Origin of the sequence: Microcoleus sp. MON1_C1 (assembly GCF_036701945.1) — a bacterium.
Classification (GTDB): Bacteria; Cyanobacteriota; Cyanobacteriia; order Cyanobacteriales; family Microcoleaceae; genus Microcoleus.
Genome location: NZ_JAUBRO010000007.1, coordinates 1 through 57,671 on the forward strand (window position 1 = coordinate 1; position 57,671 = coordinate 57,671).

Genomic DNA, 57,671 nt, shown 5'->3' on the forward strand with positions numbered 1-57,671 from the left:
ATTGTTTATCAGCCTCAAATATTCTTGGTAAAACCCGCCCCTACCGGCCCATCGTAGGGGCGGGTTTCACCAACCATCTATGTCGGAAACCAACAATATAATAAACCCGCCTCCACCCAACGACAAATCCGAATCTAGCTTTTTTGAATGCGAGCGAAAATCAGGTTAAATTGGGTTATGGGTTGGGTGGGGGCGGGTTTATATAGATGGTGTGTGAGCCTCAAATATTGTTGGTAAAACCCGCCCCTACAGGCCCATCGTAGGGGCGGGTTTCACCAACCATCTATGCCGGAAACTAACAATATAATAAACCCGCCCCCGCCCAACTCCCGGTGCGTATTTTATCACTATTTGCAGTTGGCAGCGCGAATGTTTATTCGGCGAAGTTATTAATGATAAAATGCAATTGAGTCCCTATGGTAAAACTGTTTTATTCAATTGGAGCCTTCTTCCCAAACGTTACCAAAACGTAGCCTTAGACAATTTTATTGTGATGCCAAATCACGTGCACGGAATTATTTTTTTGAAAGGCAGCCCAGAAACAAATTATACAGAATCCGATAAATTGGGGCTGACAAAAGCAAAAATTCATCCTTTGTCGGAAATTGTGCGGGGTTTAAAAACATCTTCGGCACGGCGAATTAACCAAATGCGATATTTGACAGGCGTATCGGTATGGCAGCGCGGTTATTACGAACATATCATCCGCAATGAAGAATCATTATTTGCCATTCGCGAATATATCATTAATAATCCTTTGTTGTGGGGAAAAGATGAATTGTATCCTCATAATTCAGTCAAAATTAATGAATCTAGTCCATTGGCTATCGAATGTAAGGGTAAATCTTATATACAGTCGATCGTTCTGTAATATTATGTCGATGGATTTGTAGGGGCGGGTTTCACCAACCCTCTATGCCTAAAAAAAAACAATATAATAAACCCGCCCCGCCCAACGGTAAATCCGAATCTACATTTTTTTTATGCGATCGAACATCAGGTTAATCTGGGTTATTGGTTGGGTGGGGGCGGGTTTATATAGATTGTTTGTCAGCATCAAATATTATCTATAAAACCCGCCCCTACAGCCGATCGTAGGGGCGGATTTTACCAACCATTTATGTTAGAAACCAACCATCTAATAAAGCCGCCCCCGCTTGGGCGACTAAGGCAAATCAGTGCTCCCCATCAAATAAAGGTCGCACTCGCGGGCCACGCCGCGCCCTTCGTTAATCGCCCAAACCACCAAACTTTGTCCCCGGCGACAGTCACCAGCCGCGAAAACTCCCGGAATGCTGGTTGTATATTTTTCGTGCTCGGCTTTCACATTGCTGCGCGCGTCGCGTTCCAATCCCAGCGCATCCAGCAAGGGCTGTTCCGGGCCGAGGAAGCCCATCGCTAGCAACACAAGCTGTGCCGGCAACACTTTTTCCGTGCCCGGGATGTGATTCGGAATAAACTGCCCTTTCTCGTTTTTCGCCCACTCCACCTCAACGGTGTGCACGGCTTTGACATTGCCGTTTTCGTCGCCCTCGAACTTTGTCGCTGTGGTGAGATAGCCGCGCGGGTCGTCGCCAAATTTGGCGGCGGCTTCTTCTTGGCCGTAGTCGAGGCGGTAGACTTTCGGCCATTCCGGCCAGGGATTGTTGGCGGCGCGTTCCGAGGGCGGTTTGGGCAGGATTTCTAGCTGTACCAGGCTTTTGCAGCCGTGGCGGATGGAGGTGCCCACGCAGTCGGTGCCGGTGTCGCCGCCGCCGATGATCACGATATCTTTGCCTTCGGCGGAGATGAAGTTATCGTTTGTGCTCTTGTCTAAAACTGCTTTGGTGTTCGCAGTCAGAAAGTCCATTGCGAAGTGGATGCCTTTTAATTCCCGGCCGGGGATGCCCAAGTCGCGGGGTTTGGTGGCGCCGGTACAGAGCACAACGGAGTCGTATTCTTTTAGCAGTTGTTCGGCTGGTAAGTCTTTGCCGACTTCGGTGTTGCAGACGAATGTCACGCCTTCGTCTTCGAGGACTTTGAGGCGGCGCATCACAACTTGTTCTTTGTCTAGCTTCATGTTGGGGATGCCATACATTAGCAGGCCGCCTGGTCGATCGGCTCTTTCGTATACTGTTACCCAATGACCGGCTTTGTTGAGTTGCGCGGCGGCGGACAAACCGGCGGGCCCGGAACCGATGACGGCGATTTTTTTGCCGGTGCGTTTTGCCGGTGGTTCCGCCGTAACCCAGCCTTCATCCCAGCCTTTATCGATAATTGCGGCTTCGATGTTTTTAATCGTCACCGGCGGGTTGTTGATGCCGAGCACACAAGCGCCTTCGCAGGGTGCGGGACAGACGCGGCCGGTGAATTCGGGGAAGTTGTTGGTTTTATGGAGTCTGTCTAGGGCTTCTTTCCAAAGCCCGCGATATACGAGGTCGTTCCATTCGGGGATGAGGTTGTTAATCGGGCAGCCGCTTGCCATGCCGCTAATAATTGTGCCCGTGTGGCAAAACGGAATGCCGCAATCCATGCAGCGCGAGCCTTGGGTGCGGAGTTTATCCTCCTCCATCGGTAGGTGAAATTCGTCCCAGTTGTGGACTCTCTCGACTGGTGAGAGTTCAGAGGGCAATTCGCGCAAGAATTCGATAAAGCCTGTTGGTTTTCCCATAGTGGTGTTCTGGTTAGAATTTACTATTCTGTCAGTTTCTCAAAGGTGAAGCTGGCGGGCTTCTGAATTAACTATTGTGATCTAAATTGTGTGCGATCGCAGCTCAGATTGAGCAATTCCTACCTGAAATCTTCAATATCGCCGGGAGTCGGGGAATTGTCGCCAGCCGTAAAAAATAGAGCGACAGCAAAGAAACCGGGTTTTTTACGCGGCTTAAAGGTTTTAAAGGTTTTGATGCAGTATCTTCGTCCATCAAACCCGGTTTCTGCGTAATTTCAGCATTGCTTACTCTGGGACGATCGCATTTACCGCTACAGCCACATCTCGAAACGCTCGCGGCTTAACTCGGACGGCCCGCCAGCCTCAACTTTGAAACGCAGTCTCCATCAGGAGGGCATCGAGATCCTATACAAAAAGTTACAGACCTTGCAAAATATTATTTTCAGGATATACTACTGTAAATCTGTCAGATAAGCGGAGTTTCCTTGCTTAACTCCAAAAATAGGTAAATAAACTCATGAGTATTACAGTTCAGAACGTATCGAAACACTTCGGCTCCTTCCACGCAATTGACAACGTGAATTTGGAAATTAAAAGGGGCTCTTTAGTCGCGCTGTTGGGGCCTTCTGGTTCCGGGAAATCGACTCTGCTGAGGATGATCGCGGGGCTAGAACCGCCGGACAGCGGTCAGATTTACCTGACCGGTGAAAATGCTACTCATCAGTCGGTGCAGGAACGGCATATCGGTTTTGTGTTTCAGCACTACGCTTTATTCAAACACATGAGTATTCGGAAAAATATTGCCTTTGCGATGGAAATTCGCAAAGTTCCTAAAGGCTCTATTAGCAGGCGGGTGGATGAACTTTTGGAGTTAGTGCAGTTGACAGGTTTGGGCGATCGCTATCCTTCGCAACTTTCGGGGGGCCAGCGGCAGCGGGTTGCTTTGGCCAGAGCTCTAGCAGTTCAACCAAAAGTGCTGCTGCTAGACGAACCTTTTGGAGCATTAGATGCTAAAGTCCGCAAAGAACTGCGATCGTGGCTGCACAACCTTCACAAAGAAGTTAACATCACCACAGTTTTTGTGACTCACGACCAAGAAGAAGCTATGGAAGTAGCCGATGAAATTGTGGTGATGAACAAAGGTAGAGTCGAACAAGTTGGCACTCCTGCTGAAATTTACGACAAACCGGCGTCAGCTTTTGTGATGAGTTTTATTGGGCCGGTCAATGTGCTCTCAAATGCTGCGGGTTTGTTCGCCAGCAACGGCACAACGGCTCGCAATAATGGAGCCGCTCATTCGGACGTAGTGTTTTTGCGCCCCCACGACGTGGAAATTAAAACTAAGCCGGAGTCTGGTTTTTCATTAGCAACAGTCAGTCGCATCATTCATTTAGGGCGGGAAATACAAACCGAGTTACTGTTAGAATCGCAGCAGGTAGTAACAGCTTACGTGAGTCGCGAGCGCTTCGATTCTCTACAGTTAACGCGAGATCAGCAAGTTTACGTCAAGCCCAAACACGCGATGACTTTTCCTGCTTATTCAATTTAAATCAGCGACTGCATCTTACTCAAAATACTATCCGGGCGCTTCTACAAAACACTGCTCCCACATCGTTACCAGGCTTGTGCCTGGTAATGCTGTCTCGTGGCTCTAAATCGCAGGCAGATCCTCCTGAAATTCATTCCCAGGCAGAGCCTGAGAACGAGAAAAACGAGAAAACCCAGGCAGAGGCTGGAAGAACTAAAAAAAAGATAGGTGAAGAATATGACTGCTAACAAATTCAAGAATTTAGCAACTAGCACTTTACTTAGTTATCGCCGTTACCTCCAGGCAGGATTAACACTTTGTGCAGGATTGGGACTGTCTGCGATCGCCTCTTCAGTTGCGTACAATTGGGAATACAAATCCATGCAAGCCGAACTGCAAGACCGGCTGGACAAAATAGCTACAGACATTCAGAAAGATGTTAGCAGCAATTTAGAAATAATTCGTGCTGCTGGAGCATTTTACAGCGTATTTGACGGCGTTAAAAAACCAGAAATCAAGACATTTGTTGGTTCTGCCCTGTACCGCCATCCGAGCCTGAAGGCGATCGCTTGGCTGCCCCGTGTTTCTGACTCTCCGCAATTCCTGACTGATGAAATAGATTTAAATTTAGATTTGACTGCCCATCGGCTAGCGTTAGAAAAAGCCGCCAAAAGACAAGAAATTATCGCGACTGACCGCCAAAAATGGTCTTCACAAAATCAACCAAGCGTCTTCGTATTTCTGCCAATTTTTAGTCAAATTTCTGCTGGCGACACCGCAGAATGGCAGCAAAACCTACCTGCTAGAAATCCAGAAAATTTGAAAGGTTTTGCTTTGGGAATTTTGCTTGTTGATGCTATTGTCAAGTCAGCTTTACAGGAAACTCAACTCAACTTTGTTAATGTGTATCTTCAAGATGCTATGGCTCCTGAAGCAGAAAGATTTCTCGCTTTTTACGAAGCAAAGACTAAAAGGATAGTCACCGACGAAAACATTAAAAACCAACTTCAAATTGGGGAAAGAGCTTACTGCCCGGATGGCAGCAGTTGCACCCGCATTCTCAATATTGAAAATCGCAGGTGGTTGCTGCAACTGCGGCTAACGCCAGAGTACATTAATCCTCTAAGATTTTGGCGTTCTTTGACTGTTTTAATTTTTGGGACAATCTTAACTTTGGCGGCGACACTTTATCTAATGAGCTTGTGGAATTATACCGCTCTCATTGAAAAAATAGCAGCAGAACGCACGGCTAAATCTCAACGTCTAGAACAAACTTTGCAAGAGTTGCAGCAAACTCAAAGTCAACTGATTCAGCAGGAAAAAATGTCTAGTTTGGGTTTATTAGTGGCTGGTGTCGCCCACGAAGTTAATAATCCTATTAGTTTTATTTACGGCAATATCCACCACGCCAGCGCATATACTAGCGATTTGTTGGAGTTGGTACAACTTTACCAAAAACACTATTCATACCCTCCGTCCGAAATATCCGAGTATTTAGAAAATATTGACTTTGACTTTCTCAGAAAAGATTTGCCGCAACTGCTGTCCTCGATGAAAATAGGAGCCGATCGCATTGTTCAAATAGTCAAATCTTTGCGGAATTTCTCTCGCTTAGATGAAAGCGAAATGAAACCAGTCAACATCCATGAAGGTATTGACAGCACTCTGCTAATTCTGCAAAGCCGCCTGAAAGCTACAGCCGATCGCCCGGCGATCGAGATTGTTAAAAACTACAGCAATTTACCTTTAGTAGAGTGCTATGCCGGACAATTAAATCAGGTGTTTATGAATATTCTGGCTAATGCGATCGACGCCCTTGAGAGTTACAACCTCGATCGCGGGCCCAAAACAGCGAAAGCCAATCCGATCGCGATCGCCATAACCACAGAATATTCAATCCCTGACAAAATAATTGTGCGGATATCTGACAACGGCCCCGGTATGGCAGAAAATGTCAAAAAACGGCTGTTCGACCCCTTCTTTACGACGAAACCGGTCGGAAAAGGGACAGGATTGGGACTGTCCATCAGCTATAAAATTGTCGTAGAAAAGCACAAGGGTGCGCTGCGCTGCGATTCGACACCGGGATTGGGGACGGAATTCTCGATCGAGATTCCGCTGCGGCAAGAAGTCAGACAAGCTGTACCGTTTGTTTCGCGGAAAATATCCGAGGCAGCTTAGAAGGGGCTGGAGAAGGAAAAAATTTTTTCCTATTAACTACTGTAATTCGGTCGGAATATAGTATTATATGTAAGAATGCCAAAACCAATACTGCTTTATGCAGCTTAAACGGTGGGCACTGCCGATACTGTATAACCCAAACACGGCGAGAGTAAATATGTTCAGTGACTTGCAAATTATTTACGAACGCGACCCTGCGGCGCGCAACTGGCTGGAAGTATTATTTTGCTATCCCGGACTGCAAGCACTTTTTTTGCACCGGATAGCACACTGGCTTTATTTCGCTGGCCTGCCGTTTGTACCGCGCTTGATTTCCCAACTAAGCCGCTTTTTAACAGGTATTGAGATCCACCCAGGCGCGAAAATTGGTAGGGGCGTGTTTATCGACCACGGCATGGGGGTGGTAATTGGCGAAACTGCGATCGTTGGAGATTATGCTGTAATTTATCAAGGAGCCACAATTGGCGGCACGGGTAAAGAAATAGGAAAACGGCATCCGACGCTGGGAGAAAATGTAGTTGTGGGAGCGGGTGCTAAAGTTTTAGGCAATATTCAAATTGGCAATAATGCTCGGATTGGTGCGGGTTCGGTAGTGCTGCGAGATGTCCCTAGCGATTGCACTGTTGTGGGAATTCCCGGCCGCATTATCTCTCGGAAAAAGCAGGTGGAAGATGCTCAAAATTCTCAAGGCTTACCGGATTTGGAAGCTCAAGCTATTCGAGCTTTGTTCGATAGAATTAAGGATTTAGAAGAGCAGGTGGATTTTTTAAAATCTCAATTATCTCCGCTCAAAACAACTCAATCAGAGCAAGCAGAGGTCGAAAAACATGAATTATTCCTGTCTTCGGATTTATTCATTACACAGTTTTTAGACGGTGCAGGAATCTAGTAAAGCTTTAACTTATATAGATTTTTGCCAGCCACACTATCCTGCTGTCATTGGACAAACTAACTTTTATTCTTTCAGTAACTGGCTATGACTATTGCTTCTCTTTCCACTAAAACTTTTGATGAAACGAGCAGACATATATTTTCTCGTCGTTCGCACTTGCCCAACAGAAGCAATGCTCTGTGGCGCATTGAAACTGGAGTAGTGCGAACGGTAACGTGGCTTGAAGATGGCACGATTATCACCTTGGGATTGTGGGGGCCTGGCGATACGATCGGCAAACCGATATCAAAATGCGATCCTTTTCAAATTGAATGCCTCACTAAAGTCGAAGCAATTTTACTATTGGGCGAGCGCTGGCTAAATAGAGATATTTTGCTCAATCACATTCAGCAGGCTGAAGACTTTATGGTAATGCGAGGTTACAAAAGAGTTGATTTTATGCTCTATCAACTATTAACTTGGTTGGCTAAGAGGTTTGGTTCTGAGGTAGAGCGAGGACATCTAATCGATATGATTTTAACGCACCAGGACATTGCAGAAATTATCGGTACAAGTCGCGTAACTGTCACTCGCACCCTGGGTCATTTTGAGCAGCAAGGCTTGATCGATCGTCTGCCGCTCCACCGGATTATTCTACAACCTTCCGAGGTTTGGCACTACGAAATATAAAAGGTTATTAACTGTTAATTGTTTACTAGCGCCGATGTAGGTGATAGGAATGCAGTCGAAATATTTTTTTCGGTGACAATGCTATATTCGAGCAAATTCACACTTTTATAGACAACAAATAATTTGTATCGAATGTGCGTTAATTAAATTTTCTCATCGACTCGTCAATAAGTTCAAAAGCAAGGGCGACGATCGCACTTGCTTTTTTCTTTGTGTTGATTTCTTTCTTCTCACTGCCAACAGATGCGATATCTCGCACCTGTTAACTGCCCTTAAGTAGGTGAGTCTGAACTCATATGTTGCACCATTCTCAATTAGCCTTTTATGAACAGGCAAGATGCCTGTTCCACAAAAGATAAATTTTCTTGTGGAACAGGCATCTTGCCTGTTGCTGACAATGGTGCAAGATATCAGTATGAATAAACTTAACGATGACACAGCATATATCCGCCTACCTACTTAGCAGTTACTTTAAGGGGGTGGTATTGCCTCTAAAATACTCGCTTCCTGCAACATTTGAGACTTTCGGGCTCTACCCGCTTCTGGGTATTCCCAAGACGGTGCAAAGGGTGGAACCAAGAAGGAGCAAGCTTTCCACCCACCCTGTACCCCCACGCCGAGCATCAGGCAGTTTCCGCCCCTGTGCCCGTGCTGCTCGTAAAACCGACAGTGCCGACAGCTTAAACCTACATTTACGTTGCTCACGGGATTCCTCCAACCGTTTTTGTAATAAAAATATACTAACCCCTGTACGCCTACCGGAATTGTGTACTATTATATAATGTACAATTTAAACTCGATCGCCAGTGGGGAATGTGGAACTATCTTCTAGAGTAGAATACGCCCTGTTAGCGCTCTTGGAACTGGCGAGCCACCATCCGAAGGATTCGCCCCTAACAGTAAACGAAATTACTGCTTCTCAAGAGATACCGGAACGCTATTTAGACCAAATTCTTGCCGTGCTGCGGCGTGCAAGTATTGTCCAGAGTCTGCGGGGCGCTAAAGGCGGTTATTTGCTAGCGAAAGAGCCTTGGCAGATTACTTTGCTAGAGGTGTTTTCGACTCTCGAAGGATCCGGCAGCGGCCAGACCCAAAAAGTTTCGGAATCTGCAACAATAGAAAAAACTGCGGTGCTAGAAATCTGGCAGGAAGCTCAACAGGCATCTTTGGCGGTTTTGGCCAAATACACATTACAAGATTTGTGCGAACAGCGGGATATTCGCAAACAAGCACATCCCATGTACTACATTTAAATGGAGAGAAATTAAGCCATGAGAATTGCTAAGGATGTTACAGGAATAATTGGCAGAACTCCTTTAGTTCAGCTCAATAAAATTCCCCAAGCCGAAGGAGTAGTTGCTCAAATTGTGGCCAAATTGGAAGGGATGAATCCGGCTGCTTCGGTGAAAGATCGGATTGCAGCCAGCATGATTCAGGCTGCAGAAGAGGCGGGGTTAATTCAACCCGGGAAAACTATTTTAGTTGAACCGACTTCAGGCAATACTGGAATTGCTTTGGCAATGATCGCGGCGGCGAAAGGCTACCGTCTGATTTTAACTATGCCGGATACGATGAGTACGGAACGCCGATCGATGCTGAAAGCTTACGGAGCTCAGTTGGAATTGACGCCCGGACATGAAGGGATGTTAAGCGCGATCGCCCGTGCGGAAGAAATTGTAGAAGAAACCCCCGACGCTTTCATGCTGCAACAGTTTCGCAACCCCGCTAATCCGAAAATTCACCGGGAAACCACGGCCGAGGAAATTTGGGAAGATACAGAGGGTAAAGTAGATTTTTTAGTTGCGGGAGTTGGCACCGGCGGTACGATTACTGGAGTTGGTGAGGTAATTAAACAGCGGAAACCGAGTTTTAGGACGATCGCAGTTGAACCAGCCACCAGCCCCGTGCTTTCTGGAGGTAAATCTGGTGCTCACAAAATTCAAGGGATTGGTGCAGGATTCATCCCGGAAGTGTTGAAACCCGAGTTAATTGATGAGGTGATCGCAGTTAGCGACGAAGATGCGATCGCCTACAGTCGCCGACTAGCCAGAGAAGAAGGATTGTTGTCAGGAATTTCTGCAGGCGCCGCTTTGTATGCCGCAATTCAAGTCGGCAAGCGTCCGGAAAATGCTGGAAAATTGATAGTTTTTGTGCAGCCTTCTTATGGCGAACGCTACCTCAGTACAGTCTTGTTCAAAGATTTAGAATTGCCTTCAGTCCGCGAACTCGAAGCATTAGTCAGCAATTATTAATACGTAGTAGGGGCAATCCCCGTGGTTGCCCTTGCAAATTAGGGGTAGGTCTTCTTGGCACTACCCCTAATTTTCAGACTTGATACAACTTCCAACTCGCCATCGCCAACATTCCGTAAATAACAAACTTTAGCGGGCGTTGAGGCATAATTTGGCAGAATTTAGCACCTACCAAAACTCCCGGCACCGAACCCAACCAAATTGGCAAAACTAAACTCCAGTCTACTGTTCCGAGGCTGAGGTGTCCCAGAGATGTAAACATCAACAAAATTGCCGCCTGCGAAATATCTGTACCCACCAATTTAGAAGTATCCAGGCGGAAAAAAGCAATCAGCAACAGTGCAAACATCGCACCGGAAGACACGCTAGTGATTCCCACTATGCAGCCTAAAATTGCTGCTGCACCCACAGTACAAAAACGACCATAATTAGTATTTAAGTCCCATTTAGGGGGCGAAGGTAATTTAAAACTAGGGAAAAATGTTTTGACCACTAATTGGCTCAGCGATAAAGCGACAATTAGTGCGATCCCTACTCCGAGAACGCGCAGCAATATGCTGTCTAAGTCCTGACTTCTGCTGGATTTGATGCAGTGTAAAATCCACACGCCAGTCAGCGAACCGGGGACGCTGCCCAAAGCCAGCCACTTAACTACTTGCAAGTCTAGAGTCTTTTGCTGCCAGTGTTTGAAGCCGCCAACAACTTTCATCAGTGTAGCAGCTACGACATCCGAACTAATAGCAATTGATGCCGGAACCTGGAAGACAAAAATTAACATTGGGGTGATGAGCGAGGCTCCGCCAACTCCGGTCAAACCAACGATAATGCCCACAAAAAAGCTGAGAAAGGATAGTAATAAGTAGTTCACGGTTATGCCCAAAAACTGTGTATTTAAGCGCTGCCAACCCACAAATAGATAACTGGGGCGGCTCCTGTAACACAGCTACACAGGCTAAATCTCACTTGCATTTCAATACTTTTTACCAAAATTTTGTCTCTTCAAGGCTTTAGAGTTGCCGCGTTCTCAGCAACAATATTCTTGGTAAAAGTAAGTAACTGCAAATAAACAAGACTACAGAAATTGTAGTGTAAAAGCTCCCTGATTTTCTTAAATGTACCTGTGTAACCGATCAAAAACCCTGGATTGATTTATGGGGTTTGTATTTTGTCTTCTACCTTGAAGTGACGATCGTCATAGGTAAAGTAGAGCTGAGGTTGACCGACTGCTTGCCGGCAAAGAAATCGGGAGTATCGAGAACATTAAAATGAATCAATGCCACAATGACAAGAGTGAAGGCGGTTGATGATACTAAACCCGTCAATAACTCTTTCTTGAAGTTTTTTTCCTTGGGTTTGTCTGTAAAAACATCTAAAGTTCCTAGCTGCATCAACAGAATTCCCGCAATATTGGAAAGCCAGTAGCCGACAATTGTGCAAGGAAACAGTAAATCTGGAGAAAGTAAGCTACAGATATACCCAAAGGCATAGGCAATTGGCAGATTGAAAAATATGTCGTTCCACCAACACAGGGGTGATAGCAAATATCCAATTGCCAGAAGCAACCCGCCTCTGAGCTTTTTAAACCCGACTTCCTTAAAGCCCTTAGCTTGTGGCAACTGTTGGGTCAGTTGTCCTGCAAGCTGGTACTCTTCACTGACTTTTTTAGCGTTTTCCACGTTAATAACTCATTACTCGATCGACTAACCGTAGTTTAACAGCCCAAATCGGTTATGTCTAGTAAGTCAATCTAGTTACCGTATTTTGTGGGTGTTCGGCTAAATATACTTTGTTTCCAGTACAAAAATATCTATCCGGGAGAGGTTGTTGAGAATGCCGGCTAGTGTTACTTTAGGCGCCGATCGAGAAATTGAAAGTTTCAGGCAAATGCTTGACAGTTTGCCAAAGATATGCTGTGTCGATGCCCCAGTAAAATTGCAGGTAAACGAGCAAAAGCCCGATCGCGACTGTCACGCCCAGCAATTTAGGGACTATTTTCGCGACAGTCTCCAGCACTACGAATGCTGCCCAGATAGCAGCACCTAAGATGATAATGGAAGCGATCGTGGCAACTGTATCGCTGTTCATGGTTAACTCCTGTTGACAATCAATCGGGTATGACAGAACTACTTGGGCTGACGGCGGCTGCAAAAATAAAATAAATTACTCCCATCCCCAATAAGGCGACAGCCGAACTGAAGACGAATATCAACCAATCTGACGGTTCGTAGGTATCCTCGTCAATTTGGCGGCGAACGGTGAAGTAGTGCACAGTTGAGATTAAGACTGTCGCCAAACCTATTAGAGAGAAGATTAAACCCAACTTCCACCCCATCCCCTGGCGGTACTGTACGGGCATTTGCACGACGCGAAGTCGGACGATGATGACGCCAAAACCCATGAGGGCGACCGCAGCCCGCATCCATGCTAAGAAGGTTCGCTCATTTGCCGATCGATCGATCGCCCGCGACAGATTTTGCTGCTGTGGTTTCTCATCATCTACTTGCATCGGTTGGAACGATAATTGCACGCGATCGAACTCTTTAAGATTAATATAAAACCGGCGCCCTTATTCTGGTGCCATCAAACCTTCTAAGCTAGAAGGAACGGTGAACATATAATAAATTACCCCAGCCCCTAGGATGGCGATCGCGAGGCTGAAAAGAATTACCCAGCGATCGGTAGGTTCATAAGTATCGTAATCGATATCCTCGCGGACGCCGAAGTAGTGCTTAGTTGATAATAGCACCGTCAGCAAACCCACTATTGAAAAAAGCAAACCTAACTTCCAACCATTGCCGGGAGTTGGCAGCAGAGGGGGATGAAAGGCGCGAAGGCGCACGATAACTACGCCAAAACCCATCAGCGATATTGCTGTCCGCATCCATGCTAAATAAGTGCGCTCGTTTGCCAAGTGATCCCGCACCCGCGACGGATTTGGTCGCTTAGTCTTTTCTGTATCTACTTTCGTGGATTTCCAATTTAATAGCATAGATAAACCTTTTAATTTTAACGCCTTAATTTTAGCGCCAAATTAAGAAGGGAAACCGATATATTTTCGCTGGGACGGATTATCCGCCGGGGGATCGATCCCCGGCGGGATGTTGCGTTGCAACGGGCTTTACACAGGCGATCGCATTACAACTTCACCAAAACTAATCATTTTCCTCAGTAGGTGCGTTGGGAAGTTGCGAATCTATGTAAGCCTGAGTCACATCAGGAACAAACCAATTCGCATCCCCAGGCTGGAAAATTTTAGCAGTAGGAACGTTGAATTCTACAGCCGCCGTATCGGGATTAGCTCTCGCTACAACTTGAGTTCCGTCAACTATCTTAACAGCTAGACCGCCAGTCAATTGTTGTGAAGGTTGATCTGCTGACCTTAAATCGGTTGCATTGACATCGCTGGGCAGATAAATGCCATCGCAATCCCATTTATGTTCAGTTGTTTGACCGTCAGCTAGAAAATAAAGGGCATTCTCGTAAGAAGACTCCGCTGCTTTTTTGCGTTTCGGGCCGTAGACAGCCAGGGTTTTTCCAGTTTCGTTGCGGCACTGACCCCAAGGTTTTCCCGTTTCTAAAGTGTATTTTTGAAACTCCAATTGAGCGATTTTTTTCCTGAGTTCCTCAGGGGTATAATTCTGGGCGGTATCGGGTGAGTCTTTCGCTGCCTTGAGAGTGTTCAGAGCTTCACTCACCTCTATGTAGTCGGGATTGCTCGCATATCTCGGCGTTTTTGGAGCGTCGGCCCAGGAGGGGGGAACGAATACTAAATTGGCGACCATTACCAAGAGCACTAAAAGAAATTTGAAGATTTTCACAATTTTTGTCCTTTTCTAGGTTGTCAGGTTTTTTCCAACTTTCTGTTTGCTTGCTATCTTAGGACTTAGGCAAAAACGAACTCTCTTTAACTGATTGGCCACAGAAACCAAATTTAGCAGAATCGAAAATTCTGGTTTTTTAGGATTAGACCTATTGTCAAAGTCGAGCGGCGTGGGGTAGTGGCGAAGTGTTCTGGCGATATTTTAAGGATTCCTCCTCAAGTTTTTAGCTGAGTTGGATTCACCACTACAGGATTTAGTGAAATGACAGGTATATTCTTGCCTAAGTCTGGCAACTGGCTAGCTCACAATATGGCTTGAACTTTCGTAAAAATTCGAGGCTAAATTAGTTTGAAGCTGCTTTTAGCTCGGTCAATTAGTTCATTATTAACTTAGCATATTTAGTGATATATGGCAAGTAATTTAGACACGCTTTTAAGAAAACAATTGGTAAGGTAAAAATGATAAGTTAGAACTTATGAAGTTAGGAAAAACTCTCTACCTATAGAGGGATGTAAGTAGCGAAACCGGGGCTAATTCTTAGTTAGATTGAAATGCCGGGAGCAGGCGATAAGTACCGCTTTCAATCAGAATGAATATTCCCAAGCCAATCAAGACAAAAGGGACAACAGCCTTGGTATAGCGAGTCAAAATATGGGCGATCGCCCTTTGGCGAGTTAACAGGTAAGCGGCATAAGACCAAACACCTACCATCACGAAGAAAACCGCCAAAATCACCACCAAGCTCGGCAAATCGCTGCTAGCAAACAGCGGCAAATAAATGCCGATGTTGTCTCCCCCGTTTGCCACTGTTACCGCAGCCACATTCAAAGTTTGGGGATTAAAAAGATTTGCTAATTTTGACAAAGCAGATGAATTAGATTGACGGTTAAATTCGCCGGATACCGCTTGTACGTCATTTTCCTCATTTTCTCTCTTGACCAAGTGACTGATGCCGATCGCGATCGGAACCAAACCCAGCAAGCCAATCCAAGCTTTCGGCACAATTAAACCGCCAAAAAAACCGGGCAAACTAGCAGCGATGAGTGCTGCAAATCCCAGGTACTTACCGACAAAGATATGCCGGGGGCGGAAAGTATCATTTACCTGGGCGAAGAACAGCATCGAAAGTACCATATCGTCGATATTGGTTGCGGCAAAAGACGTAATCCCGGCAATAATCGCTGCTGCAATCCAATTCATGTGCTGTCCCTGCAATTTTTCTAGACTTCAGTTTCCCTGGCGTTACCTCTGCTCATAGTTATCAAACAGAAAGCACAACCGACTAAAGATATTATACTTAAAGTTGGGCTTGCCAGAGTGCCGCTTTTAACCAGAATCGCCATTCCCAATCCGATTAAAACAAAAGGTACTAATTGATTGCCGTAGCGAGTCAAAGTATCTGCGATCGCCCGCATCTGAATTAACCGATAAGCAGCGTAGCACCAAACGCCCACCATCCCGAAGAATACAGTGAGAACCACCGCCAAACTTTCTAAAGTATTGCTAGCAAAAAGCGGCACATATATCCCGATATTGTCGCCCCCATTTGCCACCGTCACCGCTGCTACGCTGTAAGTTTGAGGAGACAGAAAACTGCTAAAAAAAGATTTCTCAGATTGCTCTAATTCTGCCTCAGCTTCCGAATCGTCAGTTTCTGGATTCAGCAAGCGGCTAAGCCCGATCGCAATTGGCAGCAAACCCAGCATTCCGATCCAATCTGGGGGAAAGATTAAGCGGCCAAAAAAGCTGGGAAGGCTAACAAACACCAGTGCAGTAAAACCCAGATACTGACCGAAGACGATATGCCTGTGCCGAAATACTGCATTTACCTGCGAGAAAAACAGCAGCAGAATCAGAATATCGTCTAGATTCGTAGCCGTAAAAGCTGTCATTCCCGTAGAAATTGCTGTTAGTAATTCGTTCATTTCTGTGTCTCCTCCGATTTTTTATTTCGTTGTACTTGCTGGGTTCGTATCTTCGGAACTGGCAAGATGCCCGTTCCACAAAAATTAAATTTTATTGTGGGCTGTCGATCAGAGCAACGCCTTTGAAATGCTTATTGACAATGCTGCAAGAGCTCAGTAAAAACCCCGTTGCTAAAAACTCTTCGTTCCGACGGCGAACTGGTAACTGCTAATCAAAAACGATCGCTGTCAAACGGGACTGCTTTGAATCGAACACCGCCGTAAATTGCATTTTCTTCGTCGAATTTAGCATGAATTGCGTCAATACCCTGCTCCATCGAACCCACAAGTCCAGGATAGCGCCGCCGCTGCCAGACAAACCATCCGCAACTAGCAACCAAATACATCAAGAACAAGTAAGGAAACACATCGTAAGGAGCTTCGGGAACTGGGAACATATTGCTGCCTGGAATGCCCACACTGCCCGCAATCGGAATCATCATAAATGCGATCGCCACAACCGAGAACACCACATCCCGCAGGCGCAATTTACCAATTTTGTGCAGGTAAACCGGAGCCGCGACCGAAATCAAGATGTATACCGTTAAGAATCCGTAGCTGCAAATTGCCCCCAAATAACCCATACAATCGAACAGTTTGATGTTAAACATAGACATCACTGCAGGCACCAAAAATGTCATAAATGTACACATTGTTACTGCAACGTGGGGAGTTTTATTAGACGAATGCGCTACACCTAATGAAGAGTGAAACAAACCGTGGCGCGCCATCATAAAAAACACTCTCGCCGCTGGATTGATGCTGCCGAGCACGCAAGCAAAAAAGCTAAATAAAGCGCCGAAAGCCACTAACTCTCCCAGCCAACCCATGCCCACTTGTTGCGCCAGAAAACTCAGAGGTTCTTCAGTATTAGTAATAGAAACTCCAGTACCGCTAAAACCCAAAACCTCAATATAGGTCATCAAAATGAAGAATAAGCCTGCCATGACAGCGCTGCCAATGACAGCCCTGGGGATATTTTTTAAGGGTTTTTTCGCTTCGTCGCCCAGAGATGTAGCGCTTTCAAAACCAGAGAAACCAAACATTACTAAGACAAGTCCCGTCGCTATGTTCCCCGGAGTTACGCCTTCCAAAGTTAATTGCGACATATCCAGGGCAAAACCTTTGTGCGCCCAGATAATCATTCCTAAAAGTGCGATCGCCGCCACTGATGCTCCCTCCAGCCACAGCATCGCCATAGCTGAGAGTTGGATATCTTTATAACCTGCATACCAAGCAACGCCGGCCCCGATCGCTAACAGCGTAATCGGTGAGGGATGGATGCCTAAATGACCGATGAAAGTACCCGTAAAGTTGGCAAAACCACACAAAACGGCCATCGCAGTAAATAAATAAGCGAGTACCAAACTCCAGCCGCAAATTACGCCGGCAGTCGGGCCTAGTCCTTTAACAATATAAGAATAAAGAGAACCTGCAGAAGCCGATCTGCTGGCGAATTGGTTGATATTGATGCTGACAAATACTAGGCCTATCAAGCCGATGAGAAAGCTCAGCCATGCCCCGTTACCCGAAAGAGCGACAATTAACCCTATATTAGATGCTGGTATCGTTGTAGGTGCAATGACGGCAAAGGATTGAGCTAAAACCTCCCCGAACGAGAGGCAGTCCGGCTTTAAGCCGTGTGCACTCTGATTTTTTGGCGTTTTCTTGGTCATTTATCTTCTCTCTTTTTGTCGATCGACTTTTGGCGATCGGCTCAAACTTGTCGGTGCTGCTTCAGCATTGGGCCCTGCGTTAGAAGCTTGAATATAACTCTAATCCCCTTCTGAGGTAAAATCAAATGTTGTTTTTTATCGAATTAATAAATGCAAGTGATGCAGTGCCGCCGCCAAATAACTGTTGGAATACCAGACGTATCTGTCGCCACCAGCTCAAACCCTTGACCTTAAAAGGAAAATTGAAATAGCGGCTGGCAACCGTACTTTCTTGGTAATTCCAACCTGTACAATAGAGTCGATCGAGAAGTTCAGGTCGAAGCTGAGCCGCCAGAGATTTTAATCTCAAAAAATAACTGTATTTAGTAAAAAGGTACTCAGCATGGCCGGAATGACACTTGACCAACTGCGAGTTTTTCTAGCTGTCGCGGAACACCTGCACTTCAGCCGCGCGGCGGAGGAACTTTACATCACTCAACCCGCTGTTAGTGCGGCAATCCAAAGCTTAGAGGCGCAATATGGAGTAAAACTATTTCACCGCATTGGCCGCCACATCGAAATCACTGAAGCCGGGAAGTTGCTGCAAATTGAAACGCAGAAAATTCTCGACCAAGTTGCTTTGACTGAGAGAGGTTTGCGGGAGTTGAACGACTTACAGCGAGGCGATTTAAAATTGGGTTGCAGTCTGACCATTGGCAATTATTGGTTGCCTGATAAAATTAGCAAGTTCAAACAGCAATACCCCGGTATTTCCGTGAATTGTACTTTGGCAAATGCCGAAGAAATTTGTGCGGGTACGGCGACGGGAACATTTGATTTGGGTTTAGTGACGGGAGATATTAAAGCTTCACTTAAGAACACTCTGGAGGAAGAAGTTATAGGCAGCGAACGCTTGCTGATTGTAGTTGGCAAATCTCACCCTTGGTTTGAACGTGCAGAGGTGAGTTTAACGGAAATTGCGAAAACGGATTGGGTGATGCGAGAAGCTGGTTCAGGAGTTCAGCAAATGTTGGAACAAGCTTTGCAAAGTTGGGGCATTAATCCCCATGAATTGAATGTAACTTTAGTTTTGAACAGCAGTGAAATGGTCAAAGCGGTCGTGGAAAGCGGCACAGGTGCAGCGGCTATTCCTGAATTGATGGTAAAAAAAGAATTGCAGCTATCTACACTGCGATCGATTAAAATTATAGATAGCCAACTAAGTTCTAAAGTAGGTCTTGAAATAATTAAACCTGTTTTAAAACTGAAGCACCGACAGCGTTTTCAAACTAGAATTACTAAAGCTTTTGAAGAGATATTAAGTCAAGGTGCTGCTACTTAATAATTCAGGGCTTACGCACCAATACTCAAGAAACCGGGTTTTTTACCGACATAAGAAGCTAAACGCCGTGTATTGTGTCGTAAAAACACCCGGTTTCTGGCCCCCCGTGCGTCCCGGATTATAATTATCTCTCAACCAATTTCCTCAAGTCCAATAAATTTTTACCCCCATCACCAACAATCAGTGGCAATTTCCCATCCCATTTTTCTATAGCCTGCCTTTCCAAAAGTTCTGGAGTCAAATTGTCCCGCAGCAACCTTTGCACTTCGGCTTCTCCCTTAGCTAAATTCACCTTAGCCTCGGCCTGTTTTACTGCCTTCAGCGCTAAAAACTCCCCTCTTTTTGCCTCCTGTTCGGCAATTTGTTTCGCCTCCACCGCCTCGCTAAATCGCTCAGAAAAGTGAACGTGTACTAAAGAGATATCGTCAACGGCAATGTAATATGTAACCAGCCTCAAGGTCAAATAATCATCAACTGCGGCTTTAACTTCTCCGCGTTTAGTAATAATTTCTTCAGCCGTGTATTTTGCCATAACTGCTTTTAATACTTCTTGAACTGCCGGCTCGATAATGCGAGCGACTACTTCTTTTTCGTCACCTATTTGTTGAAAAATAGCATTGGCTTTTTCTGGGATAATGTGCCAGTTGAGCGCTACATCCGTGAAAACATCTTGCAAATCTTTTGAGGAAGCTTCAGCGGAACTTTCCTGTTTTTGCACCCTGACGCTCAACTTTTTTACAGTATAAACTGTTGGGAATATTACGTGAATTCCTTCTCCTAGTACCTGTTCTTGCACTTTACCAAACTGCATCAGCACGCCCCGTTCTCCAGCGTTAACTATGATAAAAAATTTGGACAATATAGCTAAAAAAACTATCACTAGAGCTAGTTGAACAGCTATGTAAAACTCCTTATTTTTTTTAGTGCTTGATTTGAGTGAGTCAACATTACTGCTGGATTCTAAAACCATATTCCACCCCAAACTAACTTAATTAGAGGACAAATATTGACTTAACCGATATTCTATTTGCCTTCGAGCAACAACTGTTCAAAATCCGCTGCTGTCAAAGGAGGACTGAACAAATATCCTTGCATCATATCGCACTTATAGCGCCAGAGAAAATCTTTTTCTGCTTCCGTCTCAACTCCTTCGGCAATTACCTCAAGACAGAGACTGTGGGCCATTTCAATAATAGCTTTTACAATCGCTGCATTGGTGCAACCGTCGGTGATCTTGCTGATAAAACAGCGGTCTATTTTTAAAGTATCGAATGGGTATTGCGTCAGATAGCTTAAAGAAGAATAACCAGTTCCGAAATCGTCAAGAGATATACAAACTCCCAAATTTTTCAAGTGTTGCAAAGTCGCGATCGCACTTTCGGCATCCTCCACCATCAAACTTTCTGTCAGCTCTAATTCCAAACTGTTCGCTTCCAAACCAGTTTCTGCTAAAATTTGGGCAACTCTGCTGCTGAGCTCCGGTTGGCGAAATTGGCGCGCCGACAGATTTACCGCTATTCGGAGCGGAAAACCAGCATTTTGCCAAACTTGCATTTGTCTGCAAGCTGTCTGCAACACCCACTCGCCTAACGGTACAATGAAGCCAGTTTCTTCGGCCGCCGGAATAAATTCTGCAGGCGAAATCAGCCCTTTTTCTGGATGCACCCAGCGCACTAAAGCTTCTGCACTTATAATTTTACCTGTCTGGACATTGACTTGCGGCTGATAGTAAACTTGGAATTCTTCTCGTTCCAGTGCGTTGCACAAACTGGTTTTTATCTGCTCTAATTTGTCGGCAGTATTTTGGATAAATTCGCTGCCTTGCCCTCGCAAAGTATTGTACTGTTCGGCGACAGCTTCTTGTTTTTTCAAGCGGCTCGATATCGCGCCCACAAGTTCAGCTTTACTAAAAGGTTTAGTCAGGTAATCATCTGCTCCCAATTCCATACCTTGCCGCATTTCAGAGCGATCGGCTTTACCGGTGAGAAAAACAAAAGGTACTGTAGCAGTAACAGGATTAGATCGCAAGGCCACCAGCACCCCATACCCGTCAAGTTCTGGCATCATCACATCGCAAATAATCACGTCGGGAACATTTGACACCGCCGCATATAAACCTTGTGCTCCATTTTCTGCACCCGTCACGTCGAAACCTTCAGCTTTGAGGAGTTTGAGAATATTCTCGCGAATTAGTTGCTCGTCCTCAATCACTAGAATTTTTTTCATACGTCATTCCCTGAAAGCGGTATAATTGATAGGCGTTACTGAACGCCATAAGCGTCCCAATAACTGAGAACGCACAGCTCGATCGGCCCAACAGCGGAATATTTTCCGACACAAATAGCAAACACCTGAAAAACGCTAATTTTTCAAGCACAACTAGATTAATGTTTCTCTGCTTACTCGGTGCCGTCCGTATTATTACGAGGTTAATTAATAATCTCTAAATTAATTCTAGGCGATGGACAGTTAGCAGCGCCTTAAATAACTGCTAAACTAATTGTGCCGCCTGAACGATTGTCTGCAAACAATCTCAGCCTATTTATACCAGTTGTCAAAAATAATGCAACTGCAAGCAACTTCCAAACCCTTGCGGAGTCAGTCTTTCCCCATTTTTCAACGTAAAATCTAAACTTTTAAATCTCAAATGGTATTACCTACTGGATTTCCTGAACCCGCACAGATTGGAGTCATAGAAGTTAAGCAATATCCTCATTACCGCGCTGTCACCTACACCCACGCGGGCGATTTGCGACAAGCAACTGGCATCGCCTTCAATCCCTTATTTCAACACATCAGCAACAACCAAATTGCGATGACAACGCCAGTAGAAGCGCGCTACACCGAAACTTCCGGGGAAATCAATGCGGTTCCCGAAGCAAAAGTTTCGTTCCTCTATCCCGCACCAAATATCGCCCCCAGCAGCGTTAACTCCGCTGTAGAAGTTACAGATACTTCGCCGATGACGGTTGTCAGCATCGGCGTGCGCGGGGCATACACTTGGGAAAGCTACGAAAATAACCTCCAGAAACTCAAAGATTGGCTTCAAGAACATCCCGAATACGAAATAGTCGGGGCGCCGCGCCGCTTTTTTTACAATTCCCCGATGACGCCGGAAGCAACTAAAATCAGCGAGGTACAAATTCCCATCAAGTGCCGCTGACGTGAACAACTAATTCGCGAATGTGACCCCGCTGGCGGTGTTCCCACAGGTAAATTCCCTGCCAAGTTCCTAACAGCAACCTGCCGCGATCGATCGGGATTTGTTCGGAAGTGTGAGTCAGCGCAGTGCGAATGTGTGCCGGCATATCGTCTGGGCCTTCCGCATCGTGAATGTAGCGATCGCCCTCCGGTACCAGTTTAGCCAAAAAGTTAGCCAAATCCTTAAGTACATCTGGGTCAGCATTCTCTTGAATCACCAAACTAGCAGAAGTATGGCGCAAAAATAAGCTACAAAGTCCCGTCTTAATACCTGAAGTCGCCACCGCCTCTTCTATCTTAGGAGTGATTTTGCACAGAGATTTCCCTGTAGTTTGAATCTTGAGTATCTGTTGATAGTGATTCATTCGATTTTAGATTTTAGATTTTGGATGAGACTGAGGCAAAAGTCTTCAGTCGGCGGAGGTAGACTTTGTTTGTGTAAGATCGATTTCTAATCGCACTTATGAAAAATAGTCTACAACAGCTTGGGCGATCGCCTCCGTACCATTTTTATCCAATTTATCCGACAAACGGGGCGGATGCAGCGGTTGTCGCAAAAACTCCCAATCCCCCTCAAAAAACTCCGCCGCCGTCACAATTTGATGTTCGGCATAATTTTGAAGCCATTCCAGCAATACGGGAGATTCGGCAAAGCCTTCTCTCATTATAGAAACAACAGGTATTTCCAAGCGCAAAGCTTCCGCAAAAGTGCTGTATCCCGGTTTAGAAAGTAAGCGCCCGCAGACAGGCATAATATCAACCGGACGCGGTAAACTCGGGAAAGATTTTGTAAACTCCTGATTTGTGGCTTTAATCAAATTCGGCAAATCGGGACATCCAGCATCAAAAGTGATAAATTGCCAGTCGCTAAATAGCTGTAAATTTTGATAAGGAATGTCCTCTACACCCAGTCCGCCGAAAGTCAGCAATACAGTTTTTTCCAGCGGTGTTTCTATTCCGAATACTTCCCGAACTTGCTCGTTACTGTAGCGAGGATTGCCGCCAGTTAAGCCAACATCTTGAATATTTGGGAAAGCTGGCATCGGTTCGTGTAAAGGAAGACGAAAAAGCCGATCGCACATTCCGAAACATTCAGCAATCCAATCGGCCATTTCTGCAAACTCCCCGCCCCAATCTCTATAGATAAAATCCCACCCGAAATTGGCCATCATCCAGCAAGGAACCCCAGCCGATGCCGCAATTCGCGTTGCCAAAGGAGGAATATCGGCCAGCACCAAACCCACCCGATTTTGCTTGATAAAATTAACTTCGCTTGCAATTAGCGAATTTTGCTTTTTCCGAATTTCCCGCAATTTTTCCAGTGTCGCGTCTTTATCCATATTCAAACTGTCAGCTTGCACGACTCCGACATCAAAAGCGCGGGGACGGTGGATAAAGTCGCCGCCAATGTAAGATTCTAGCAGCCAGCGAGGTGCAGTTGTTGTAATAATTAGTAAAATATCTGGATTTAACTCTTGAATTTTTGCAGCTACGGAGGAGACTGGGACAGCGTGGCCGAATCCATGATTCGTGATGGCAATATATAATGTTGGTCGAGACATTGATAATAGGGAATGGGGAATTGGGCATCGGGCATCGGGCATCGGGCATCGGGCATCGGGCATCGGGAATTGGAGGTAGAGACGGGAAGCCAGCAAGGCCAAGCTTCAAGCGACGCACAACGAACAATGACACAATTAATAACTAATGACTAATGACTAAGCGGTTGTGTATTTAACTTGTATAGCCATCCTAAATCATTTGTGAATTTCTTACTCCCTCCCCTTGATAAGGGGAGGGTTGGGGTGGGGTCAAAAATTTACGACTGCTGCAAGGATTGCTATATATTCCTGGCGTTGCTCTGAGCAACTGCCCAGAAGAGTTTTATTATTATTGACTCTAATAAAATTATTTTTTAATGATGACCGCCACTCCTCTCTTTATGAATAAATTAAAACTAAAATTTTTCCTCCTAACTTAATTATAATTGTACAGGCATCGAATATGCCCGAACCCATCAATCGGACACGCCCTCAGACCAAACAGGCAATTGATTAATCTTGTCCAGGGTTATATCTACATACTTTTTACCGTCCGCCGCTTGATTTTCCCCAAAATATCCATCATCGCCGTCGTGCTTGTGAGGGCCGCTCAAAGCTTCTGCATAGCGGCCTTGCAAACGAGCTTGATTGAAAGGAGAAGTCGCGTACCAGTACCAGCGACTCGGAAAAACTATGCCGCCAATATCCTCAATTGAATCGCGAGTGCCGCGAAAGTGGAAAATGCGATCGGCCTCTGCAAAACCATTTTGTCCCGAAAACACGCCCCCAACCGAAACAACCGTAATTTCTGCCTTCAGCCATTCTTTAAGATAGCGAGTAGCACCCAAAGCAACTTGTGCGCCGCCGCTAGTGCCAATTAAAATAACTTTCAAAGGTTGTTGAGAATTAACTGAAATGGGAGATTGAGCATTCATGCGCTCGATAATTGCATTAGCCATTCCCTGATTGTATGCAAAGCCGTAGCGATAATCTAGAGAAATTGCAAACCTCCAGAGATTGCGAATTTTGATGAATATATCCCCCGCAATCGGCCCGCTTTTTGCCTGTTCTGCAAACCGCCAAAAAGGAGCTAGCCACCGCTCTCCTCCTAAACTTTTGTTAGACGCTGAATAAGGAAAAACATCGCCCACTGCTACGCACTGCGGGTGACTTTTCACTAAACGCTTGAGAAACAACTCTTCACCAGGGGTTAATTCATCCCCCGAAAAATCGCCAACTCCCGGTAAAAAGATGATATAACAATTGAGCTGCGAAGACTTGCGGGCTTCTAGATTGCCCTTGTTTGAGGGCAATATCTCCGGCGGATTTTTCTTGAGACCCAAAGTTTCGGCACTTTGATTCAGCCACCATATAACAGTTCCCACCGGCGAAAGAATGCCCCAAATTATCAGGATTACACCTGCGATGAGCAACAAATTTAAACTTCCCCCGCGCAGCCATGCAAGTATCCGTAAAATCAATCTTAGCATTTAATAAAATCTGGTAGAATGCCAATTAATTACTTAATTACGTAGAAATAGTTCGGTGATTCTGCTGTATTAGAGCTTATTTTGTAAAAATTGTCAACTATCTTGAGGAGCAGGAGTTCAACGTGAAGGGAGAAGATTCAATTGCAGGTTTGGGGGCAACGCTTTGGAACGCACTTTCTTTGAACGGCAATTTTTACGAAAAAACTCCCTACACTGGCAGAACTAAGCGAATAGCTTTAACAATTGTAATGTTAGCTGCGCTGTCCCGCGTGTTGGGCAGTGCTATCATCTTGTTAATCAACCGAACTGAGCTATCAGTAATATTTCTAGGACTTTTCATAGAGGGTTTGGCAGTCGCGGGGGGTTATTATTTTTGGACTTTCACTATCTTTAAAATCGGGGAGTGGCTGAAGCCGGGGCACGTAAATTATGGTGAGTTGTTGGTTCCGATCGGGTTTGCTTACGCCCCCCAAGTGCTGAATTTTTTAACGCTAATTCCCTTGCTGGGAGAAGGAATAGAGCGGATATTAGCGGTCTGGAGTTTGCTAGCTGTAATTGTGGCGGTTCGCCAAGGTTTGGATATTCAAACTCGCTGGGCGGTGTTAATTTGTTTTGTGGGTTGGCCATTGATCCAAATTGCGATCGGCTTTGTGGAAGTAATTGAACAGTTGCTTTCACGATGGCTTTAATTTATCAAGACGGCAACAGTATAGTAAACTCGCTGCCCTCTCCAGGTTCCGACTTGCAAATTAACTTTCCTCCATGCTGTTCTACCACAATTTGATAACTGATAGACAATCCCAAACCAGTCCCCTTACCTACCGGTTTAGTAGTAAAAAACGGATCGAATATTTTACCCAGCACCTCCGAATTCATCCCCACACCATTATCAACAATGCGAATCGCTACTTGATTTCCTTCCGCGACTTCAGTGCAAATCTGAATTGTCGGAGTCTGTTTCGAGTCAACTTCACTTCCTCTTTCGCGACAAAAAGCATCAATCGCATTGGTCAATACATTCATAAATACCTGATTAATTTCTCCCGGATAGCAGTTCACTAAAGGCAAATTGCCGTACTCCTTGATCACTTGAATATTAAGTAATTTGTGATCCAAAATCATCAACGTGCTGTCGATACCTTCGTGGATATTAACCCATTTTCTATCTGATTCATCTAGGCGAGAAAAGTTTCGCAGCGACAGCACAATATCGCGAACTCTCGCCGCGCCCACTCTCATTGAATCTATCATTTTAGTGAAATCATTCATTAAAAACTCTAAATCTATTTGCTCTGTTTCATTTACTATTTCTCGCACGGGATTAGGGTAATTTTTTTGGTATAAACGTAATAGATGTAGTAAGTTTTCCGCGTATTCGTTGGTGTAATATAAATTTCCATAAATAAAGTTAATCGGGTTATTAATTTCGTGAGCAATTCCCCCGACCACTTGCCCTAAACTGGACATTTTTTCACTTTGAATTAGCTGCAATTGAGTGTGGCGCAGTTCTTCCAATGCAGTATGCAAATTCTCAGTTCTTTGGGCTACTCGCGTTTCCAGAATACTATAAAAACGAGCATTTTCTAGAGAAATAGCTGCTTGTGCAGACAGGATTCCCAAAATTTCTAGCCTGTCGCTAGTAAAAGCACCTTTTGTTAAATTATTTTCTAAGTAAAAAATTCCCGTAAGGTTGCCTTGATGGATAATTGGCAATACTAGGATAGATAGGGGTTGATTGGTCGCAATATAAGAGTCGAATTGGAATTGATCGGCTCGGGTAGCATCATCTAAAACCAAGTATTTTTGGGTTCTTTCTACATAGTTAATCAATGAAATTGGGAGGAGGTCGGATTCGTCAATCGGGATAGATTGTAACACGGTTACACCATTAAACTGATCTGTAAGTCCAGCTTCTATGAATAATTGATTACCTGTCTTGGCAAGAAATAATACTTTTTGAGCGCCTGCGTTTTCCTTTACAAGCTGTACGAGTTTCTCTAGCAAGCGGCTGAGAATAATTTCGCTCGAAACAGCTTGTGATGCTTTGACAACTGTTGAAAAATCCAGCACCAAACTATTGTTCATAGTAGTTTGGGCAGTGCTGATAACATTTTTTTTATGTATTACGTCTTGATGGCGCTCAACTAAATAATGATAACGGGATTCTAAGTCTTTAACTTTGGCTGTAGCTCCCCAGCGGATGTAAGCATAATAAGCTTTGGTCAGATAAGCTCGAGCACTTATCTCTTTATCCCAAGATTGATAAAACTCTCCAGCTAATTCATAAGCTAATGCTTCTTCGTGGATGTAACCGTTAGCAGCAGATCCTTTAATAGCTAAGTCATAATAATCCATGGCGGCAAGTTTATCGTTGAGAACTCGCGCTTTTTCTGCTTCGACTAACTCGTATTTATGCTGATAATTCATGGGTGCATGGTAGGCCCACTTTTTCATAAGTTGCTGATTAGAGTTAACAATAGCTAGGGATACTTCTTGATTGTCACTGTGAGGATAGTGAGCGAGGAGGGCCAGCGAATAGTAGAAATTGTGTACCCCAACAGTGATTAAGCCGATCGCCCCATCTGCGTATTCTGCCGCTAATTTACCGTGGGCAACAGCCGGAGCATAATCTTTAAATAAATAAAGCAGCATCAATTTAGCAACATAAGCTGCAAACAGCGACATTCGATTATTTTCTTTCTGCCAACGCGACATCACAGCAGGTTCATCCAACCTGCCGCTAACTAATCGTAATTGCTCTGCTGTTTTGGTTCTTAAACTTGAAGCAATTATTTGCCAAATTTTAGCATAACCTATGGCAAATTCGTGTTTATTTTTTATCAAAAATTCCATATAAATGGTTTGTTTTTTTTTGACAAAATCTAGGGGTTCTCCTACTAAGAATAAATTGGCAATATAGTGCTTAGAATTATAAATTGCCCATTCTAAGTCACCACTTTCCAAACCAAAACTCCTTCCTTCTAGAAAGGAAGGAAGTGTATTCTTAGTAGACTCTTTCCAGATTCTTATATGACCATTAAACATTACAGAAACCTTAGCTTTCTGTTGGGTAGCATTAAATTGTTCTAGCAGCTTTAAAGCGATTAGTCCAGCGTAGTAGCCAGCTTCGATGTCGCCTTCGCTGCCGCATAGGATCGTTCCATAAAGAGTATAGGGAAAAGTAGCTAATGCTGAATGACCGCGATCAATACAAAGATTGACCATAGTCAAGACAAGGGAGGACACAATTTCTGGTTTGGCAATATAAGCAGGAGGATAGAGGGCTGTCAGGATTTCCATAGCTGCCAGTTGATAAGGATCTGTCATAACTGGCAGGTTTTCTAATTCCTCAATTCGCGGCAATTTTGGCACGGGAATGGTTTGCTGATCTAATAGGTTGACTCCCAGCATTTCCAGCACTTCTAGACCTGTTTCAACCGCTTTTAGCATCTGGCTTTGAGCCTGATAAAAGAGGATCTTTAGCTGATACACTTTCACTATGTCAAGCTGATTTTTAGCCGATCGCAAAACCACTTCTGCCAAAACTTCTGCTTGCTCAAAGTTGGTGTTTAAATATTCCGCTTCCAGCGTCTCTACATACAGCCGCAGCGTCATGTCATAGTTGCGAACCCAGCTATCAGGTGCTAATAAGGAAATTCCCACATTCAAATACTTAACAGCCGGTTGGTAAGCGTTAGCTGCTTTTGCCTTATGCCCAGCCATTAAATTTAATCCTGCTAATTCATCTTTTTCTGATTGCTGGGTGAGACAATCAATTCCTACATTCAACTGGTTAATAATATCAAAAATTCTCTCTTCTACTTTATCGGGTGGCGTATTTTCAAGTAGCAATTTACCGATGCTAAGATGAGTGGCTTTCTTTTCATCATCAGGAATCAGCGAATATGCAGCTTGCTGGACGCGATCGTGCAAAAATTTATAGCCGACTCGCGAAGAATTGAAATTTAAATTAACGGCTGATTCTCGATCTAAAAATAAAGGAATAAGGTAACTCTCATTCAATGGAAGTATTAACCCTGCTTGCAAAGCATCCCAGAGTTCCGTCGCAGTGGCTGATGGAGATTTTGCGTTGACAGTAGAGAGAACATCTAGAGTGAAATTGTCCCCAACACAAGCGGCTAATTTCAAAACTTCTCGTGTAATCTCTGGCAGTTTTTGAATGCGACTGGCTACCAGTTCAACTACACTCTTATCTGTAATACCAATAGCTTGAATATCCTCAATGTTCCACTGCCACTGCCCTTTCATTCCGGTAGACAGCAGCCCGGTAAAGTCAAATTTCAAAAGTTTTTCTTGATAAAGAGTGTTGAGCAATTGCGTCACGAAAAAAGGATTGCCACCAGTTTTATTCCAAATTAACTCCGCTAAGGGGTGAATTCTTTCTGAGTCATTCAACGTCTCCGAAATTAACTCAGTTACCTGGGCTAAAGAAAGAGGTTGCAGCACCAATTTGTTGATAATAGTCCCCGTTTGTTCAAGGTACTCTACTGTTTGCATTAAAGGATGGGTAGAGCTAACTTCACGATCTCGATAGGCTCCAATTAATAGTAAATATTTGCTGTCTGGGTCAGTTGCCAGCAATTCCATTAATTTCAAGGTCGCTGAATCTGACCACTGCAAGTCATCGAGAAATATGACTAATGGATGCTCTTTTTGTGCGAATACGTGGATAAATTCTTTGAATAGCCTGTTAAAGCGGTTTTGTGCTTCTGTTGGGGCAAGTTCGGGAACAGCAGGCTGTTTGCCAATTACCAATTCTAGCTCGGGAATCACGTCAATAATTACTTGTCCGGCATTGCCTAGTGGGGCTAAAAGTTGATGTTGCCAATCTTGTATTTTTTGGCTATTTTCAGCAAGTAACTGCTGGATCAAAGATTGAAAAGCTTGAATTAAAGATGCGTAAGGTATATTCCGCTTGAATTGGTCAAATTTACCTGAAATAAAATAACCCCGCTGTCGGGTGATGGGTTTTTGAATTTCGCTAACTACGGCCGATTTGCCTATACCTGCATAACCAGACACTAGGATCAGTTCAATTTGGGAAGCAGAAGAAATTTCCTCGCAAGGATTAGCTACACGTTCAAATGCTGCTAATAGTTGACTGATTTGTGTTTCCCGACCGTACAATTTTTGAGGAATCAACAACTGACTCAATATATCTAAGTTTCCGGGCGTAAAATCGACTATCTCGCCGGTAGCTTCTAACTGATTTAAACAAATTTCTAGATCTGCCAGCAATCCGCCCGCACTTTGATATCTCTGCTCGGCATTTTTGGCAATCAGTTTCATCACAATTTGTGAGATGGCTGGTGGAATCTCTGAATTAATTTGATGGGGTACAATTGCTTGAGATGCTATGTGACTGTAAACTATCTCTAACGGGTCGTTACTCATAAATGGTAATTGACCTGTCAGCATTTCATATAAGGTAATACCGAGAGAATAAAAGTCGGTGCGGTAGTCTAGGGTGCGGTTCATTCTCCCCGTTTGTTCGGGAGACATATAAGCAAAAGTACCGACTATCGAGTTAATATTATTAATTTGGGGATTTTCTTTGGTTAATCGTGAAGCAATCCCGAAATCGGTCAGTTTAATAGTTCCTGTTTGGCTGTTGATGATAATATTGCTAGGCTTAATATCTTTGTGAATAATTTTTTGAAGGTGTAGATATTCTAAGGTTTTTATGAGTTGGATGCCAAACCTCAAACAGGTGATGACTTCGAGCTTTTTTCTGGACATGAGGCGATCGAGAGATTCACCCTCAAAGTCTTCTAAAAGCAAGCCGAGACGGTTGTCAAAGGTTTCTAGGCTAATGACTTTAACGAGGCCCGGATGGTCTAAATGTTGGCGAATGCGATACTCGTGCTTGATTCGGGTAATTGCATCAAGGGTGGGATATTCAGCTTTCAGGATTTTGAGTACGGTTGTATCCTGCTGGGTGGGGATTTTTCCTCGATAAATAATCGTTTCGATACCTTCGTGGAGAGTGCAGTGGATTTGGTATTGGGAGAGAAATTGCATGGAGTTCTCCTGAGAGTTGCAAATATATCTGATTCAAGTCGCTGTTCGCTGTTGACTGACGGCACGACCACCCTCAACCGTCAAAAGTCTTGACATGGCAACTGTTATATGCTTAATTCAACCATGTACTTAGGCCAACAAAAATCAAGCTTTATTTGCTCGAACAAGAATACAATTGGTACATAAAATGATAGTATTCATGCAATCAAGCCATTTTGCTACTATTATTCTCAATTAATATCCGATCGACAGCGGACGGCAACCACACCCCTACTATTCGGCTCTCCCCACTGTCCCTCCTCCCTTAGCAAGATACATTGTTAGAGAACGAAATACACAAAAATTTACATCTATAATTTGTGTAGTGTTCCAAATCGCTCCTCACCAGCAGCGATACAGCCCTCGCCCAGACAGTAGGATAGAAAAAATATGTTTGAACGCTTTACAGAACAAGCCATTAAAGCAATCATGCTAGCCCAAGAGGAAGCGCGGCGCCTCGGTCACAATTTTGTAGGCACCGAGCAAATTCTTCTGGGACTCGTCGGCGAAGGCACTGGCATCGCTGCAAAAGTATTACTGGATATGGGCCTCAACTTGAAAGAGGCGCGCAATGAAATCGAAAATATCATCGGTAGAGGTTCCGGGTTCCTCCCGCCTGAAATTCCTTTTACGCCCCGCGTCAAGCGCATTTTTGAGACGGCGCTCAACGAAGCGCGGCAGTTAGGCCACAATTACATCGGCACCGAGCACATCCTGCTGGGGCTGATTCAGGACGATGAAGGGGTGGCGGCGAAGGTGCTGCAAAACTTGGGGATCGATCGCCAGAGAGTCCGCACGCAGGTAATTCGTGCCGTGGGAGAAGTCGCAGCGGTACCCGGAGGTAGGGGAGATAGCGGTGATCGCAAAACCCCGACTTTAGAAGAATTCGGCACAAACCTGACCAAGTTAGCCGCAGCCGGCAAACTCGACCCCGTAGTGGGCCGCGAAAATGAAATCGAGCGCGTGATCCAAGTGCTCGGTCGCCGCACGAAGAACAATCCTGTGTTAGTAGGCGAACCGGGAGTAGGCAAAACAGCCCTCGCCGAAGGCCTAGCCCAGCGGATTGTTAATAGAAACGTCCCGGAAATTTTAGAAGACAAACAAGTAATCAGCCTCGATATGGGTTCGCTGATTGCTGGTACAAAGTTCCGAGGCGAATTTGAAGAACGGCTAACGAAAATCATGGCCGAAATTCGCGCTGCCGGCAACATCATTCTGGTAATTGATGAAATTCACACCTTAGTCGGTGCAGGCGCAATTCAAGGCAGCATGGACGCCTCCAATATGCTCAAACCCGCCCTTGCTAGAGGCGAATTGCAGTGTGTCGGCGCCACTACCTTGGAGGAATATCGCAAGCACATCGAGCGCGACGCTGCCTTAGAACGCCGCTTCCAACCGATCAAAGTCGGTGAACCGAGCGTGGCTGAAACAATAGAAATATTGTACGGGTTGCGATCGGCTTACGAACAGCATCACAGACTGACAATTTCCGATGCAGCTTTAGAAGCAGCGGCCACACTGTCAGACAGGTACATTAACGATCGGTTTTTGCCAGACAAGGCGATCGACTTAATTGACGAAGCAGGTTCCCGCGTCCGCGTGATGAATTCACAAACCCCGCCCGAAGTTAAAGAACTCAAAAAGCAACTGCCTGCAGTAACAAAAGAAAAAGATGCAGCAGTGCGCGAGCAAGACTTCGACAAAGCTGGAAAATTGCGCGATCGCGAATTAGAAATTGAAGCCGAAATCGCCGAAGCTACGATCAATAAAAGTCAGCTCAAAACTTCTCCCATCGTCACCGAAGAAGACATCGCCCACATCGTGGCTAATTGGACGGGAGTACCAGTCAGCAAGCTGACAGAATCCGAATCGGAATTGCTGCTGCACATGGAAGACACCCTGCACCAGCGCTTGATCGGTCAAGAAGAAGCTGTCAGCGCAGTTTCTCGGGCTATCCGTCGCGCGCGGGTAGGCTTGAAAAATCCCAATCGCCCGATCGCCAGTTTCATCTTTTCCGGCCCCACAGGCGTCGGCAAAACGGAACTTACAAAAGCATTGGCCACTTATTTCTTCGGTTCCGAAGAAGCCATGATTCGGTTAGATATGTCCGAATTCATGGAACGCCACACGGTTTCTAAACTTATCGGTTCGCCTCCGGGTTACGTCGGCTACGATGAAGGCGGCCAACTAACAGAAGCAGTCCGGCGCCGTCCTTACACGGTCATCTTGTTCGACGAAATCGAAAAAGCTCACCCGGATGTCTTCAACATGATGCTGCAAATCTTGGAAGACGGCCGCTTGACGGATGCTAAAGGTCGGACAGTTGACTTTAAGAATACACTGCTGATCATGACCTCCAACATCGGTTCGCGAGTGATTGAAAAAGGTGGCGGCGGTCTCGGTTTCGAGTTTGCTGAAAGTGCCGCAGACGGTCAGTACAACCGCGTTCGCAGCTTGGTAAACGAAGAACTGAAACAGGTTTTCCGTCCCGAATTTATCAACCGCTTGGATGAGATTATCGTCTTCCGCCAGTTGAACAGGGAAGAAGTGAAGCAGATTGCGGACATTATGTTGCAGCAAGTCTTCAGCCGCTTAACCGAACAGGGTATTACTTTGTCGGTGACGGACCGGTTCAAGGACTTGTTAGTTACAGAAGGCTACAATCCCAGCTACGGTGCTCGACCTTTGCGCCGCGCAATCATGCGGTTGTTGGAAGATGTACTGGCTGAGGAAATGCTGTCTGGGAAGCTGAAAGACGGCCAAAAGGCGATCGTTGATGTGGATGAAAACGGTCAGGTTAAGGTAGTGCCCGATGGTCCATCTGAGCCTAAATTGCCAGAATTTGCATTGAGCCATTAATGCCCTCTACAGACGGATAAATACTGTTGATAAAAAACCCGGTTTCTCTGAGAAACCGGGTTTTTAATTAAAAAATACTGGTTAAAAAAAAGCAACTTTAGGCAAGCTCTAAATCCTTATATAATAAGTCATATCAAATGCGGTAGCATACTCCCGCGTAAAATCCAGTCAACAGCGATGCCCTCAGCGAAGCCGAAGGGTCAACAACCACGGAGGCTGCAACCGGATTTCATCTAATTCATCTGCGTTAATCTCTGTTAATCTGCCCTCATCGGCGGTTAAAAAAAGAGAAATTTTCGGGTCGCAGATGACAAGGGATTGACGCAGATTCACGCAGATCAAGAGAATAGATATATGAATAATTCCCAGGTAATAGATTTGAGATAATTCTAAAATCTAAAATCTAAAACCTTATGAATTTTTGCTCTTTTATCCCAACACATTATCTACAGCAATTTGTATATTGGGAAAAGCTAGAATCGATAAAGTCTGACCTCGCTGGAATCTGTGAATATTTTGGTATCCCGAGGGAGAAGGTTCGCGATCAACTACTACACATTGCTCGTTAATATCTACCAGCCAAACTTCTACAATATTGTTTTCGGCATAAAGAGGAATTTTGATACTTCTGTCAGTTTCAGCGGTTGCATCCGCTACTTCCACAATGAGTAAAATATCCTCAGACTGAGGATGTCCCGATTCGTAAAAATCATCGCGCCGTCGCAGCAAGGAAATATCCGGCTCAGGTTCCGAGTAATCGTCCAATTCTACCGGATCTTGAACTCCAATGGTTACTCTCGATAATAAGCGGGTATAGAATAACTCGGTCAGACGCTTGACATGAGATGTATGCCTTCTACCGACGGCGGCCATTTGAACAATTTCTCCTCGAATTAATTCAACTTTATCATCTTTTGTCAAGATGCCAGCTTCAATCATATGATGATATTCTTTTACTGTAAATAACCGCTTGATTAACTGAGTTGTCATCATTGTTTCGTACAGGAATATTCGAGTTTTTGTCTGCGACCCAGGTTTAATAATGTGATTATTATACTACATTGACCAGTAGTCATTCAGTAGGAACGATATTGCCCGCCTTACAATCGACGAATCTAATCCCAGGATTGTAATTGCCCAACCCAATGCTGCACAAAAGCAGAAATGCGATCGCGCCGAGTTTCAAAAGTAGCAGCAATCCAGATAAACGCAATCCCAAAAGCCAAACCAATCGCCCATTTAATCAGCGGATAATCGAATATCAGAACCACCAACTGATAGAAAACATTGATTAAAAATACAGCCGTTCCCACAAACAAAAACGCCCGAACTCGCAGCGCCAAACCCGCTGCAATAGCCACCAAACTAAAAGCTGCCGCAACTAAACCGTGGCTTTGCTGAGTCAAAAGAGGTATCCCGCAAATCAGCACTGTTGCGAGCATTCGCAGATTGTGGCGCAGCGGTTTTTGTGCTGGTAATTTGAGACTGCGATCGAACTGAGCAACGTAAAGGAAAGAAAGCCCTAAAGGAGTAAAAAACCACTGCGGCTGAGTCAATCCCATTTGTCCAAACCACCTGAGCAATATCCAGTCAATTATCGCCACACTCACATAGGTAAAACGGACTTCCTGCCTTTCCCAAGCCAGGAAAACATAGAAGGCGCCAGCTATCAGCAAGCTAATCGGATAAAACTTAGCCGGACTTTCCAAAATAGTAACTATTGGAATCAGCGAAGCAATTACCTGCCAAGGCTTTTTTGACCAACCCCAGTTGTCCCAAGGCAAAATGTAAATGAAATAGGCTAATAGAGAAGCGAAGGCAACTTTCCAAGGCCCCAGCGGGCCGGAAATATACTTAACTAAAGGTGTATTGATCCAATAAAGGCGGATGCCAAAGGCTTCTAGCCAGCCCAAGTAAATCCAAATTTCTGCCCATTGGCGATCGAGATTATTTCGCCCTTGCAAGAAAGCATATTGAACTAATAAAGCACCAGTGACTAATCCTAAACTTAAGCCAGATTTAATATCATAGGCAGAAGCCCAAATCAGCAGCAAACTGCTCAAAACCCAGTGCAGGTGAGCAAATATTTTTAACTCTGCATTGGTTAAATGTAAATAATTGCTGAGCCAAGGAGATAAAATTCGATAGATATATGTTAAAGTTGTACCGAGAGTAGCCAGGACAATTAAGCCATCGCCAAAAGCTCCTCCTGGTATTTGAAAAAGTTGATATAGTAGCGATTCGTAAGCAGCAACGGATACGCCAATTAATCCTAAATAAACCAAAGGTTTGAATTCTGGCTCCCGCCTACCAATGCCGATCGCAATTAAAGACGCCCCCAACACAGTTAAACCAGTCCAATTCGTCAAAGTGTGCGATCGGAAAGTTAAACCCAATACCCCGTAAACCAAAGGTATAAAATGAATGCTAGGTAAAATTGTTGGAGCGCGGTGGCGGCGCCGCCACACATCACCCAATAATTGAGTAAACAATCCGAGAGCGATATTAGCAACTGCCAAATTAATTGTAGTGCGATCGACAAAACTCAAACCCACTGCTGTCAGCAACTCCAAACTCCAAGCCAAGGCATAAATTGCCAGAGGGGGAAGTTGGCGTAAATTTCGGAAAATAATCGCAGCCATTATCACCAAAATAGCAGCCAAAACTTCAGCAGAGGGCGGGAAACTCAAGGTACTGTCTGCGTAGAGTTCATAGGAAGAAAAAGTAATAGTTGTTAACAGTAAGCCTGCCAGTAAGATTGCCCACCCATCTAAAGCTCGATCGTAAATTTCAGCTAATTGAGAAGGCTCAGGTAAATCCCTGGAAAAACGAACAATCATGCTGCGAAGCAACCACATACACAAAACAGCGATCGCCCCAGCAATTGCCCAATCCCAACCCGACACAAAACCTAATTCATAAATCACCGCAGCTACGAAACTCAAGCCAAATCCCACTCCAATTGCAGCCGCTGGCAGCTCAACTAAATAGTAAGTATTGACTAACATCAACACCAATGCCAAGCCCAAACCAATTAACCGATATCCCGGAAAAATAAAAATTAGAACTTGTGCAAGTATTAAAGCGATCGCACTAAAGGTACTGGCAACTTGTTTGTGAGGAACCTCAGTATATTTAGCAACAGCAGTCAAAGCCAAAGGAGTCGCCAGCCAGAGCAAACTCCACTGAGGGCGATGAGTGGCAGTACCCGCACTCAAATAATTTTGCAACAAGATAAAGCTGAATCCTGCTATTGCTAAGCCTAGATACCATGAACTTTGGAACCATGCAGGATGCCAGCGGAAAAACGCAGAACTTTCTCGGGCATTTGCCGCTTTCATCCAGACAAAAAATCCCCATTCAGCAGCCATAAAAATTAATAAAATTGCCGTCCAAATATTGGGTGTCTGGTTCGGGAAAAATAAGTCAATTGCCGAACCGATCGCGCCTAAACCCATAATGTGAGTTAGGAGAACCAAAATTGCCGGATTTCCCTCGTGTTCAACAGCAGAAGCCGGGATCGAAACTCGGCGGTAATTCTCGGCAATTACGTATTTCCAAGCGATCCAACCTAAAGTTAAAGTAGATACCAATAAATTGAGCGATCGCCAAAACGGATTAACAAAACTAATAACAGTTAAAACACTCCCCAAACCGAGAGCAAGGTTTTCGCCAAAACGGGCAAGTTTAAACTTTCGCTTGCGGTAGAGCCACTGTGCCACACTTACCATTAAAATTAAATAAGGCAACAGCAGAACACCCCAAAAAGCCCAAGGAGTTTCCTGAGAGTTTGTAAGCTGAGTTAAAAATGCTACAACTTGTGTTTTAATCCCTAAAGGAAGCACTCGCCAAAACAGCCAAATACTCTGAAGTCCCGCCGCCTCAAGCATTAGCAAATCAAACTCTTGCCAAAACCGCACTAAACGGTTGTAAAAAAACCAAAAAGCCAATCCGCTAACTGCGATCGCCTGTAGCGGAATTTGGCGAAAACAAACCAGCCATCCCAAACCCAACAAACCCCCTCCCGCTAATTGCCAGTTAAAAAAGTTGCTGGGATTTGGCTGGCCGGATATATTGTTTTTAATAGTTCCAGATTGCCGGGGTTGCTGCCAATCCAGCCATGCTAAAAGCACGCCACAAATTGCCAAAGCTAAACCCATTTCAGCGATATTTACATCCTTGACAAATATCGCCCGACCCAGTAAAATTCCTAACGAATAAGCTACTAAAGCCGCTTTTTTGTAAGTCAGAAAATCTCGGCTCAAACTGAAAGCAGCGGCGAATGTTTCAGTATTTTCTCCGCGTTTGATAGATTGCAATCGTTGTTGCTGAACTTGATAAACTCTAGCAGCAGCAGTTCCCACTGTACCTAAATAAACCGCAGCCAGGGAAAAGCCTGCCAATGCCCACCCCCAGTGCAAATAACTCAATCCCAAGTGATTTAACGCGATCGAGCGAGTGATGTTTTTTCCTGAAAAGCTTTGATATTGATCTTTTATAATCCGGGCAGTTATCCAAGTCAAAATAAGTGCCGCTGCGATTGCTACCGCCCAGTCCCAAGGATACCGCCACAATCCAAAAGTATCCATTGCCCAAAAATTGATCGGCACTAGCAACAGCGTCACTTCTTGCAAAGTTTGAGCAGTCAAGTGCAAATTCTGCTGTCTGTTTGCCCAAGTGCTAATCGCCCAAAAAGTTAAAGTATAAGCTAACAAAACTCCATATTGTCCGGCGGCCGGAAATCTTTCCCACTGACTGGCAGCTAAGACTCCAGAGGAGACAACTACCATGAACACTCCTAAAAACAACAGCCACACCACGCTAATTTCTGCAATTAGCGAGTGCAAAATTTGAGCGATAAAATTAGGGGTTTGAGTAGTTTTTGTGGGCGTAGCAACGCTTTCTCTGCTGCTAGGTAATGCTTGAGGCGTTGATAAGGCAGGTACTTTTGGCTCGTTCCTAGGAGCTCGCGGGCCGTCAATTTCAGAAATGTCTACAGAAGCGGGATCTCTGAGCGGGCAGACTAAATACTGCCGGCACAATTGCTCAACCTCGGCGGGCTAAAGCAAACCCAGTCGCAGCCACGCTTCTAAACCTGTCAACAACTCAGGATGCGACGCTAAGACGCTCAATTCAATTTTGCTCGATCGACCTTTGGGAGACGACATCGGCTTAAACTTGTACTAGCTACATTCAAGCTATAGCCTAGATTAATGTCGATCGAACATGGCAACATTCCGCCATCGAAATTGGCACAATAAGTATTTATAACTAAAGAGCTGTAGCAGCCAGTGTCAACTGGTAAAAAAATCCCGCTGATGGGCTTACACCAGCGTGCATCAGCGGCTAAAAACTCCAAATTAGGACACAGCAGCGGTGTCCTTACCGATCGGCATATTGCAGCAAAGTGTCCACACTAGCATTGTGGTCTATGAAAGAAAACAAATGTTTGAAGACGAGTTTTCCCTCTGCATCCAAAACAAACTGAGCGGGCAAAGGAGCACCTAAAGCCTGACCGACTTGATAAGCCCGAAACACTTTTACGCCTGGATCAGACAGCAGAGGCATTTTCAAGCCTAAATCTTTAACCACAATTTGGCTTTGGCGATCGTCGGTACTGGCAACCATCAATAATTCTATATTGCGATCGGCAAATTTTTCCCAGTTTTCATTCAAAGCTTTAATGTGAGGAAAACAGAAAGGGCAATATTGCTTTTCAGTAAAAATCCGCGTAAAAGCCAGAACTACCGGCTTATCGCCCCGATAATTCGACAGCCGCACCAATTTGCCATTATTAATATCCGGCAATTCAAAATCTGGCGTCATCTGTCCCAGCTTCAGAACATTACTCGCCGGAACAGGCAATAAATTTTGGAAAAACCGATCGCTTAACAAGCCGCTAAAATTAGTAGAAGTCAGCATATTTCCTAATTGGGTAATTGCTAATTGCTAATTGGTAATTAAAAATCCGCTTAAATAAATGCTTCTGCGGGTACGGACACGGCAGCGCCGTGTCCCTACAAATATAAGGTGCTTAAACAGCAGCAAAGAATACCTTAGACTTGACCGGATCGGGAGTCATAGTCTTGTCACCGGGCTGCCAGCCGGCGGGACAAACTTCATCGGGGTGAGACTGCACGTGTTGGATAGCTTGCAGAGTGCGGAGAGTTTCGTCCACGTTGCGGCCGAAGGCAAGATTGTTGATAGTAGAGTGTTGGATGATGCCTTCTTTGTCGATGATGAACAGACCTCTGAGGGCAATACCTGCTTCTGGGTCGAGGACGTTGTAGTCAGAACTAATTGTTTTTTTGAGGTCAGCAACTAAGGGATAGTTAAGGTCGCCGACACCGCCTGATTTGCGGTCTGTTTGTATCCAAGCGAGGTGAGAGAATTCGCTGTCAACGGATACGCCGAGGATTTCGGTATCGATTTTCTTAAAGTCCTCGAAGCGATCGCTAAATGCTGTAATCTCAGTCGGGCACACAAAGGTGAAGTCCAAGGGGTAGAAGAACAGGACTACATACTTTTTGCCTTTATAGTCTGACAGTTTAACTGTCTTGAATTCCTGATCCACTACGGCTGTTGCTGCGAAATCGGGTGCAGCTTGACCAACCCGGAGGCATTCACTGGTCATAGATTTTGTTTCCTGTTTTACGAACTGTTACAAATATATCATACTCATAACGACTACAAGTATCTTCTCGCTCAATCAAAAAAATACGCTCTCAAATTTGAGAGCGCAGTTTTTTTGATTAAATAATGGCTCAGGCGGGATTTGAACCTGCGACCTTGGGCTTATGAGTCCCCTGCGCTAACCACTGCGCCACTGAGCCAAATCTACTTCACGATTTACTATCGTAGCACGGTAGGGCTAGCTATGTCTTGTTTTCAAGCAACACTATTTCTAATGACTTCCCGTAAAAGTTATGAGTTTTGGTAATCATTCAAAACCCATAACTTTCGACCAGTCGTTACCGAGAAGCGCTGGACGCATCGTCGGGCAGCAAAGCCATTGGATTGATAGCACCCTGTCCGGCGGGATGAATTTCAAAGTGCAAGTGCGGCCCGGTACTGAAGCCAGTGCTGCCCATTTCTGAAATTTGTTCCCCTTGAGCAACTCTCTGACCCTTTTGCACCAAAATTCGGCTGTTGTGGGCATAGACAGTCTCAGTGCCGTCAGGATGGGTAATTTCCACCAGATACCCGTAGCCGCCGTCGTTCCACTGAGCATAGGTCACCACCCCGTCTGATGCTGCCACAATTGGCGTGCCGATCGGCCCTGCAATATCAATTCCTTTGTGCATCCGTCCCCACCGCCAACCGTAGCCAGAAGTAAGAACGCCCTTAGATGGCCAAATAAACCCGCTAGCCGACTGTTGTTTGCCGTTAGGCAGATAAGTATCAGGGTTCGAAAGCGGAGGCAATTCCGGAGAAACCATGCGTCCCAAAGACGGGTTGCTTAGGGGGTCGTAACCCTCAGAACCCAAAGGAGCAGTTGCTACCATAGGCTGCTGCTGAGCAGAGGTCGGCGTCAGGTTTATCGGTTGCATTTCGGCTGCGCGAGCGGGGTCTAAACGCTCTTGCTGCTGCTTCTGAACCTGCTCAGACCACGCTCTCGATGGCGGTCTGCTGATTTCATTCTGCACCGCCTCAGTATAGTCGGGGGTGTAGAGATATGGATTGACACTTGGCATATCCTCAGACGGGTTGACCGAGGGACCGTCAGTTGGAGTCAGGGACACAGCATTGGCGCCGATCGAATTGCGCGAGGCGCGATATTCCTCTCGCAGCCTGACCACTTCTGCCCTCAAGCGTTCGGAATAAGGGTTGAGAGCTTCTGCGGTAGGGAGAGCCTCCGAATTCGACTCTGGTAAAGCGCTAGCTGGATCGGCATTTGAAGCCGGGGCGCTAGTATTTGCCACGAAGCTGATCGGCTGCGGGTATTCTCCCGTAGCTATGGCGGTAGCAGTTGCACTGGCTGGCCCAGGCAGGGCACTGGTGTCAACTGCACCTGTAAATGTTGGTTCGCCTTGAAGAGCCAGCTTCCCTGGATCGCGAATCGTTTGGGAAACTTGAGTGAGCGGAATGCTGTTAATTTGAGGAACCATCGGCGCTGAAATATTGTTCAGACCTTCCAGGTTCTCCAGGGGAGAGACAACAGGCACTGTGGGAGCGGGTGCTGCAACGCCAGCACCGGCTATTTCCGAAGTAGACGAGCTGGGGTTCAAAGATGCGGGAACCGAAGTCGCCGACCAGACAGATGTAGAGTTGGATGCAGAATAAGAGGCTGCCGCCTCCACCCCTGGATTTTTAAACCCAACTTGGGGAATTTTGAGCCGTTGATTGACATTCAGCAAGTTGGGGTTGCCGAGCTTGTTGACGGAGATCAGATCTTTGGGCGATAGGCCGTGACCTTTGGCGATCGCATCTAGGGTATCTCCCGGACGCACGCTGTAGAGAGCCTCAGCCGGCGCGGCGGTACTTCCCGCAGGGGGGACTACCACAGCCGAGGGCAAACTGGGTGTTGCCAAAGACTGTTCAATTGACTCGATTGCTCGATCGGGCGATGCTGCTTGACCTCCCCCGGAATTGGGAATTACAGGTGTGGCATCGAGGTCAGGAATAGTTGTCCCAGTTGCATATCCGGGGGAGGTCAGCGTCGGTGCTGACTCGGGCAAAAATGCCGCAGGTGTAGATAAATTTGCTCCCCCCTCCGACCCGAACATAGTTCGACCCGATTCTGTGGTGCGGTTTTCCTGTTTTTTCAAACTGTCGATCGCCCCGTCTGCATTCGGGATGTCGATCGAACTTTGTTCCGGTACCGTCGTGGCCAGCGGGGTCGCTGCGGTTGATGGCAGCGCTGTCATGGCTGCACTATCCAATGGCTCGGAGCCAGTCAGATTTAACTCTTGTTCGGGATTGACCGTCGCTGCGCGCTCTAGCGAAGCCGATGTGCTATAGCCGGCGTTCTGTTGTGGTGTGGCTTCCGTCGCAGTCGGAATTCTGAGCTGTTGGCCAACTTGGAGTAGAGTCTCGGGTTTGATGTCGTTGGCAGTTGCTAGTGCCAACGGTTCAACTTCATAATCCCGAGAAAGCTCCCAAAGGCTTTGCCCCTCCTGCACCTTAACCGTCGCGGGTTCAGAAGGTGATCCGGGCTGTTCGGCCCTGGAACCGTCAACTTGTGCCGACGTAGCGGGCCCGTTGGCCGATACTGGCTGTACTTCAGCGGTGGATTCGGATGTCGGTGCGAGTTCAGACGCGCGAGCGCTGTCTCCATTTCTCGGTAGCAGGATGCCAGAAGCACCTACCGATATTGCCAGCCCGATCGTGGCGAGAGAGCGAACTCTGCCTGTGCTGAGCGTTGTCTGTTTGGATGGTTCCGCAGAACCGTCTCTGTCGATTTCACTAGCCTGAACAGGCTTAATTTGGGGATATGTTCGTTTCAAAAAAACGACCTCCTACTGAGAAGCGCTAACTGTCCTTGGAAACACTCAAGGGGATCGCATGACGCTGAGTTTAAATCAACAAGCAAAAGTATTCTGATTGTTGACAGCTACCATGCTTAGGCCAGATTACCTTGCTTTTTAAATTTAGACAAGCTCAAACCGTCAGAAATTTTAAAATTCTCGGTCAAACCTGCTGCAATTAACCCCAAAAGCCTTACACCGCAATAGCTGGAACGAATATATAAAATCTTCGTTCGTGTAAGGCTCTGAACTCTTACCTATTATCCGACTTTATGCTAATTTCCGGACAGGCAACAACCGTATATTTACTAGATATAGTGTTCAGACCTAAGCTGGCGCTCGCTCACGCCCTAAACCGCTAAAATTCTTTATTTTTGTTGCTGAATCCTCTTGGCAGTCATTTGGTGTTGCTGATAACAATCTGTTTTTGAATGAATAAAATATATTAATGTCTGCTATCTAGATTTTCACCCCTTTGATACAAATTTCTTATATTTAAAAGAAGATTTGCCAGCCTGCGGCAGCTATTAAATATCTATATATTTATGTGTTGATAATGATTTATCCCAGCTCGCCCAACTGTCGTTTAGCCTCAAATAAACCCACAGCGGCGCTGACGGAGAGGTTCAAACTCCTGACTCCAGGCTGGCTCATAGGAATAAAAAGTGTGGCGTCGCAGGCATCCAAGACGAATTGGGGAATGCCTACAGTTTCCGAGCCAAACATCAGCCAGTCGCTGGGCTGAAATTGGAATTGCGCGTAACTGTATCGCCCGCCAGTGCTGAATCCGATCGATCGTCCCCCGCGCTGCTGCCGACAGGCCTGAAAAGCCGCTAAGTCTTCGTGGCAGTGGAGATTGACGTAGGGCCAGTAATCTAAGCCGGCCCGTTTCAGGTAGCGATCGCTAATTTCAAACCCCAGCGGGCCGACTAAATGCAGTTCCGTGCCTGTGGCAGCGCAAGTGCGGGCGATATTGCCAGTATTCGGGGGGATTTGCGGGTGAATCAAGACAAGTTGGGGCATGAAGCTAATTAAAAGGATAAAATACAGCTATTGAGAAATTTCTCCAACCACCCAAAGGTAGATCTAGCTTATAGCTTTTATTTATAACCTTTGTCGAGCTCCATTGATTAAATATTCTGATTTGTTTTTGGGCGTCGCTCTGCAACTTTTTTCAGGGAGGTTCGGGCTATTTGTATTATTGGCTGAGTACGCATAGCCAGGGGGCTAGTGAAAGCCCCTGTTATAATAACGGCGGGTACTTCAGGCAGCTAACTGGGCGCACAAGTTGTCTTCGAGTTCCCATTCTTGGTGAGCCATCCCCTGAATTCCTTGGAGAATAATACTGCGGGTGTCCGAACCGCCCTCGTGTAGCTTCAACCAGTGCTGCGCCGTGTTGCCTTCCCGGAGAATCTTTTTGAGTGGCGAGAGAAAGCAGCTAAAGCCGCGTTTTTTGGCTATAGGCCACACTTCGCGGTAAATTTCCTCAATCCAATCTCGTGCCAGAATAGTTCTGCCGTCTTGCCAATGGGTGAGTTCGGCATCCAAACTTTGCCGGGATGCAGCAATTTCGTTGGCGTCTGTGAGGGTAACTAAGTCTTCGTTACGGGTAGCCGCCGGCAAGGTGCTGAGTTCTAAGGGGTCTAAGCTGGGGTCTTCCATCATCTGCCAGATGCGAGCTTCTAGTAAGGCAGTGATGGCTAACAAAGCCAGAGGATTGACTTCGAGGTCGCAAATTCTCAGTTCGAGGCGGTTGAGACAGTAGGGGCGGCGATCGCCATTGGGCCGCACGGCAGACCACAAATGGCGGACATTTTGCATGGTGCCGAGTTCTAGCTGTTCTTCAGTCCACTGAATGTAATGCTTGTGACTTTCAAACAGGGGGACGATGGCGGGAGTTTTGGGAAACAAACCCCACCGAGTGGAATGATAGCCCGTGACTTCGCCGTCGAGGAAGGGGGAAGAGGCGCTCAAGGCCAGGTACAGCGGTGCTTCGACGCGGGCGAGGCGGATGGCCCGCATCAGCATTTCTGGTTGGGAGATGCCGATGTTGATGTGAATGCTGGCGGTGACGACTTTGGTGCCGTAGGTTTGCTCGATGTAGGTGTGGTAGGGGTTGTTGGGATCGGATCTGTAAAATCGATCGCTACCTCCGAGAGACAGGGTACTTCCCGGCAGCAAGGTATAGTCGCCCAATTGTTTTAAATACTCGCGCAACCGGACTCGCGGCTTGACTAAGGCGCACAACAGGCGATCGTAGCTGCACAGCGGGGCAGTCGTATACTCCACATTACGGCTATCAGGCTCCCGGACAAATCCGTCTAGATCGGCAACTATGCGATCGGAGAGACCGACAACCTCACCTTCGGGAGTGCCGGTATACATTTCTACTTCAAAGCCTTTTGATAGCAGCACGTTTGTTCCTCAGCTAAGTTGAGTGCTAGTTTCAAGTATCCCAAAAATTGACCTGTTCATACTATCTTCCACGAGGCAGAGTTGAAATTTTTCGCGACTGGCAGGGAAACCCCGTTTTTCGGCGCCGGCAAGTTTGAGCGTTTGTGTTTTAGTTGCGATCGGGCTGCCACGACACATACTGCCATCGCAAAGAGTTTCCGAGGCGGTTTTAGACTCAGAAAGGCTGTTTGTTCGATCGCGAGCGTGTTTCATTGGGTATTCGTGACGATCGAACTTATGGTGAATAGAACCCACTCCTACCTCAGTTCGACATCTGTTTTCTGCCTTGAGGGGGATAGCCGCAGAGCTATTTTGGGTGCGATTCTAAAAGAGGGCTCTGCAATATTTTTGAGTTCTAGTATTAACCCCTAAAAATCCCTGTGAAAGAGCAAGAAAGAACCCCTCCCAATTTTTGGAATATGCTAAGCAATTTAGCCTTAGTCCGGTTTTTGCTTTTATTTGCTTCTGGTTGGGCTGGACTGCAACTTTTAGCTTACTTTGAAACAGCAGTCGCGGTTTTCACCATTGCTGCACTCGTGGCTTTTTTGCTCAACTATCCGGTGCGAACTCTCCAGAGATTTTTACCGCGAAGTTTAGCTGTCGCCTTCGTTGTCTTGCTCACCATTTTAGTTTTTGGCGGTCTCACCGTCACTGTAGGCGTCACTCTTTTATCTCAAGGACAGCAATTAATTGACAGCATGACTGAATTTCTGAATGCTCTGGCGCCTCTGTCCGAGCGCATCGAAACATTCCTGCGGGCGAGAAACCTGCAAGTTAACCTGCGAGTTATTGAGGAACAACTGCGAAATCAAGCTTTGGCGGGAGTGGTGTCGAGTATTGCTTTTTTACAAGTATTTTTAACCAATTTATTGAATTTAATATTAATTATGGTCGTGGCTTCTTTCATGTTAATTGATGGAGAGAGGCTGTGGGTGTTGGTTCTCAAATTTATACCCCGACATCTGCACAGGCGTTTAAGTTTAACAATAGAGCGAAATTTTTTAGGATTTTTTCAGGCACAAATTTTGTTAATGTTATTTTTGACAACAGCAAGTTTTTTAATTTTTCTGCTGTTAAATGTGAAATTTCCCTTGATATTAGCCTTTATTATCGGATTGTTTGATTTAGTGCCAGGGATCGGAGCGACACTGGGCATTAGCTTAGTTTGTTTTATTGTATTGTCTCAAAATGTGTGGCTATCTTTAAAAGTATTGGCAGCTTGCATTGTTTTGCAGCAAATTCAAGACAACTTTATTCATCCGAGACTGATGCAAAATTCGCTTAACCTCAACCCGGTAGTGGTATTTTTTGCACTGTTAGTGGGGGCGAGAGCCGCAGGACTTCTAGGTATATTTCTGGCTATTCCCCTAGCGGGAGTGATAGTTAGCTGGTTTGACATTGAAGAAATGCAAGCGGAAGGTTAATTGATAAAGCTATCCTATTTTATATCAAATCCGGCTGAAAAATTCTGTTTTAACCTGCCCACTAGAAGTCCCATGCTTCAAAAACTCTCCTGTGCCCCAAGCGACACTAAAACTAAAGAGAAAAAAGCAATGTAGGGTACACCTTACTGCCTAAAATTAATGAATAAATTGCAAGTCGGTAGGAAATCTTTCTTCTTCTGGTTCGGGATCGTAAATGTAATCGCAGTCAAAGCGCAGAGCTTGAGAGTGGCGGCTGATAGAAAATCCGCAATTAGTCACCATTTCTGTAGTAAAAGTTGCCATGACTAACTCAATGAGCTTTCTGTAGGAAATGTTAGGCAGTTGAACGTAATAAGTGCGTCTGGCAAAAAAAATTCTCTCATCTTTGGGTAGAATTATGCCATTAATTCTGTGGGCGTGTTGAATCGGCTTGATATAGGTTTCAATAAACTGGGACTGATTTTTTTGCAGTCTTGCTAATCTTTCGTGTTGCAACCAGCTCATTTGAAACACAATTTTAATAAATTCAAAGCCCAAAATGTAGTTAAAAACATTATTGCGTTCTTCTGTATTCAAGACGAAGCGGAGTGCAGATTCTAAATATTGGTCAGTTTCTCGCCGCGATTGTTGAGATGAGTGGATATAAAATTGTTTGATGTAGCTTCTTAAATCTGATTCGTTTAATTGTTTTTTGACTCTAAATCTGATTAAATACTCTTTGACTCGGTGTAGAGTATCTACATCTTCAAACATTTTTGAGACTAAACCGTCGGCTGTATAATCATCTAAGAATTCTGCTTGCAAGTCGGGAGTAGATGCACACAATATGTAGCAGAGGGACAGGACATAGCGCCGTTGGTTCCAAGGCAAGCTTTGGGCCCAATCTTTAACTTCTACAGGGAGCTTTTGGAACACCGTATCTGTGTGGGGGATTTGAGCAAGGTCGGCATATTTATGTTTTTGTTTAATCATTGCCTGAAACCTTATATTAGTAAGTATAAAGAGCAGTAGAGCGCAGATTATGGGAGGGGGAAGCTGCGACGGAGGGTTGCAAGTTATTCTGTCTTATTTTATTGCCATCTATCTAAATATACATTCTGTAGGGAAGAGCGGGCGTGATCTGTCTCACACTTTTGCGGATTTTAAATCACAAATGCTAGCTCTTCGCATCACATTTGGGGGCGGCGAGTGTCACGGATAAAACTTATTCACGTCACTGGAGCAGCAGCGGGTTTCGTTGATGATTAAGTCGGGTGATTCATAAGTTTTTGTTAGTAATGATTACTGAGATCAATCATGAACTTGACTACAAGTATTTTCCTGAAAAATCAGTACCAAGACTTAACTTTTCGCGATCGCCCGCCTCGTGCAACCCGTGGGAGAGCCATCAATAACTCCGTGGTGTGCCAACTTATACTCGCCCGCTGTTCTTGTGAGAGAGATATTCCGTTATGGGGACACCATCTTTTCTACATACCGTCTATGTGCAAGCTTAATCCTGTGTATGAGGAATTAATGGGTTTACGCTTTCGCTCGCTCTCGTTTTTGGGCGGGGTCAGCCAAAACAGAGACAAGTTTCCCACAACAGTGGTGAGCAACCCAAAATTTTAGATCCTACTTCCCGCCCCCAGATGTATCTGTGGAGTAAATCTAAAATCTAAAATCGACTGAGGTATGCGCGGAAGATGTAACACGGTACTGCTGATTGAGGGGTGTCATACCTCGATCGCCCCTTGATATCAATTATTTATGGGGTATGTCGCTCTGGTAGTTGCCAGAGCCATAATTTAAGCCATAATTGTTGATAATATCAATGGATGCCTCTCGATAGGAGCGGGTATCCATTGTGGCGCTTAAGCCAAAAATAACATCAAACGGTAGCAGCAAAAACCATAACTATAAAAATAATTTAATAATTTACGTGGACTCAGGGAAGTGAATATGTTTAACGCAACTGAACTGCTGATTAAGGCTTTTGTCAATCGCCTGATTGAAGGCTACCGCCACACTTATGGCGGGTTTAAATCTGACTATGGAGAGATTATTGCTTGGGTGGCGAGTATGGCGTTAGAAAATATTGCTAATAGCGATGCTCTTTACCACAATGTCGAACACACTATTTTAGTAACCTTGGTGGGACAAGCAATTCTGGGTGGGAAGCACATCCGCGAAGGGGGTGTTTCCTGCGAAGATTGGCTGCACTTCCACATTGCTTTGCTATGTCACGATATCGGGTATGTTAAAGGTGTTTGCAGACAAGATAGAACAGATTTGGGACTGTATGCGACGGGAATAGGCGACCTGAAATTAACGCTGGCTCCGGGGGCGACGGATGCTAGTTTGATGAATTATCATGTCGATCGCGGAAAAATGTTTATTGACGAGCGTTTTGGCGGTCATAAACTGATTGATGCTGAGCTGGTTAAGCGTAATATTGAGCTAACTCGTTTCCCGGTTCCGGCCGATAAAGATTATCAAGATACGGTAAATTATCCGGGCTTAGTTCGCGCTGCTGATTTAATTGGTCAGTTGAGCGATCCGCGATATTTGCAAAAGATTGCTGCGCTGTTTTACGAGTTTGAAGAAACTGGGCAGAATCTGATTTTGGGCTATCAAAATCCGGGGGAGTTGCGGGATGGTTATCCGAAGTTTTATTGGAATGTGGTTTATCGGTATGTGAAGGATGCGATCGGCTATTTGGAACTGACACAGCAGGGGAAACAAGTAGTTGCTAATTTAAGTGCAAATGTGTTTCGGGTGGAGCATTCTCAGGTGCCAGAGTCTGCGGTGGCTGTAGTTAGCTAGGGTTTGGGTAGATGCCGGGCGATCGCTCTTTTTTGGGATAAGTAGATCGCTCTAGTTAAATACTGCTGCATAGTCAGGATAGCTGAGATGTTGCACCATTCTCAATAATCCTTTCAGGGCGGGATCTCCTGCCCACCCACAAGAAAATCAACTCTTTGTCCAACCGGCTCGAAAGCCTGTGCGAGGCAGAATGGTGCAAGATGTGAGGATAAACGACTTGCACAAGGATTACAACAGGAATTGTAGCAAGTAATGGAGCAAGGAATGAGAGAAAATGCTCGGGAAATTTCTAGGCAACTTTTCAATCTACTTGACAATCAAAGCATTACTCAAACAACTGGTTTTAGGGTTGAAGATATCCAAAATTTGCGGGAGGAATGAAAGGAAGGAAAAAAAGACGATCGCACAATTAGTACACCTTTTCTCATTACCAGGCTTAGCCTGGTAGCGCAGGCTTTTGAGGCTCTGCCTCTTTGATTGAGAATGACGTTAAATATTAAGTCTCATCCAATTGAGGCTCAAGGATGAGTCTGCCCTCCGTCTAAAGGAAGATTTCATTAAATGAGTAAATTCCGTATGATGCTGTAAAAGTCAGTTAGAGGGGAAAGCTATCTCCGACTCTAGCTCCGCATAACTGACCAATCTTACAATATAAAAAAATACATCTCATGACATCAGTCACTCCCAATCAAACTTCCTCTCAATACGAAGTTACAGAATCAGAGGACAAAATTGAGTCTCTGGTAGAAGAAGTTAAGCCAGAAAGCGAACTCGATTTAGAATTCCTCTACACCAGAGACATTGAATTCCGACAAGAAACAATTTATTTCATTGTAGTCGATCGCTTTTACGACGGCGACCCCGCAAATAACGAAGGCCCAAACCCAGAACTTTACGATCCAGAAGGGAAAGATTGGGGCAAATATTGGGGCGGCGACTTGCAGGGAGTTATCGACAAACTCGACTACTTAAAAGATATGGGTGTTACCGCAGTTTGGCTGACTCCGCTGTTTGAGCAAGTAGAAGCCTTATTTGTCGAACAAGCTGCTATTCACGGCTACTGGACTAAAGATTTCAAGCGACTAAATCCCCGCTTCATTGCCACAGACGACAATCCTTCTATTAACCAAACACAAGAAAGTAAAGATACGGTATTTGATAAGTTAGTACACGAGTTGCACCAGCGAAACATGAAACTCGTGCTCGATATTGTTTGCAATCACAGCAACCCAGATTTTAGTGGTAAAAAAGGGGAACTCTACGACGACGGCGTAAAAATAGCTGACTTTAACGACGATGAAGATAACTGGTATCACCACTACGGCGAAGTCACAAACTGGGAAGATGAATGGCAAGTCCAAAACTGCGAACTGTCGGGTTTAGCAACTTTCAACGAAAACAATATTGCCTACCGGAATTACATTAAGTCAGCAATTAAACAATGGCTCGACAGAGGTGTTGATGCTTTGCGGGTTGATACAGTTAAGCATATGCCTATTTGGTTTTGGCAGGAATTTAATGCTGACATTTTAGCACATAGACCTGATGTTTTCATTTTTGGCGAATGGATTTACAGCGATCCTCGAAACGATCGTTCTGTGGAATTTGTCAACGAGTCGGGGATGACTATTTTAGATTTTGGTCTGTGCGTGGCAATTCGAGAAGTATTGGGGAAAGGTGCCGACGCAGGATTTAAGTTAATCCAAGATGTCCTGAATTTGGATCACCGCTACTACGGGGCGACGGAGTTGATTACTTTTATTGACAACCACGATATGCCGAGGTTTCAGTCGTTGAATCCCGATCCAGAAATGCTGCTGTTGGCGATATGTTTAATTATGACGACTCGCGGCATTCCCTGCATTTATTACGGCACCGAACAGTATCTGCATGATGATACAGATGGGGGAAATGACCCCTACAACCGCCCGATGATGGAAAAGTGGGATACAGATTCGCCAATTTACCGAGCTGTGCGTTTGCTGTCGGGATTGCGGCGGCTGAATCCAGCTATTTCGATGGGGAGTCAGTGGCAAAAATATCTAACTGCTGATGTTTATTGTTACGTGCGCCGCTATCGCGATTCGGTAGTGTTTGTAGCGATGAATCGTGGCAATGCTGTTACAATTACAGAGGTTGATACTGAGCTCCCTGATGGAGAGCATACGGAAGTTTTATCGCGCCGTAAGTTTGAAGTTAAAGATGGGATGCTGTACAATTTAGAGCTGGGTGCGCGGGAAGTAATGATTTTTAGTCGCGTCGGAGAGCGAGTTAAGGCGAAAACTATTGTGCGGGCGCAGCTTAACAGCGTTAGAACTCAGCCTGGGGAAAGAATTGTGGTGATTGGAGATTGTCCTGAATTAGGGAATTGGGATATTAGTAAGGGTTACCCCCTGGAGTATATCAATACTAATACTTGGTTTGGGGAAATTCCTTTTAATGAAAGTGCGGGGAAATTGATTTCTTACAAGTATGCACTGCTACGGGAAGGACTGTCGCCCTTGCGAGAAAATCTGGTTTGTCGCCGCTGGGTTTTAGTTTCAGAAGGGACTGTGAAATGGCGGGATAAGTGGGCGAGTGGACGGGAGTCTTAATAGTTTTGAGTTTTGAGTGTTGAGTAAGATAGTCATGGGTGCATCAACCGGGTTGGATGGACGAAAATACTTGTTTCAGGCTTTCGATTATGTTTTAAAAACCCAGTTGATTGAGTAGGGGTGCATAACTGCTGTGAGATTGAATTCCTAATTGCAACTCATAACTCATTACTTTTTAAAGATGACTTAGATCATCAATATTTTGACCTTCTATGTATAGCAGTAATGTGTGCATTGTGCATCCTCCGGACGTGAGTTATGGTGCGCCGAGGCGCACCTTACATTTTTATTAAAGCGATCGCAACTTCTGGGCTAAAACATCGACATAAGGTTCGCTGCTGTGCTGGTTCACAACCATTTCGTAGCCCCGCTGCGCTTGAGATTCAGCTTCTTGAGGATTTTTTAGCAAATGGACGATCGCCTCGCGCAAACCTGCTGCATCTCCCACATTTACAACTTTGGCAAGATCGGGGGTAGCTAAATAATCGGCCATACCTTGAGTCCGAGTAATAACGACCGGTCGCTTGCAGGCCATTGCTTCCAGTAAAACCTGCACTCCCGCAGCATATTTATTGTCCACCAAACAAACTGCAATTACGTCTGCATCGCGGTAAAGCTGCAGTAAATCTGGCCATTGGTAGAATTTGCGGGACATATTTTCTGGCATAGTATCAGGGAAAGCTTTCGATAAAGCCTTGGCATCTTTAGAAAAACCGCTAATTTTTACGTCAACATCTAAGTCAGCAGTTGCTGCTGCTAAGAGTCGGTAGTCGCGCTTTTCTAATCCGACGCTAACAACTGTTTGCCGCTTTTTCTCGCCAGAAACTGGACCCGGTGTGAAAAATTGGGTGTCTGTCTGTTCTAGAAGCACTAAAATGCGCGATTCAGGTATAGCTAAATAGCTGCGGAGGAAGTTTGTTTGAGGGCGGGCGTTGACCATGAACAGGTCAATTTTTTCAGCCAAACCGAATAGTTTCAGGGCGACGCGGCCGCGCGGCCGATCGATATTGTGGAAAAATACTACAATTTTCGGGCGCTTGGGCAATTGGCCACACACCGCCGCCACTGGAATCCCAATGTCCTCGCCCGTACAAAATATCACGTCGTCGCTGCTGACTTGCTTGGACAATTTGCGCGCGGCGGCCCAATGTTCGGGTTTAGAAGAAATTTTCGATCGCAGCTTGTCACTCAACGATATCGCTTCGCCATCTGGGGCATGAACGGTGGCATTTAAGCGGTCTCTGAGAGCTCGCAGAACGTGGCGAGGGCATTTGCCGAGTTTTGCATCGCGGTCAATTCCATCTAGGTCTATTTTACGACCTAATGCCAAATGGTATTTCAAGCTCTTCTCCTTATAATTCGGCTGGTGCTGCCACAAATTATCTAACCTCAGAAGATTCTATAGTCTGCTGTGGAACGTGCTGGTTCGATCGATCAATTTTAGATTTTAGAGTTTAGATTTGACTCTACAGATAAATCTGGGGGGTTCTCCCTCATGTCTAAATTTTTGTGAGTTCCACGAATCCTGTCTGGGGCTTGTATAGCAACGGCCCTCACGGTTAGGAAACCGGGTTGATGGACACCCGCGCGCAAATCCTGTACGAATCAAAAACAGTGAAACGCGCCGATCAATTCCAAGGACTTAAGCTTTTATGCTGAAGTTAGCTAAAGAATTTATGTTTAACCCCATGTATATTTCTCCAGAGCAAGATCAAAAAATTCGCTACACCATGCGCGAGTGCGGTCAAGAAGCTTACAAGCTAGCAGCCAAACCTTTTGAAGTTTCAGAGAAAGGGCCCAACGACTACGTGACGAGTATCGATCAATACCTAGACCGACAACTATCGGCAGCATTTAGCGCTTTGTTTCCTGAAGACGGCAGGATCACCGAGGAAAACGCCACCTCCAGAGCAGCTTACGGGGCCAATTACCAGCGCCTTTGGTGCATCGATCCCCTCGACGGGACTGAAGAATTTATTCGGGGAAAACTGCACTACGCTTCGATGGTGGGGCTGCTGCTGGAAGGGGAACCGGTGGCCGGCTGGCTCTACGCCCCGGCTTTTGACCAAATGTATTTTGGGGGCAAAGATTGGGGATTGTTCCAAACTGTGGGAACCCAAGCGCCGCAGCCGATCGCGCTGTGCAAACCCCCGGCTCCGACAGCGGAAAATTGTAAAATTGTTCTCGGAGACAAAGACCAAAAAAACTACGCCCGGGCGATCGCCCAAAGCATCCCCGGAGCAGAATTTTACTCGCTGGGCAGCTTTGGCTTGAAAGTGATGGAAGTTATCTTCGGTCGAGCTGGTTTGTACCTGTATCTCAACGGCAGAGTTAAAGTGTGGGATACCGCCGGCCCTCTGGCTTTAGCAAAAGCAGCCGGCTTGGTGTGTTGCGATATGCAAGGTCAACCGCTGAGGTGGACTAAAGATGCGATCGAGCCGGAGACTCTGGCCCACACGCAGTCAATCGCGATCGGCTGGCCGGAATACATAGAACCTTTGTTGGGCAAAGTTCAACAGGCAGTGGCAGGCTTGTAAACCCGTTTAAGATTAAAGAATCTGCCAATTGTTACGTGAACCGGGCCTCTGCACCCTTATCATCAATTAAAGGAGCAACAGATTGTTTGTGTTCCCAAACATCGATCGTTCCCTAGCTGTTGGGTGTCGCCTAATCATATTTCCCACCTCCGCGAGTTTGCATGAAGACAGAAGCTTTCAGTGAGCTATTCCCTCTATTTAAGGGTGCTAACCCAGAAACCTTGGGAGGGCTGCTATCAAATGCCGTCAAGCATGAGTATCCCCCGGGCCGAGCTGTGGTGATGGAGGATTCTTGGGGCAACGCGATTTACTTTGTCGTGTCTGGCTGGGTAAAAGTCCGGCGCTTGTCAAACGATCGAGCTGTATCAATGGCTATTTTAGGACGGGGTGCGTTCTTCGGCGAAATGGCAATTCTTGACGAATCTCCCCGCTCAAATGACGTACTTGCTCTCTCGCCGGTGCGGCTGCTGAGCGTCACAGCTCAGCGATTTATCCAAACCCTGTTTAAAGACCCGCAATTGCACCACCGCATGCTGCAACTGATGGTGCGGCGGCTCCGCCAAACCAATCACCGCTATCAACTCCGAAACCGCCAGCCAGCGGTTAAACTAGCAAATACTTTAGTCGAGCTGGCAGAAAACTACGGTCAGAAAACTGCTGAGGGCAAAGATATCTTCAATATTCCTTATGAAGACTTAGCGGATGTCACAGATATCACCCTAGATGAAACCAGCAAAATTATGGAAAAACTCGATAGTAAAGGTTGGATCAATATCGATCCAGACCGCCAAACTATCCATTTGATCAACCTCAAGCACTTGATTAATTTGGCAAGTCAATGACTGATGTTACTTCTTTGGATACCTCGTCCGCTGCCGACAATTGTCAGGGGCAACTAACAGCACCGACAATTCAATATTCGGTGGCGATGCCCAATCCTGAATCCCACCTCTTTGAAGTAACTTTGCGCGTGCAAGGTTGGTCGGAGCCGGTTCTGGATTTAAAAATGCCTGTTTGGACTCCCGGTTCTTACTTGGTTCGAGAGTACGCCCGCCACCTGCAAGATTTTAGCTCGCTATCCGGCGATCGACCTTTACCTTGGCGCAAGCTCAGCAAAAATCACTGGCAAATCGAGACCGATTCGGTGTCAGATGTCACGGTTCGCTACCGTATTTTTGCCAACGAACTGACAGTGCGAACCAATCATTTAGACTCGACTCACGGTTATTTCAATCCGGCGGCTTTGTGCTTTTTCTTGCCCGGTTTTGAGCGCAACTGTTATACCGTGACAGTTGTGCCACCGAAGCCGGAATGGCGCACAGTTACTGCTTTGCCACCTGTTTCCGGGCAAAATCTTACTTTTGCTGCAGCGGATTTTGACACTCTCGCAGACAGTCCTTTTGAGATTGGCTGTCACGAAGTCTACGATTTTGAAGTGATGGGAAAACCCCACCAGCTAGTTGTTTGGGGAAAAGGCAATTTAGAACCAGAGCGGGCGATTCGAGACATCCAAAAAGTTATCGAAGTTGAGGCAAAAATGTTCGGCGGTTTGCCTTACGAACGCTATGTGTTTTTACTGCATTTGTCCGGCTCTGGTTTTGGTGGTTTGGAACACAAGGAGTCCTGCACTCTCAACTATCCCCGTTTTAATTTTCGGGCTAAGGAAAAGTACGAACGCTTTATTCAGTTGGTGGCTCACGAGTTTTTTCACCTCTGGAATGTCAAGCGCATTCGACCGAAAGCTCTGGAAGTATTTGACTACGAAAAAGAGAACTACACTCCTTCTTTATGGTTTTCTGAAGGGACTACCAGTTATTACGATTTGGTGATTCCTTTTCGAGCTGGTATCTACAGCGTGAAAGGTTATTTCCAATGTATGGCTAAGGAAATCACTCGCTTGCAGACGACTCCGGGGCGAAGCGTGCAGCCGGTCAGCGAGTCGAGCTGGGATGCTTGGATTAAACTTTATCGCAGGGATGCTAACAGCGACAACTCGCAGGTTTCCTATTATTTGAAAGGGGAAGTTGTTTCGTTTTTGCTCGATTTGTTGATTCGAGCCAGACACGGCAATTCGCGATCGCTCGACGATGTGATGCGTTTGATGTGGCAGCGGTTTGGCAATGCTAACTCAAGTAAAAACGAAGATTTTGAACAGAAGCCGGAAACAGACGCCAAGCCGTCGCATCTGACATCAAACGGACAGTTAAATTCTCCTTCGCTGCCTGCAGAAATAGGCTTTACTCCCGAAGAGTTGCAAAGTACGA

The 57,671-nt window shown here is 45.6% G+C and carries 46 protein-coding genes and 1 tRNA gene (1 of these 47 running past the window's edge); 18 read left to right on the plus strand and 29 right to left on the minus strand.

Features of this window, described 5'->3' with window-relative positions; genetic code table 11:
- Positions 1-493 precede the first annotated feature (493 nt).
- Positions 494-871 carry a transposase gene (locus QUA62_RS05520; protein WP_445301642.1) on the plus strand — a complete coding sequence of 126 codons (378 nt, stop codon included), beginning with the start codon at positions 494-496 and terminating at the stop codon, positions 869-871.
- A 294-nt stretch (positions 872-1,165) separates the two neighbouring features.
- Here the strand turns inward: QUA62_RS05520 and gltD are convergent, their stop codons facing one another.
- Entirely contained in the window at positions 1,166-2,650 is a 1,485-nt protein-coding gene (gltD, locus tag QUA62_RS05525) for a glutamate synthase small subunit (RefSeq protein WP_333402868.1), read from the minus strand.
- 517 nt (positions 2,651-3,167) lie between these two features.
- On the opposite strand from gltD, the gene QUA62_RS05530 reads away from it, so the two are divergent.
- The 4 genes from QUA62_RS05530 to QUA62_RS05545 all read left to right on the plus strand — a co-directional run bounded on the left by QUA62_RS05530 (position 3,168) and on the right by QUA62_RS05545 (position 7,920).
- On the plus strand, positions 3,168-4,199 hold the full coding sequence (locus tag QUA62_RS05530; RefSeq protein ID WP_333402870.1) for a sulfate/molybdate ABC transporter ATP-binding protein: 1,032 nt from the start codon (positions 3,168-3,170) through the stop codon (positions 4,197-4,199).
- 216 nt (positions 4,200-4,415) lie between these two features.
- Positions 4,416-6,359, plus strand: a complete 1,944-nt coding sequence (locus tag QUA62_RS05535; RefSeq protein ID WP_333402872.1) for an ATP-binding protein — start codon at positions 4,416-4,418, stop codon at positions 6,357-6,359.
- 157 nt (positions 6,360-6,516) lie between these two features.
- Positions 6,517-7,248, plus strand: coding sequence for a serine O-acetyltransferase (gene cysE, locus QUA62_RS05540; RefSeq protein ID WP_445301643.1), 732 nt, complete (start codon positions 6,517-6,519; stop codon positions 7,246-7,248).
- 87 nt (positions 7,249-7,335) lie between these two features.
- Positions 7,336-7,920, plus strand: a complete 585-nt coding sequence (locus tag QUA62_RS05545; RefSeq protein ID WP_333402876.1) for a Crp/Fnr family transcriptional regulator — start codon at positions 7,336-7,338, stop codon at positions 7,918-7,920.
- A 471-nt stretch (positions 7,921-8,391) separates the two neighbouring features.
- Here the strand turns inward: QUA62_RS05545 and QUA62_RS05550 are convergent, their stop codons facing one another.
- Positions 8,392-8,625, minus strand: coding sequence for a hypothetical protein (locus QUA62_RS05550; protein ID WP_333216985.1), 234 nt, complete (start codon positions 8,623-8,625; stop codon positions 8,392-8,394).
- A gap of 110 nt (positions 8,626-8,735) precedes the next feature.
- On the opposite strand from QUA62_RS05550, the gene QUA62_RS05555 reads away from it, so the two are divergent.
- The gene (locus tag QUA62_RS05555) at positions 8,736-9,173 is read left to right on the plus strand and encodes an Rrf2 family transcriptional regulator (RefSeq protein ID WP_333402878.1); all 438 of its coding nucleotides are present in this window, start codon (positions 8,736-8,738) and stop codon (positions 9,171-9,173) included.
- 18 nt (positions 9,174-9,191) lie between these two features.
- Complete coding sequence (gene cysK / locus QUA62_RS05560) at positions 9,192-10,172, plus strand: cysteine synthase A (RefSeq protein ID WP_333402880.1); 981 nt, start codon at positions 9,192-9,194, stop codon at positions 10,170-10,172.
- 73 nt (positions 10,173-10,245) lie between these two features.
- On the opposite strand, the gene QUA62_RS05565 is transcribed toward cysK, so the two are convergent.
- The 10 genes from QUA62_RS05565 to QUA62_RS05610 all read right to left on the minus strand — a co-directional run bounded on the left by QUA62_RS05565 (position 10,246) and on the right by QUA62_RS05610 (position 17,982).
- Positions 10,246-11,040, minus strand: a complete 795-nt coding sequence (locus tag QUA62_RS05565; RefSeq protein WP_333402882.1) for a sulfite exporter TauE/SafE family protein — start codon at positions 11,038-11,040, stop codon at positions 10,246-10,248.
- A 304-nt stretch (positions 11,041-11,344) separates the two neighbouring features.
- Positions 11,345-11,848, minus strand: a complete 504-nt coding sequence (locus QUA62_RS05570; protein WP_333402884.1) for a hypothetical protein — start codon at positions 11,846-11,848, stop codon at positions 11,345-11,347.
- A 172-nt stretch (positions 11,849-12,020) separates the two neighbouring features.
- Entirely contained in the window at positions 12,021-12,257 is a 237-nt protein-coding gene (locus QUA62_RS05575) for a hypothetical protein (RefSeq protein ID WP_333280676.1), read from the minus strand.
- 19 nt (positions 12,258-12,276) lie between these two features.
- On the minus strand, positions 12,277-12,699 hold the full coding sequence (locus tag QUA62_RS05580; protein WP_333402886.1) for a DUF202 domain-containing protein: 423 nt from the start codon (positions 12,697-12,699) through the stop codon (positions 12,277-12,279).
- Between the two features lie 39 nt (positions 12,700-12,738).
- Positions 12,739-13,161, minus strand: coding sequence for a DUF202 domain-containing protein (locus QUA62_RS05585; RefSeq protein ID WP_333402888.1), 423 nt, complete (start codon positions 13,159-13,161; stop codon positions 12,739-12,741).
- 163 nt (positions 13,162-13,324) lie between these two features.
- On the minus strand, positions 13,325-13,990 hold the full coding sequence (locus QUA62_RS05590) for a hypothetical protein (RefSeq protein WP_333402890.1): 666 nt from the start codon (positions 13,988-13,990) through the stop codon (positions 13,325-13,327).
- Positions 13,991-14,530: 540 nt separating this feature from the next.
- Entirely contained in the window at positions 14,531-15,193 is a 663-nt protein-coding gene (locus QUA62_RS05595; protein WP_333402892.1) for a cadmium resistance transporter, read from the minus strand.
- A 20-nt stretch (positions 15,194-15,213) separates the two neighbouring features.
- Positions 15,214-15,918, minus strand: coding sequence for a cadmium resistance transporter (locus QUA62_RS05600; protein WP_333402893.1), 705 nt, complete (start codon positions 15,916-15,918; stop codon positions 15,214-15,216).
- A 212-nt stretch (positions 15,919-16,130) separates the two neighbouring features.
- The gene (locus tag QUA62_RS05605; protein ID WP_333280691.1) at positions 16,131-17,633 is read right to left on the minus strand and encodes an APC family permease; all 1,503 of its coding nucleotides are present in this window, start codon (positions 17,631-17,633) and stop codon (positions 16,131-16,133) included.
- Between the two features lie 121 nt (positions 17,634-17,754).
- Positions 17,755-17,982 (minus strand): hypothetical protein, encoded by a 228-nt coding sequence (locus QUA62_RS05610; RefSeq protein WP_333402895.1) that lies wholly within the window; start codon positions 17,980-17,982, stop codon positions 17,755-17,757.
- Positions 17,983-18,024: 42 nt separating this feature from the next.
- On the opposite strand from QUA62_RS05610, the gene QUA62_RS05615 reads away from it, so the two are divergent.
- Entirely contained in the window at positions 18,025-18,954 is a 930-nt protein-coding gene (locus tag QUA62_RS05615; RefSeq protein ID WP_333402897.1) for a LysR family transcriptional regulator, read from the plus strand.
- Positions 18,955-19,078: 124 nt separating this feature from the next.
- Here the strand turns inward: QUA62_RS05615 and QUA62_RS05620 are convergent, their stop codons facing one another.
- Together QUA62_RS05620 and QUA62_RS05625 are read right to left on the minus strand one after the other, a co-directional pair.
- Complete coding sequence (locus tag QUA62_RS05620) at positions 19,079-19,924, minus strand: prohibitin family protein (RefSeq protein ID WP_333280699.1); 846 nt, start codon at positions 19,922-19,924, stop codon at positions 19,079-19,081.
- Between the two features lie 53 nt (positions 19,925-19,977).
- Positions 19,978-21,180, minus strand: a complete 1,203-nt coding sequence (locus QUA62_RS05625; RefSeq protein WP_333402901.1) for an EAL domain-containing response regulator — start codon at positions 21,178-21,180, stop codon at positions 19,978-19,980.
- A 421-nt stretch (positions 21,181-21,601) separates the two neighbouring features.
- Here QUA62_RS05625 and QUA62_RS05630 point away from each other — a divergent pair, with 421 nt between their 5' ends.
- Positions 21,602-22,117 (plus strand): heme-binding protein, encoded by a 516-nt coding sequence (locus QUA62_RS05630; RefSeq protein WP_333402903.1) that lies wholly within the window; start codon positions 21,602-21,604, stop codon positions 22,115-22,117.
- Here the strand turns inward: QUA62_RS05630 and QUA62_RS05635 are convergent.
- The 3 genes from QUA62_RS05635 to QUA62_RS05645 form a co-directional block, all read right to left on the minus strand.
- Complete coding sequence (locus QUA62_RS05635) at positions 22,104-22,520, minus strand: secondary thiamine-phosphate synthase enzyme YjbQ (protein ID WP_333216950.1); 417 nt, start codon at positions 22,518-22,520, stop codon at positions 22,104-22,106. The two genes, QUA62_RS05630 and QUA62_RS05635, sit on opposite strands and share 14 nt — an antisense overlap.
- 96 nt (positions 22,521-22,616) lie before the next feature.
- Positions 22,617-23,717 (minus strand): glycosyl transferase, encoded by a 1,101-nt coding sequence (locus QUA62_RS05640; protein WP_333402905.1) that lies wholly within the window; start codon positions 23,715-23,717, stop codon positions 22,617-22,619.
- A gap of 455 nt (positions 23,718-24,172) precedes the next feature.
- The gene (locus QUA62_RS05645) at positions 24,173-25,186 is read right to left on the minus strand and encodes a hypothetical protein (RefSeq protein WP_333402907.1); all 1,014 of its coding nucleotides are present in this window, start codon (positions 25,184-25,186) and stop codon (positions 24,173-24,175) included.
- 122 nt (positions 25,187-25,308) lie between these two features.
- On the opposite strand from QUA62_RS05645, the gene QUA62_RS05650 reads away from it, so the two are divergent.
- Positions 25,309-25,875: a hypothetical protein gene (locus QUA62_RS05650; RefSeq protein ID WP_333216944.1), complete on the plus strand. Its 567-nt coding sequence runs from the start codon at positions 25,309-25,311 to the stop codon at positions 25,873-25,875.
- Between the two features lie 4 nt (positions 25,876-25,879).
- On the opposite strand, the gene QUA62_RS05655 is transcribed toward QUA62_RS05650, so the two are convergent.
- Positions 25,880-31,228, minus strand: a complete 5,349-nt coding sequence (locus QUA62_RS05655; RefSeq protein ID WP_333402909.1) for an AAA family ATPase — start codon at positions 31,226-31,228, stop codon at positions 25,880-25,882.
- Between the two features lie 429 nt (positions 31,229-31,657).
- Between QUA62_RS05655 and QUA62_RS05660 the strand changes: the two genes are divergently transcribed.
- Positions 31,658-34,126, plus strand: coding sequence for an ATP-dependent Clp protease ATP-binding subunit (locus tag QUA62_RS05660; RefSeq protein ID WP_190662089.1), 2,469 nt, complete (start codon positions 31,658-31,660; stop codon positions 34,124-34,126).
- Between the two features lie 429 nt (positions 34,127-34,555).
- On the opposite strand, the gene QUA62_RS05665 is transcribed toward QUA62_RS05660, so the two are convergent.
- The 9 genes from QUA62_RS05665 to QUA62_RS05705 form a co-directional block, all read right to left on the minus strand.
- Positions 34,556-35,119: a Uma2 family endonuclease gene (locus QUA62_RS05665; protein ID WP_333402910.1), complete on the minus strand. Its 564-nt coding sequence runs from the start codon at positions 35,117-35,119 to the stop codon at positions 34,556-34,558.
- Between the two features lie 122 nt (positions 35,120-35,241).
- The gene (locus QUA62_RS05670; RefSeq protein ID WP_333402912.1) at positions 35,242-39,168 is read right to left on the minus strand and encodes a hypothetical protein; all 3,927 of its coding nucleotides are present in this window, start codon (positions 39,166-39,168) and stop codon (positions 35,242-35,244) included.
- 340 nt (positions 39,169-39,508) lie between these two features.
- On the minus strand, positions 39,509-40,048 hold the full coding sequence (locus QUA62_RS05675) for a redoxin domain-containing protein (protein ID WP_333402914.1): 540 nt from the start codon (positions 40,046-40,048) through the stop codon (positions 39,509-39,511).
- A gap of 112 nt (positions 40,049-40,160) precedes the next feature.
- Positions 40,161-40,760 carry a peroxiredoxin gene (locus tag QUA62_RS05680; RefSeq protein ID WP_333122030.1) on the minus strand — a complete coding sequence of 200 codons (600 nt, stop codon included), beginning with the start codon at positions 40,758-40,760 and terminating at the stop codon, positions 40,161-40,163.
- Between the two features lie 126 nt (positions 40,761-40,886).
- Positions 40,887-40,959 (minus strand) — tRNA-Met (locus QUA62_RS05685).
- Positions 40,960-41,097: 138 nt separating this feature from the next.
- A complete protein-coding gene (locus tag QUA62_RS05690; protein WP_333402917.1) occupies positions 41,098-43,572 on the minus strand; it encodes a peptidoglycan DD-metalloendopeptidase family protein in 2,475 nt (824 codons plus the stop codon).
- A gap of 582 nt (positions 43,573-44,154) precedes the next feature.
- Positions 44,155-44,616, minus strand: coding sequence for a tRNA (cytidine(34)-2'-O)-methyltransferase (locus QUA62_RS05695; protein WP_190663490.1), 462 nt, complete (start codon positions 44,614-44,616; stop codon positions 44,155-44,157).
- A gap of 240 nt (positions 44,617-44,856) precedes the next feature.
- Positions 44,857-46,008, minus strand: a complete 1,152-nt coding sequence (gene gshA, locus QUA62_RS05700; RefSeq protein WP_333402919.1) for a glutamate--cysteine ligase — start codon at positions 46,006-46,008, stop codon at positions 44,857-44,859.
- Positions 46,009-46,017: 9 nt separating this feature from the next.
- Positions 46,018-46,302, minus strand: coding sequence for a hypothetical protein (locus tag QUA62_RS05705; RefSeq protein ID WP_333402921.1), 285 nt, complete (start codon positions 46,300-46,302; stop codon positions 46,018-46,020).
- A 125-nt stretch (positions 46,303-46,427) separates the two neighbouring features.
- On the opposite strand from QUA62_RS05705, the gene QUA62_RS05710 reads away from it, so the two are divergent.
- Complete coding sequence (locus QUA62_RS05710; protein WP_333402923.1) at positions 46,428-47,471, plus strand: AI-2E family transporter; 1,044 nt, start codon at positions 46,428-46,430, stop codon at positions 47,469-47,471.
- A 156-nt stretch (positions 47,472-47,627) separates the two neighbouring features.
- Here QUA62_RS05710 and QUA62_RS05715 read toward each other — a convergent pair whose 3' ends face one another.
- The gene (locus QUA62_RS05715) at positions 47,628-48,443 is read right to left on the minus strand and encodes a cobyrinic acid a,c-diamide synthase (RefSeq protein ID WP_333402925.1); all 816 of its coding nucleotides are present in this window, start codon (positions 48,441-48,443) and stop codon (positions 47,628-47,630) included.
- Positions 48,444-48,767: 324 nt separating this feature from the next.
- Here QUA62_RS05715 and QUA62_RS05720 point away from each other — a divergent pair, with 324 nt between their 5' ends.
- The 3 genes from QUA62_RS05720 (at position 48,768) to QUA62_RS05730 (ending at position 52,870) form a co-directional block, all read left to right on the plus strand.
- Positions 48,768-49,082: a Mo-dependent nitrogenase C-terminal domain-containing protein gene (locus tag QUA62_RS05720; RefSeq protein ID WP_333402927.1), complete on the plus strand. Its 315-nt coding sequence runs from the start codon at positions 48,768-48,770 to the stop codon at positions 49,080-49,082.
- Positions 49,083-49,412: 330 nt separating this feature from the next.
- Positions 49,413-50,276 (plus strand): Npun_R2479 family HD domain-containing metalloprotein, encoded by an 864-nt coding sequence (locus QUA62_RS05725; protein ID WP_333402929.1) that lies wholly within the window; start codon positions 49,413-49,415, stop codon positions 50,274-50,276.
- 668 nt (positions 50,277-50,944) lie between these two features.
- Positions 50,945-52,870 (plus strand): alpha-amylase family glycosyl hydrolase, encoded by a 1,926-nt coding sequence (locus tag QUA62_RS05730; RefSeq protein ID WP_333402930.1) that lies wholly within the window; start codon positions 50,945-50,947, stop codon positions 52,868-52,870.
- A gap of 289 nt (positions 52,871-53,159) precedes the next feature.
- On the opposite strand, the gene QUA62_RS05735 is transcribed toward QUA62_RS05730, so the two are convergent.
- Positions 53,160-54,212, minus strand: a complete 1,053-nt coding sequence (locus tag QUA62_RS05735) for a glycosyltransferase (RefSeq protein ID WP_333402932.1) — start codon at positions 54,210-54,212, stop codon at positions 53,160-53,162.
- A gap of 310 nt (positions 54,213-54,522) precedes the next feature.
- Between QUA62_RS05735 and QUA62_RS05740 the strand changes: the two genes are divergently transcribed.
- The 3 genes from QUA62_RS05740 to QUA62_RS05750 form a co-directional block, all read left to right on the plus strand.
- Positions 54,523-55,407 (plus strand): inositol monophosphatase family protein, encoded by an 885-nt coding sequence (locus QUA62_RS05740; protein ID WP_333402934.1) that lies wholly within the window; start codon positions 54,523-54,525, stop codon positions 55,405-55,407.
- 161 nt (positions 55,408-55,568) lie between these two features.
- Entirely contained in the window at positions 55,569-56,249 is a 681-nt protein-coding gene (locus tag QUA62_RS05745; RefSeq protein WP_190659615.1) for a Crp/Fnr family transcriptional regulator, read from the plus strand.
- Positions 56,246-57,671: the 5' portion of a M61 family metallopeptidase gene (locus tag QUA62_RS05750; RefSeq protein ID WP_333402936.1), read on the plus strand. 476 nt of this gene lie beyond the right edge of the window; the window shows 1,426 of its 1,902 coding nt (coding positions 1-1,426); its start codon is at positions 56,246-56,248; the stop codon falls past the right edge of the window. Before QUA62_RS05745 ends, QUA62_RS05750 begins: the two co-directional genes overlap by 4 nt.

Coding starts and splice junctions, on each gene's coding strand:
- QUA62_RS05520 (WP_445301642.1), top strand. CDS start 494: ATGCCAAATCACGTGCACGGAATTATTTTTTTGAAAGGCAGCCCAGAA.
- gltD (WP_333402868.1), bottom strand. CDS start 2,650: ATGGGAAAACCAACAGGCTTTATCGAATTCTTGCGCGAATTGCCCTCT.
- QUA62_RS05530 (WP_333402870.1), top strand. CDS start 3,168: ATGAGTATTACAGTTCAGAACGTATCGAAACACTTCGGCTCCTTCCAC.
- QUA62_RS05535 (WP_333402872.1), top strand. CDS start 4,416: ATGACTGCTAACAAATTCAAGAATTTAGCAACTAGCACTTTACTTAGT.
- cysE (WP_445301643.1), top strand. CDS start 6,517: ATGTTCAGTGACTTGCAAATTATTTACGAACGCGACCCTGCGGCGCGC.
- QUA62_RS05545 (WP_333402876.1), top strand. CDS start 7,336: ATGACTATTGCTTCTCTTTCCACTAAAACTTTTGATGAAACGAGCAGA.
- cysK (WP_333402880.1), top strand. CDS start 9,192: ATGAGAATTGCTAAGGATGTTACAGGAATAATTGGCAGAACTCCTTTA.
- QUA62_RS05575 (WP_333280676.1), bottom strand. CDS start 12,257: ATGAACAGCGATACAGTTGCCACGATCGCTTCCATTATCATCTTAGGT.
- QUA62_RS05585 (WP_333402888.1), bottom strand. CDS start 13,161: ATGCTATTAAATTGGAAATCCACGAAAGTAGATACAGAAAAGACTAAG.
- QUA62_RS05595 (WP_333402892.1), bottom strand. CDS start 15,193: ATGAATTGGATTGCAGCAGCGATTATTGCCGGGATTACGTCTTTTGCC.
- QUA62_RS05600 (WP_333402893.1), bottom strand. CDS start 15,918: ATGAACGAATTACTAACAGCAATTTCTACGGGAATGACAGCTTTTACG.
- QUA62_RS05605 (WP_333280691.1), bottom strand. CDS start 17,633: ATGACCAAGAAAACGCCAAAAAATCAGAGTGCACACGGCTTAAAGCCG.
- QUA62_RS05615 (WP_333402897.1), top strand. CDS start 18,025: ATGACACTTGACCAACTGCGAGTTTTTCTAGCTGTCGCGGAACACCTG.
- QUA62_RS05620 (WP_333280699.1), bottom strand. CDS start 19,924: ATGGTTTTAGAATCCAGCAGTAATGTTGACTCACTCAAATCAAGCACT.
- QUA62_RS05625 (WP_333402901.1), bottom strand. CDS start 21,180: ATGAAAAAAATTCTAGTGATTGAGGACGAGCAACTAATTCGCGAGAAT.
- QUA62_RS05630 (WP_333402903.1), top strand. CDS start 21,602: ATGGTATTACCTACTGGATTTCCTGAACCCGCACAGATTGGAGTCATA.
- QUA62_RS05635 (WP_333216950.1), bottom strand. CDS start 22,520: ATGAATCACTATCAACAGATACTCAAGATTCAAACTACAGGGAAATCT.
- QUA62_RS05640 (WP_333402905.1), bottom strand. CDS start 23,717: ATGTCTCGACCAACATTATATATTGCCATCACGAATCATGGATTCGGC.
- QUA62_RS05645 (WP_333402907.1), bottom strand. CDS start 25,186: ATGCTAAGATTGATTTTACGGATACTTGCATGGCTGCGCGGGGGAAGT.
- QUA62_RS05655 (WP_333402909.1), bottom strand. CDS start 31,228: ATGCAATTTCTCTCCCAATACCAAATCCACTGCACTCTCCACGAAGGT.
- QUA62_RS05660 (WP_190662089.1), top strand. CDS start 31,658: ATGTTTGAACGCTTTACAGAACAAGCCATTAAAGCAATCATGCTAGCC.
- QUA62_RS05665 (WP_333402910.1), bottom strand. CDS start 35,119: ATGATGACAACTCAGTTAATCAAGCGGTTATTTACAGTAAAAGAATAT.
- QUA62_RS05675 (WP_333402914.1), bottom strand. CDS start 40,048: ATGCTGACTTCTACTAATTTTAGCGGCTTGTTAAGCGATCGGTTTTTC.
- QUA62_RS05680 (WP_333122030.1), bottom strand. CDS start 40,760: ATGACCAGTGAATGCCTCCGGGTTGGTCAAGCTGCACCCGATTTCGCA.
- QUA62_RS05695 (WP_190663490.1), bottom strand. CDS start 44,616: ATGCCCCAACTTGTCTTGATTCACCCGCAAATCCCCCCGAATACTGGC.
- QUA62_RS05715 (WP_333402925.1), bottom strand. CDS start 48,443: ATGATTAAACAAAAACATAAATATGCCGACCTTGCTCAAATCCCCCAC.
- QUA62_RS05720 (WP_333402927.1), top strand. CDS start 48,768: ATGAACTTGACTACAAGTATTTTCCTGAAAAATCAGTACCAAGACTTA.
- QUA62_RS05725 (WP_333402929.1), top strand. CDS start 49,413: ATGTTTAACGCAACTGAACTGCTGATTAAGGCTTTTGTCAATCGCCTG.
- QUA62_RS05730 (WP_333402930.1), top strand. CDS start 50,945: ATGACATCAGTCACTCCCAATCAAACTTCCTCTCAATACGAAGTTACA.
- QUA62_RS05740 (WP_333402934.1), top strand. CDS start 54,523: ATGCTGAAGTTAGCTAAAGAATTTATGTTTAACCCCATGTATATTTCT.
- QUA62_RS05745 (WP_190659615.1), top strand. CDS start 55,569: ATGAAGACAGAAGCTTTCAGTGAGCTATTCCCTCTATTTAAGGGTGCT.